This is a genomic window from Pseudomonas sp. FW305-7 (genome assembly GCF_058786735.1).
In genome coordinates this window covers 1-57671 of sequence record NZ_JBYSZA010000011.1, presented here as the reverse complement: position 1 = coordinate 57671, position 57671 = coordinate 1, and the positions used below count along the sequence as shown (strand labels likewise).

Annotated in this window: 48 protein-coding genes and 3 pseudogenes (1 of these 51 running past the window's edge); 29 read left to right on the top strand and 22 right to left on the bottom strand. The window is 57.3% G+C overall.

Annotated features, from left to right (window positions below):
* Positions 1–312 carry the final stretch of a translesion error-prone DNA polymerase V subunit UmuC gene (umuC, locus tag AC3WMT_RS15205; protein ID WP_103306348.1) on the top strand. 966 nt of this gene lie to the left of the window's left edge, so only the last 312 of its 1278 coding nucleotides appear in the window; the start codon falls outside the window, past its left edge; the stop codon is at positions 310–312.
* Between the two features lie 129 nt (positions 313–441).
* On the opposite strand, the gene AC3WMT_RS15200 is transcribed toward umuC, so the two are convergent.
* The gene (locus AC3WMT_RS15200; RefSeq protein WP_103306347.1) at positions 442–1674 is read right to left on the bottom strand and encodes an NADH:flavin oxidoreductase/NADH oxidase family protein; all 1233 of its coding nucleotides are present in this window, start codon (positions 1672–1674) and stop codon (positions 442–444) included.
* A gap of 74 nt (positions 1675–1748) precedes the next feature.
* Complete coding sequence (locus AC3WMT_RS15195; protein ID WP_103306346.1) at positions 1749–2828, bottom strand: saccharopine dehydrogenase family protein; 1080 nt, start codon at positions 2826–2828, stop codon at positions 1749–1751.
* A gap of 194 nt (positions 2829–3022) precedes the next feature.
* Here AC3WMT_RS15195 and AC3WMT_RS15190 point away from each other — a divergent pair, with 194 nt between their 5' ends.
* Positions 3023–3826, top strand: coding sequence for a type 1 glutamine amidotransferase domain-containing protein (locus tag AC3WMT_RS15190; RefSeq protein ID WP_103306345.1), 804 nt, complete (start codon positions 3023–3025; stop codon positions 3824–3826).
* 37 nt (positions 3827–3863) lie between these two features.
* A complete protein-coding gene (locus tag AC3WMT_RS15185) occupies positions 3864–4868 on the top strand; it encodes an acetoacetate decarboxylase (ADC) (RefSeq protein ID WP_103306344.1) in 1005 nt (334 codons plus the stop codon).
* A gap of 15 nt (positions 4869–4883) precedes the next feature.
* Here the strand turns inward: AC3WMT_RS15185 and AC3WMT_RS15180 are convergent, their stop codons facing one another.
* Positions 4884–5363, bottom strand: coding sequence for a MerR family transcriptional regulator (locus AC3WMT_RS15180; RefSeq protein ID WP_103306343.1), 480 nt, complete (start codon positions 5361–5363; stop codon positions 4884–4886).
* 222 nt (positions 5364–5585) lie between these two features.
* Between AC3WMT_RS15180 and AC3WMT_RS15175 the strand changes: the two genes are divergently transcribed.
* Complete coding sequence (locus tag AC3WMT_RS15175) at positions 5586–6416, top strand: alpha/beta fold hydrolase (RefSeq protein WP_103306342.1); 831 nt, start codon at positions 5586–5588, stop codon at positions 6414–6416.
* 294 nt (positions 6417–6710) lie between these two features.
* Here AC3WMT_RS15175 and AC3WMT_RS15170 read toward each other — a convergent pair whose 3' ends face one another.
* The 5 genes from AC3WMT_RS15170 to AC3WMT_RS15150 all read right to left on the bottom strand — a co-directional run bounded on the left by AC3WMT_RS15170 (position 6711) and on the right by AC3WMT_RS15150 (position 9598).
* Complete coding sequence (locus tag AC3WMT_RS15170) at positions 6711–7079, bottom strand: hypothetical protein (protein WP_103306341.1); 369 nt, start codon at positions 7077–7079, stop codon at positions 6711–6713.
* Positions 7080–7446: 367 nt separating this feature from the next.
* Entirely contained in the window at positions 7447–7695 is a 249-nt protein-coding gene (locus AC3WMT_RS15165) for a hypothetical protein (RefSeq protein WP_103306340.1), read from the bottom strand.
* A complete protein-coding gene (locus AC3WMT_RS15160) occupies positions 7692–7937 on the bottom strand; it encodes a hypothetical protein (protein WP_103306339.1) in 246 nt (81 codons plus the stop codon). Before AC3WMT_RS15160 ends, AC3WMT_RS15165 begins: the two co-directional genes overlap by 4 nt.
* Positions 7934–8260: a hypothetical protein gene (locus tag AC3WMT_RS15155; protein ID WP_103306338.1), complete on the bottom strand. Its 327-nt coding sequence runs from the start codon at positions 8258–8260 to the stop codon at positions 7934–7936. Before AC3WMT_RS15155 ends, AC3WMT_RS15160 begins: the two co-directional genes overlap by 4 nt.
* 1119 nt (positions 8261–9379) lie before the next feature.
* Complete coding sequence (locus tag AC3WMT_RS15150) at positions 9380–9598, bottom strand: hypothetical protein (RefSeq protein ID WP_103306336.1); 219 nt, start codon at positions 9596–9598, stop codon at positions 9380–9382.
* 709 nt (positions 9599–10307) lie between these two features.
* Between AC3WMT_RS15150 and AC3WMT_RS15145 the strand changes: the two are divergent.
* The 6 genes and pseudogenes from AC3WMT_RS15145 to lepB all read left to right on the top strand — a co-directional run.
* A pseudogene (locus tag AC3WMT_RS15145) lies at positions 10308–10805 on the top strand (DNA adenine methylase); the annotation flags it as partial.
* A gap of 304 nt (positions 10806–11109) precedes the next feature.
* Complete coding sequence (locus AC3WMT_RS15140; RefSeq protein ID WP_103306334.1) at positions 11110–12681, top strand: AAA family ATPase; 1572 nt, start codon at positions 11110–11112, stop codon at positions 12679–12681.
* Positions 12678–13703 (top strand): hypothetical protein, encoded by a 1026-nt coding sequence (locus AC3WMT_RS15135; RefSeq protein ID WP_103306333.1) that lies wholly within the window; start codon positions 12678–12680, stop codon positions 13701–13703. Before AC3WMT_RS15140 ends, AC3WMT_RS15135 begins: the two co-directional genes overlap by 4 nt.
* Before the next feature lie 1245 nt (positions 13704–14948).
* Complete coding sequence (locus AC3WMT_RS15130; protein WP_103306332.1) at positions 14949–15311, top strand: DUF6124 family protein; 363 nt, start codon at positions 14949–14951, stop codon at positions 15309–15311.
* A gap of 147 nt (positions 15312–15458) precedes the next feature.
* Complete coding sequence (locus AC3WMT_RS15125; protein ID WP_103306331.1) at positions 15459–15866, top strand: hypothetical protein; 408 nt, start codon at positions 15459–15461, stop codon at positions 15864–15866.
* An 81-nt stretch (positions 15867–15947) separates the two neighbouring features.
* Positions 15948–16745: a signal peptidase I gene (gene lepB, locus AC3WMT_RS15120; protein ID WP_103306330.1), complete on the top strand. Its 798-nt coding sequence runs from the start codon at positions 15948–15950 to the stop codon at positions 16743–16745.
* A 44-nt stretch (positions 16746–16789) separates the two neighbouring features.
* Here the strand turns inward: lepB and AC3WMT_RS15115 are convergent, their stop codons facing one another.
* From AC3WMT_RS15115 to AC3WMT_RS15105, 3 genes are all read right to left on the bottom strand, one after another.
* Positions 16790–18205 carry an amino acid permease gene (locus AC3WMT_RS15115; protein ID WP_103306329.1) on the bottom strand — a complete coding sequence of 472 codons (1416 nt, stop codon included), beginning with the start codon at positions 18203–18205 and terminating at the stop codon, positions 16790–16792.
* Positions 18206–18351: 146 nt separating this feature from the next.
* Positions 18352–19404 (bottom strand): ornithine cyclodeaminase, encoded by a 1053-nt coding sequence (gene ocd, locus AC3WMT_RS15110; protein ID WP_103306328.1) that lies wholly within the window; start codon positions 19402–19404, stop codon positions 18352–18354.
* A 50-nt stretch (positions 19405–19454) separates the two neighbouring features.
* Positions 19455–20489: a histone deacetylase family protein gene (locus tag AC3WMT_RS15105; RefSeq protein WP_103306327.1), complete on the bottom strand. Its 1035-nt coding sequence runs from the start codon at positions 20487–20489 to the stop codon at positions 19455–19457.
* Between the two features lie 119 nt (positions 20490–20608).
* Here AC3WMT_RS15105 and AC3WMT_RS15100 point away from each other — a divergent pair, with 119 nt between their 5' ends.
* From AC3WMT_RS15100 to AC3WMT_RS15085, 4 genes and pseudogenes are all read left to right on the top strand, one after another.
* Entirely contained in the window at positions 20609–21109 is a 501-nt protein-coding gene (locus tag AC3WMT_RS15100; RefSeq protein ID WP_103306326.1) for an Lrp/AsnC family transcriptional regulator, read from the top strand.
* 318 nt (positions 21110–21427) lie between these two features.
* Positions 21428–22597 (top strand): annotated as a pseudogene (locus AC3WMT_RS15095) (methyl-accepting chemotaxis protein); the annotation flags it as partial.
* Positions 22583–23455 carry a methyl-accepting chemotaxis protein gene (locus AC3WMT_RS15090; protein ID WP_371919336.1) on the top strand — a complete coding sequence of 291 codons (873 nt, stop codon included), beginning with the start codon at positions 22583–22585 and terminating at the stop codon, positions 23453–23455. The pseudogene AC3WMT_RS15095 and the gene AC3WMT_RS15090, both read left to right, overlap by 15 nt.
* Positions 23456–23558: 103 nt before the next feature.
* Positions 23559–23813, top strand: a pseudogene (locus AC3WMT_RS15085) (EAL domain-containing protein); the annotation flags it as partial.
* Between the two features lie 12 nt (positions 23814–23825).
* Here the strand turns inward: AC3WMT_RS15085 and AC3WMT_RS15080 are convergent.
* Both AC3WMT_RS15080 and pseH read right to left on the bottom strand, forming a co-directional pair.
* Positions 23826–24209, bottom strand: a complete 384-nt coding sequence (locus AC3WMT_RS15080; RefSeq protein WP_256583589.1) for a DUF7079 family protein — start codon at positions 24207–24209, stop codon at positions 23826–23828.
* A gap of 3 nt (positions 24210–24212) precedes the next feature.
* On the bottom strand, positions 24213–24764 hold the full coding sequence (pseH, locus tag AC3WMT_RS15075; protein WP_103306324.1) for a UDP-4-amino-4,6-dideoxy-N-acetyl-beta-L-altrosamine N-acetyltransferase: 552 nt from the start codon (positions 24762–24764) through the stop codon (positions 24213–24215).
* Between the two features lie 136 nt (positions 24765–24900).
* Between pseH and AC3WMT_RS15070 the strand changes: the two genes are divergently transcribed.
* A complete protein-coding gene (locus AC3WMT_RS15070; RefSeq protein WP_103306323.1) occupies positions 24901–25116 on the top strand; it encodes a hypothetical protein in 216 nt (71 codons plus the stop codon).
* Positions 25117–25315: 199 nt separating this feature from the next.
* Here AC3WMT_RS15070 and AC3WMT_RS15065 read toward each other — a convergent pair whose 3' ends face one another.
* Positions 25316–26101, bottom strand: coding sequence for a transporter substrate-binding domain-containing protein (locus tag AC3WMT_RS15065; RefSeq protein WP_103306322.1), 786 nt, complete (start codon positions 26099–26101; stop codon positions 25316–25318).
* A 76-nt stretch (positions 26102–26177) separates the two neighbouring features.
* Complete coding sequence (locus AC3WMT_RS15060; protein WP_103306321.1) at positions 26178–26660, bottom strand: hypothetical protein; 483 nt, start codon at positions 26658–26660, stop codon at positions 26178–26180.
* A gap of 165 nt (positions 26661–26825) precedes the next feature.
* Here AC3WMT_RS15060 and AC3WMT_RS15055 point away from each other — a divergent pair, with 165 nt between their 5' ends.
* The gene (locus AC3WMT_RS15055; RefSeq protein ID WP_103306320.1) at positions 26826–27491 is read left to right on the top strand and encodes a ribonuclease T2; all 666 of its coding nucleotides are present in this window, start codon (positions 26826–26828) and stop codon (positions 27489–27491) included.
* Between the two features lie 171 nt (positions 27492–27662).
* On the opposite strand, the gene AC3WMT_RS15050 is transcribed toward AC3WMT_RS15055, so the two are convergent.
* Positions 27663–28181: a hypothetical protein gene (locus tag AC3WMT_RS15050; protein WP_371919334.1), complete on the bottom strand. Its 519-nt coding sequence runs from the start codon at positions 28179–28181 to the stop codon at positions 27663–27665.
* A gap of 53 nt (positions 28182–28234) precedes the next feature.
* On the opposite strand from AC3WMT_RS15050, the gene AC3WMT_RS15045 reads away from it, so the two are divergent.
* Positions 28235–29803: a diguanylate cyclase gene (locus tag AC3WMT_RS15045; protein WP_103306319.1), complete on the top strand. Its 1569-nt coding sequence runs from the start codon at positions 28235–28237 to the stop codon at positions 29801–29803.
* Positions 29804–29988: 185 nt separating this feature from the next.
* Here AC3WMT_RS15045 and AC3WMT_RS15040 read toward each other — a convergent pair whose 3' ends face one another.
* Positions 29989–30279, bottom strand: a complete 291-nt coding sequence (locus tag AC3WMT_RS15040; protein WP_103306318.1) for a hypothetical protein — start codon at positions 30277–30279, stop codon at positions 29989–29991.
* 178 nt (positions 30280–30457) lie between these two features.
* On the opposite strand from AC3WMT_RS15040, the gene AC3WMT_RS15035 reads away from it, so the two are divergent.
* Positions 30458–30898, top strand: a complete 441-nt coding sequence (locus AC3WMT_RS15035; RefSeq protein WP_103306317.1) for a carboxymuconolactone decarboxylase family protein — start codon at positions 30458–30460, stop codon at positions 30896–30898.
* A gap of 70 nt (positions 30899–30968) precedes the next feature.
* Here AC3WMT_RS15035 and AC3WMT_RS15030 read toward each other — a convergent pair whose 3' ends face one another.
* Positions 30969–32561 carry a DHA2 family efflux MFS transporter permease subunit gene (locus tag AC3WMT_RS15030; protein ID WP_103306316.1) on the bottom strand — a complete coding sequence of 531 codons (1593 nt, stop codon included), beginning with the start codon at positions 32559–32561 and terminating at the stop codon, positions 30969–30971.
* Positions 32558–33676, bottom strand: a complete 1119-nt coding sequence (locus AC3WMT_RS15025; RefSeq protein ID WP_103306315.1) for an HlyD family secretion protein — start codon at positions 33674–33676, stop codon at positions 32558–32560. The genes AC3WMT_RS15030 and AC3WMT_RS15025 overlap by 4 nt, the downstream gene beginning before the upstream one ends.
* Before the next feature lie 289 nt (positions 33677–33965).
* Between AC3WMT_RS15025 and AC3WMT_RS15020 the strand changes: the two genes are divergently transcribed.
* From AC3WMT_RS15020 to AC3WMT_RS14995, 6 genes are all read left to right on the top strand, one after another.
* On the top strand, positions 33966–35693 hold the full coding sequence (locus AC3WMT_RS15020) for a ShlB/FhaC/HecB family hemolysin secretion/activation protein (RefSeq protein WP_103306314.1): 1728 nt from the start codon (positions 33966–33968) through the stop codon (positions 35691–35693).
* Positions 35694–35806: 113 nt separating this feature from the next.
* A complete protein-coding gene (locus tag AC3WMT_RS15015) occupies positions 35807–40273 on the top strand; it encodes a hemagglutinin repeat-containing protein (protein WP_103306313.1) in 4467 nt (1488 codons plus the stop codon).
* A gap of 264 nt (positions 40274–40537) precedes the next feature.
* A complete protein-coding gene (locus tag AC3WMT_RS15010) occupies positions 40538–41344 on the top strand; it encodes a hypothetical protein (RefSeq protein ID WP_146041284.1) in 807 nt (268 codons plus the stop codon).
* Between the two features lie 104 nt (positions 41345–41448).
* Positions 41449–41940, top strand: a complete 492-nt coding sequence (locus tag AC3WMT_RS15005) for a sigma-70 family RNA polymerase sigma factor (RefSeq protein ID WP_103306310.1) — start codon at positions 41449–41451, stop codon at positions 41938–41940.
* A gap of 40 nt (positions 41941–41980) precedes the next feature.
* Entirely contained in the window at positions 41981–42964 is a 984-nt protein-coding gene (locus AC3WMT_RS15000) for a FecR family protein (protein ID WP_103306309.1), read from the top strand.
* A gap of 97 nt (positions 42965–43061) precedes the next feature.
* On the top strand, positions 43062–45488 hold the full coding sequence (locus AC3WMT_RS14995; protein WP_103306308.1) for a TonB-dependent siderophore receptor: 2427 nt from the start codon (positions 43062–43064) through the stop codon (positions 45486–45488).
* Positions 45489–46834: 1346 nt separating this feature from the next.
* On the opposite strand, the gene AC3WMT_RS14990 is transcribed toward AC3WMT_RS14995, so the two are convergent.
* Entirely contained in the window at positions 46835–49729 is a 2895-nt protein-coding gene (locus AC3WMT_RS14990; RefSeq protein ID WP_103307390.1) for a ribonucleoside-diphosphate reductase subunit alpha, read from the bottom strand.
* A gap of 775 nt (positions 49730–50504) precedes the next feature.
* Here AC3WMT_RS14990 and AC3WMT_RS14985 point away from each other — a divergent pair.
* Together AC3WMT_RS14985 and AC3WMT_RS14980 are read left to right on the top strand one after the other, a co-directional pair.
* Positions 50505–51227, top strand: coding sequence for a response regulator (locus AC3WMT_RS14985; RefSeq protein WP_103307391.1), 723 nt, complete (start codon positions 50505–50507; stop codon positions 51225–51227).
* Positions 51224–52834: an ATP-binding protein gene (locus AC3WMT_RS14980; RefSeq protein ID WP_103307389.1), complete on the top strand. Its 1611-nt coding sequence runs from the start codon at positions 51224–51226 to the stop codon at positions 52832–52834. Before AC3WMT_RS14985 ends, AC3WMT_RS14980 begins: the two co-directional genes overlap by 4 nt.
* A gap of 274 nt (positions 52835–53108) precedes the next feature.
* On the opposite strand, the gene AC3WMT_RS14975 is transcribed toward AC3WMT_RS14980, so the two are convergent.
* Both AC3WMT_RS14975 and AC3WMT_RS14970 read right to left on the bottom strand, forming a co-directional pair.
* Positions 53109–53834, bottom strand: coding sequence for a 4'-phosphopantetheinyl transferase family protein (locus tag AC3WMT_RS14975; protein WP_103307388.1), 726 nt, complete (start codon positions 53832–53834; stop codon positions 53109–53111).
* A 163-nt stretch (positions 53835–53997) separates the two neighbouring features.
* Entirely contained in the window at positions 53998–54789 is a 792-nt protein-coding gene (locus AC3WMT_RS14970) for a dienelactone hydrolase family protein (RefSeq protein WP_103307387.1), read from the bottom strand.
* 141 nt (positions 54790–54930) lie between these two features.
* Here AC3WMT_RS14970 and AC3WMT_RS14965 point away from each other — a divergent pair, with 141 nt between their 5' ends.
* From AC3WMT_RS14965 to AC3WMT_RS14955, 3 genes are all read left to right on the top strand, one after another.
* The gene (locus tag AC3WMT_RS14965) at positions 54931–55536 is read left to right on the top strand and encodes a putative outer membrane beta-barrel protein (RefSeq protein WP_103307386.1); all 606 of its coding nucleotides are present in this window, start codon (positions 54931–54933) and stop codon (positions 55534–55536) included.
* A gap of 150 nt (positions 55537–55686) precedes the next feature.
* Positions 55687–56364, top strand: coding sequence for a response regulator transcription factor (locus tag AC3WMT_RS14960; RefSeq protein WP_008079190.1), 678 nt, complete (start codon positions 55687–55689; stop codon positions 56362–56364).
* The coding region (locus AC3WMT_RS14955; protein ID WP_103307385.1) for an ATP-binding protein at positions 56361–57671 on the top strand (1311 nt) is incomplete at its 3' end. The genes AC3WMT_RS14960 and AC3WMT_RS14955, both read left to right, overlap by 4 nt.

Genomic DNA, 57671 nt, shown 5'->3' with positions numbered 1-57671 from the left:
CTACTGACCACGGCGGCCGTCGATGCTCTTGATCGAGTGTTCCGTCCTGGTTTCAGTTACAGCAAAGCGGAAGTCATGCTATTGAACCTGTGTCAGCCGGGTGAGTACACGGACGATCTCTTCGCGATTTCGCAGCCCGCTGAGGCGACCAGGGTGATGGCAGTGCTGGATGAGATCAATGGGCGATGGGGGAGGGGCACGCTCCGGGCGGCGAGTGTGCCTAGCAATCCATATTGGGGCATGCGACGGGAGATGATGAGCCAAAGCTACACAACGCGCCTTGATCAACTGTGGACAGTTAATTGCAGTTGATGAGCGTCTGCTTTCGGCCATAAGCGGACATCGGCAAGCGACCGCTGCCGGCCCCAATAGCGGACGCTCCTGTTTTACTAAATGACTTATGCGACAGGACCTAGCTCTTCAAATCAAAAACGTATCGGCTCACATCAAACGCTTTTCTACCCACCGCCGATATTGACGAGTGCGAAATGCCATACCGAGCTGTTGCAGAATCAGCGCACGCAGCGGTGAAACTTTCGGATCGGGCTTTTTCGCCCGACTCAACTTGCGTAGTTGAAACTTCACTACTGCCATATTTGCTAAGGATGCGATGGCTTTATTTTTCCAGGTAATCGGCGGCAATTGCGGGGCGTTGTTTTTGCCCAGCAACCAGTCCCGAGGCAAGTTTGGATCGATGGCTAATGCTGTTCCGATTCCAACCATGTTAACGCCGCTCTGCACGACGTTTTCCGCCACCGCGCGGCGACGTATACCGCCGGTGACCATCACCGGCATTCTGGCAATTGTTTGGATATCACGGGCGAACTCGACGAAATAGGCTTCGCGAGCCAGCGTGCGGCCATCGCGCGCTTCACCCTGCATGGCAGGAACTTCGTAACTACCGCCGGACAGTTCCACCATATCCACACCCAGATCGTTGAGCAGCTCAACCACCTTTTTCGCGTCATCGGCGGTGAAGCCTCCGCGCTGGAAATCGGCTGAATTGAGCTTGACCGCCACCGCAAACTCCGCCGAAACCACCGCCCTAACGGCGTTGACGATTTCGACCAACAACCGCGCGCGGTTCTCCAGAGATCCGCCCCACTCGTCTTTCCGTTGATTGGTCAGCGGCGAAAGGAACTGACTCAGCAAATAGCCATGCGCGGCGTGAATTTCCACGCCGGTGAATCCGGCTTGTTCGCCCAGGCGTGCAGTATTCGCAAAGCGTTGAATGATCTCTTCGATCACGCTTGAGGTCATCGCCTGAGGAGTGGCGAAGCGCTTGGAAAGTTTGCCCAGATCCAGCGGCACAGCCGACGGTGCCCAGGTTTTCTGCCCAAGGTTGGCTTGCATTTGCCGGCCTGGGTGGTTGATCTGCAACCAGAACTGCGCACCGCCGGATCGACCAATCCGCGCCCAGCGCTTGAATTTTTCTAGTTGCTGATCATTCTGCAACACTACGCCACCCGGCCCAGTCATGGCGCGGCCATCGACCATGACATTACCGGTGATGATCAAGCCAGCGCCACCGTCGGCCCACGCTTGATAGAGACGCATCAGTTCTTCGGAGGGAGCCTGTTCGGCGTCCGCCATGTTCTCTTCCATGGCAGCTTTGGCGATTCGGTTCTTGATGGACGAACCATTGGGAAGCATCAGGGTGTCGAACACGTTCATGGAGCAGTCCTCAACTAGATATGGGGCCACCTTAAGATTGAAGTAAACTTTAAGGTCAACATCTTTTTTTCGGGTCAGTCGATGTTCATTGCGCCAGATCCTGGCAAGTGCGTCACCAGTTCAGCCCCCAACAACAGAGCGGGCGTGTAAGCCCCGCCAGTCGGGCGCATTTGCAACAGGTAATCAACCACCGCCAATGCAGCGTCGACCGTCAGGCTGTAGACGTTCGCGGTATGCACTCGTGCGGTTTTGCAATCACCACGGGCGTTACGAACCTCGCCCCAAACGTAGGTGCCTTGATCAGCACGTTTTACCTGATCCGGGCCGACAACCGTTTTGCCAATTCGAGCTTTGAGCAGGCGCTGCACGAACGACAAGCCCATCAAAGGACGAATCCAGTTAGCAAATCGGGCGCCGCGGATCATGCCTGCGGAGCCCGGGATGAACACCTCGATGTTAGCGATGCCGGTGGTGTGCCAAGCAGTGGACACGTCGCCCCAGGGAATGGTCATTGCAAGTTTCTCACCGGCACCGAAGTCAATACGACGCACCCGGTAGGCCAGCGGCACTGAGATGATTTTGCCATCACGACGAACTTTGCCCCCCTGCGCCATGCCCTCAATCGAAGTCTTGGCAGTACCGGGCGAAAAACTTGAGCGCGAATCAAAACCCAACGCCAGATGAGTGGCATCCGGCATCGCGTTTTTCAGTGCGGCGGCTACACAGTCCGTAGGCACCACATCGAAACCGACACCTGGGCAAATCACCACGCCCGCCGCACGCGCACGATCATTCAGGGATTGAGCGTGTTCGAACACGGCAATCTCGCCGGTAATGTCCAGATAATGGGCATTAGCACGCAAGCAGGCTTCCATCATCGGCGCGGCTGTTGCTGAAAATGGCCCTGCGCAATGCAGAACCAAGTCATGACCTTTGATCTGAGCAAGTAGCCGTACTTCATCCTCCAAACCAAACACCCGAGCCTCAAGCCCCAACTCACGGGCCAAGGCTTCGACCTTGTCGCGGCTGCGTCCTGCCAGCACAGGTTTAAGCCCACGGCTTACGGCAGCTCGAGCGATCAATTCGCCGGTATAGCCATTGGCGCCGTAAATCATCCATTTCATCTGCGTATCAAGGTTGTCTTGCTGACTCATGCATGGCTCCCGAGTGGATGAGTAACGAGCGTTATTGCCTTGCCCATCCAGACCCAGACGCTAGCGTTAAAGTCAGGTTGAGGGTCAAGTTGAAGTGAGCGGATACCGGTAAAAATTATTTGCAGTAGCGGGGTTGACCTTAAAGTGAGGTTCAAGGTGAGCATGCACTGACCCGCTTGATTGGTGGAACCCGGATGATGCTCAAGACCTTTGTTTCTTATGCGTTGGTACTGATAGGTAGCGCTTTCATGACATTTGCAAATGCTGATACCGCCCCATCCACAATGACAGCCAGAAATCGCCAGATTTTGGTGATTCTGACTAACCACTCCAGCTATCCCTCACGCACCGATACGACGGGGTTGTGGCTGACTGAGCTGACTCATTTCACCGATGTAGTCGAGGCGGCTGGCTACAGCACGGTTTTTGCCAGCCCCAAAGGCGGTGCGGTGCCTCTGGACGAGCGCAGCCTCGGTTGGCTGTACATGGACAAGGCCGCCCGTGAGCATTTGCAGTCTCCTGCCTTTCGTACTCGCCTGCAAAACACCCTGCCGATCGCCAATGTCGATCCGTCCCAGTTCGGCGTCATTTACTTCACCGGGGGCCATGGAGTGATGTGGGACTTCCCCAACAATCCCGATCTGCGACGTGTAACCGAAAGCATTTACAACCAGGGCGGTATCGTCTCGGCCGTCTGCCATGGCGTAGCGGGTCTGTTGGATCTGCAGGACAAACAAGGCCAGTTGATTATCAAGGGCAAGAACATCACCGGCTTCTCTGATCGTGAAGAGCTGCTCTCCGGCATGAAAAGCCAGGTGCCTTTCTTCCTGGAGGACAAGTTAGTAAGCCAGGGGGCGCGGTACCGCAAGGGATGGCTGCCATTCACGTCATTTGCCATCACGGATGGAAGGCTCGTCACCGGCCAAAACCCTCAATCGCCCAAAGCCGTAGCTGAAGCCGTGATGGCAGTGCTCGCTGGCGACAACGTAGCTCGCTGAACTCTCAAGTAGTTCCCACCACCCGGAGAAAGACCGATTGAAACTCGCAAGCGCCGTAGTAACAGGATTGCTGTTCAGCTCAATTGCCAACCATGCGTTGGCGGGGACGCCTGAAATGCCCAGCCCGACTGAAACCAACACAATCGATATCGCGGGCCACGCAGTACCGGTGGTCAAGGGCGGCCTGTACGACCGTTATCGCTCGAATCCTCCTTTATCAGTGATTGCGGCAGAACTGCCGGGAGTTGATTTGAGCTGGTTTAAAGGACTGGAAAAACGAAAAGTCGACATTGGCTTCGAGTCATACTCCCCGAACTTTTACTACGAGAACAGTCGGGTTACGGCGGTCTACACGGCCGACCTGGATGCACTTCGGGCATTGATGCCCCAGGAAGTATTGGCATCCGTACACCCCCTGCAAATCTGGCCAGGTCGCGGTTTGATTGCATTTACCGCGTACACCTATGAGCACTGTGATAATGACGCCTATAACGAAGTGGCGGTGTCGATCATTACCAACAAGCCAGGCAAAGCCAATCTAGGGCCGCTCACGCTGATTGACCAGTCGATTTCTGGCGACTTCTGGGGCTATGTGCTCAAGCTGCCGGTCAATACCGAGCTGGCACGGGTGCGCGGTGTCGTCGGTTACAACCTGCCAAAATGGCTGACCGGTATTGACCGCAAAGCAGATGCCCAATCCGTGGTCTATGACATCACCGACAGCCAGACAGGAAAAGTCGACGTGTCCTTCAAAGCGAAGAAACTCGACAACCTTTCTCGTGATGTCGATATCGTCACCAGCAGCTTCACGAATCTCAATCATCAGGGCCAACTGGCGTACGGATATGCGGTTTCTCGCCAGCTCAGTCACGGCTCCAGCCGCGACGCAGATTCGGTCACCCTCACGCTGGGCGAAGGCAGTCTGTCGAACTACCTCCGCGCCTTGAAGCTGGGGAAAATGATGAAGTACGAATACGTGCCAGAGTTCCAGAGCGCGCTTTATGCCCCCCAACCGCTCACCAGTCTGACTGGACAGCGCTGACACGTTTTACGCCTGTCAGGCCCCGGAAGCCTGGCGGGCTTTTTTCTTAGTGGAAGGCGCTGCCTTACGCCCACCTGAAGCTTTGCCAACCCCTTCTTCCCGCAGGCGATTTATCAGCATCTGCGCATTGTCCTCACACGCCATGTCCTCTGGTTTACCTTCGATGCCCTTGATGACGAGCATAAGCTGCGCTTTATTCTGCGCGAGTCGTTCCTGCAAAACATTGATTTCCTCGACCTTCTGCTTGAGCCCAGTGAGCAACTCTTCATGCCGCCACGCACCGGCGTTCATCGGCATCAGTTGCCGAATCTCCTCTAACGAGAACCCTGCTGCCTGTGCTCCAGTGATGATGTCCAAAACCCACTCGGTATCAGGTGCGTAGTCACGGTAGCCATTAGCTTTGCGCTCGACTGAGCTGATCAAGCCACTGGCCTCATAGAACCGGATACGTGACGGCGCCAGTCCGCTGATTTTCGCCAATTCGCCTATTCTCATACCTCACCCTGAAAAACCTATTGACCTTAAAGTTGACTTTAAACCTAAAGTCATTGGGCGACCAAGCACAACATGGCTTGGTCGGAACGGAATTAAGGGGGAATCCGGGACTAATCCAGTTCCTCCCTGAACTGCCTAATGGAAGGGCTGCACTCTGTTCATTCGAGGCCATGATCGAAGCAGATTCGATGAAGGCCTTCACTTCATTCAGGAGATACGAACATGGGGTATGTCACTACACGCGATGGTGTCGAAATCTTTTACAAAGACTGGGGGCCACGCGATGCCCAGGTCATCTTTTTCCACCACGGTTGGCCACTGAGCGCGGATGATTGGGACGCGCAGATGCTTTTTTTCCTGAGCAACGGCTACCGAGTTGTAGCACATGACCGACGGGGGCACGGGCGTTCCAGTCAGGTCTGGGACGGACATGACATGGATCACTACGCCGACGACGTCGCGGCCGTAGTTGATCACCTGAGCGTACAAGGCGCAGTCCATGTCGGGCACTCCACCGGTGGCGGTGAAGTCATTCACTACATCGCTCGCCATGGCGAAGACCGAGTATCAAAAGCAGCCATCATCAGTGCAGTGCCACCGTTGATGGTTCAGACGCCAACCAATCCTGGCGGGCTGCCGAAGTCAGTGTTCGACGACTTGCAGGCACAACTGAAAGCCAACCGGGCACAGTTTTACCACGACGTTCCTGCAGGGCCTTTCTACGGCTATAACCGCCCGGGTGCAAAGACCTCCGAGGGCATTGTCTTGAACTGGTGGCGACAAGGCATGATGGGATGTGCACAGGCACACTATGACGGGATCGTGGCCTTTTCTCAGACCGACTTCACCGAAGACTTGAAGAGCATCAAGATCCCCGTCCTGGTAATGCATGGTGATGATGACCAGATCGTGCCTTATGAAAATGCAGGGGTTTTGTCGGCCAAACTTCTGCAAAACAGTACGTTGAAAATCTACCCGGGCTTCCCTCATGGAATGCCGACAACCAACGCCGAGACGATTAACGCAGATCTGCTGGCGTTTGTGCGGAGCTAAAAAATGGGGCGGGTAAATCCCGCCCTTTTCCGCTTGCGACACCCAGATCGGATTTTGAATTAGCAAAGCGCATAAGAAATGCGTTAACTGACTGTCCGCTTTTGTCCGGTAGCGACCGCTTGCCAACGTCCGCTTATGGCCGAAAGGCTCCGGTCACGAGTGGCCACTTCTGGCCGATTGCTGCCTATGCTGAGGGCCGTCAAACGGCCATTTTCAGCCGGTCACGACCGGCGGAAAACGACCCATTGCAGTCATCTGAGCAGCATTGATCGACAGCAATGCCACCTGCCCGTCCTAAAATCGTGATGGCAGCTTATTTCCGGCCTTGATGTCCGAAAAGACCTCATCCGGATCTGCCTGACACAAATATCTGAACAGTAGGCGAGGCCCGATATTTCCGAAATGTTGATCCATGATGCTCTCGGGGGGCACGGTCAATTTTGGTTCTGGCCATTGCTGGGCAAAAACACCTAATGGTTTGCCAGATGAATAAACAACCCAAGTCGCCTTGCCACCACTGATACGAGGTAGGTAGTCCATATCTTGTATCACTTCAATTAAGGTGCGCAGCGTTGCTGATGGATCGAGTGTGATCGACATTGCATGGCTTTCCAGATCATCCCCTGCATGAACGCTATCTCGATCAATGGGAACTACAAACATGACTGCTCCTTTTTAGTGGTGTGCTGTCACCAGATCGATCAGCGTAGAGACCTCCGCGGCTACCTGTCTACAGTCCGCTTTTGGCCGAAAGCGGACCTTGTTAGGAGGCGAGGTGCCGGGAGATTGCTAGACGCGATTTAGGGCAAATTGAGGGCAGATCAGAGGCCGTAATGGGCCGCAAAGGACCAGCTCGCTGAGCTTGGTAGCCTGTATTTTACGTCCTGAAGCGGTCTCTAGTGATTCAAGGAGGGGTTCGAATCCCTATCCAGAAGGTCAGTGGCCACAGTTGATCGAGAAGGGTGATCAATCAACGCATACGGACCGGACCTGGTCCGCATGCTGCAAATGGACCTGAAGCTGCCACCGGTTACAGCACTACACTGAATCCTTTAATACCCACGCTGTCAGCAAAGCGCCCCACGGCCGTCAAGCTGGCCCAGCTGCGCAGCGGCTCACGTCGCGAACGTACCGGCACCCAGCGTGCGCCGCTGCCGCCCAGGCGAATGGACAGGCCCCAGTCGGGGCCACCGTTGATCCTGGCCACCAGGCATTCGCGCACCGCGTGTTGCTCGACCAGGGCGCGCAACACCTCTTCGTGAATGCCCTCGCCGATCACTGTTCGTGCTCCTGACGCCGCGCCGTGGCAGCCGCTTCGAAAATCTTGTACAGCCCTTCGACACTGGTCGCGTTCAATACCTTGACCGTCTCCAGACCAAGGACAAAACCTTCGGCGCGATCACTGGCGCGAAACAGATCGTCCGCCGTGTGCGCCAGCTCAATTTGGTGCAGCAGTTTCAGGGTTTGAACCTCGACTGCGTTCGGCAGGTTCAGCGCGTTCAGCGCCTCGAGCTGGCTCATTCCCATTTCCATCCTTTGAGGTTCGGTGGCGGTTCGGGGGGCAATTCGTGCGGCTCGACGTTAATCAGCAGCCAGCCACCGCCGGGTTCGTTGCGGCCGTCGACGATCGGCCCTTGCAGCACCAACCCATCGGGCAGGATCACCTGAAGGGCATTGGCTTGTTTGGGTCCGTGCAGATAAAGGTCAAATTCAACACGAAAACGTTGCGCATCGACGTCGAGCACCCGCACGTGCAATTCGTACCTGGTCAACTTATGTGGCGGCTGTCCCTGGTAAAGGGCCAGCACGGCGATGGTCGCCAGCCCTTCATAAGCATAAGACATGCACGGTGTTCCCGTTCGGTAAAGTGGCGGTCAGTGTTTCCAGACCATCAGGCCATGGTAGACCAGACCCGGGGGGACTGGTTTCCATCCGGCGCGAAAAAGGCCCCCACACCGGGGTCGGGTGTGGGGGCCGATTGAACATAGGCTGGAATTATCAAACATTAAAATGCTGCTACCGACCAGCGATGAAGCGTTCATTTTGCTCACCCGATAAGTGGCCGTTTTCCAGGGTTGACGCTCATTACTGTGCGTATTAAAAAATGTTTACGCGTGGCACTCGTAGCAATTCAAACAAGAAGGAGGCCGTCGACATGATGCGTAGAGGTTCGAGATATTGGCTCTGGGCGGATTGTGAGCTGCATTGCCGATCACACGATGAGGTATTGAGTGACGGCACCATTATTGATGTTCAGACCCGAGTTTCTAGAAAGGGAAGAACGCAGCTGTTCTTAGGTGTCTATAGCAAGAATGGGCTCCCTTTATTTGAAGAAGCCCATGACGAGTTACCCAACGACACGATGACAACGGCACTCGCATGGGGCGTCGGTCGTGCGCGTGCGAAGGCAGCCGGAAACCTTGTGCAAACGACTTCATCCAGCGAAAGCACGCCGGCAACTTCCAGCAATCAGCGAACATCTGCTGCTTAAATCACCTGCATTGGTCCCAGCCCTGTACCCGGTGCGCCCCTCGGTGCAGGCTGGATCAACTCCAATGCCCCCCCGAAACTGCAAGATGGTAGCTTGTAAAGCTTTTGCGTTTTCGACCAATTGGTTCCCGCCAATGTCACCCACCAGATTTGGGTCTTCTTCCCCAAGCCTCAGAAATGCAGCTCCACCACACACGGGCGTTTTTTGCTGTGGCAGTTGCTCCAAAGCAGATGCTGTTAAGTGGCTAGGATATTGCTGTTAGGTTTTTTGAAATATCAAAGAGTGAAAGAAAAGGAGACAACCCTTTGTGGAAACATCCTCTGCTTCTTAGCATCGCGTTGGGAATGGGGATTCTAATATTCGGATGGGCATTAAGCGTTTTAGCTTTACATTGGACGATGATGTAAGCGGCCCTGTTGAATTGAGATGTCCCGTCTGTCGCTCGCCGATTGCAGCATGTCAAAGCGAGTCTCTAAAACTGACGGAGTCGCGTAATCGCATCCGTGATCGCTTTCGCGTTTGTATCCAAGGTTTTCATAGCCTCGACCGCGTTTTCTGCAACCGGCTGTACACCACTCTCTGAAAGCCATTTCGTAACCTCCTCTATCGCCGCCCCCAGCGCATGCTGGTTGTGCAGAAGCAATGTCAGAGCATCAGCAGTGGCGATGTTGGAATCTGAGTCAGATGGCATGGAAGTCGTCCTTAGAGTTCGGTTCGCAAAAGCCTAGCTCATCGTATCCCTGGCGAAGGTTAGTCAACAACTGAGCGGCCTCTATTTGCGCACCAAAATAGCGCACCAGTCCCATCTCAGTCCCATATGGCCTTTTTTCAGACGCCAAAAACCACAAACCCCCGACTTTCTCTAGGAAAATCAGGGGTTTGCGTTTACTGAATGTGGCGGTGAAGGAGAGATTCGAACCCTCATTTCGTATGGGGCCATTACGAACTGAGCCGAACGGCGCGGAGCTCGCTGACCATCTCGACATCCTCATACCCGTGTTTTTGACAGTATCAGCAGTGTCCAGATTGGAGCCTAAAATGCTTGCTTAAAAATTGCTACGGAGAAGATCGGACAAAGCGAAATCTCCAAGTAAACGAATATCGCTGGTACGCAACTGGTACAAGCTTTTTTTTGATGCGCCTTTGGCCTTTATTTAAAGGGGCGGGCGAAACAATGCGTCCGATCCATCATCGGGGCGACGGAGAAGCGGCGGGAGAGTGGGGCGGGATGTAGAGGCATTGAGAGAATCTGGATCAGAGGGGCGAAGGTGGGAGAGTTTATCAGGATTGGGATAGGACGGAGGTTTACGAGTCGGCACTATGTGCTTTGGCTTGCGGATGAGGCCAGACGAATCGACTGAATATTGTGGTCTGGCCCCTATTTGTGCCTATTTGCCGCCGACATCCAGCGCGCAGCTCGTTTCTTTACCTGCAGCACCACGCCTTTGCCGGTAAGGTCTCGGGTCAGACGTTCGGCACGGCGACCACTGCCCCGGCCATCAACCTGCTGCGCATCGAGGAAAACCTCTCGGCCGCGTGGCAGCGGCTGTCCGCCACCTACGTTGAAAATCTCCCCTGGCTGGCCTGCGCTGAACGTTACGACCGCGCCCATACCTTCCACTACATGGATCCGCCGACTGGCAGACCGCAGGTTATGGGGTGGACTTTCCGTTTGAGAGTTACGAATGGATGCCGACTTCATGCGCCGCTGCATAGGCAAAGTGATGGTCAGCATCAATGACCATCCGGACATCCGTCATGTTTTCGAGGGCTTCCACTTCGAGACACTGGTCATCCGTTATTCCAATTTGAACCAGCGGCAAGGCAAAGCTGAGGTGAGCGGCGAGTTATTGATCATAAACTGGACGCCAGAATCGTTGGGAGGTTTGTTTCGATGATGAACAAAAGCGGCAGGACCAGCCTGCCGGTGTCTGGTCATCCAGTGAAGGCAGGTTTGTTGCCGCGCCTCAGAAAAAAGGTCCCAAACCGGGGCTCGGTGTGAGGGCCAATTCAACATAAACGGCGTTACTCGCAGTGGCGTTTGTCCAATACAGTAGATCCCACTCTGGCTCGATTCCGATCTTCACGGCAGCAATGCATCAAGGATAGAGATGGCGTTTCGCTATTCCGCCGTTGTCGTCTTGAGTGTATTCTCCCGACCATCGTTCGTTCCGCTGGGTGGGCAGGAGACTAGGGAGCTTTATGAAGGGACTTAAGTCAGTACGAGTTCGTAATTTAAGAAGTTTTGGCAATAATAATAGTTTCATACCATTAAAAAAATTAAATATACTTGTTGGAAAGAATAGTTGTGGGAAAAGTACCTTTCTTAGAGCTTTTCCTCTTCTAAGGCAGTCAGTTCAAGCGGACACTCGAAATCCAATTCTTTGGTATGGTAGTTTTGTAGACTTTGGGGATAATAATACAGCTATAAACTCTAGTGCGAAAGAGGTTATGTTTGACTTTGATCTGGATGTCCCTGTTATGGAGGGAGCCGACATAATAGATCGAATTCTTGGTGGTTTTTCTGATGCTGGATGTGATAAAGAAAATACATTTCCAGTGGTTTTGACGTTAGGTATCGGGCGCGGTGTCGGAGCGGATGTTCATAGTCGAGTCAAGCTAGTAATAGAAGGCGTGACTGTTGAGGTTGTCTATAAAGAGTCGGCGGTAACAAAGTTTGCGTTAAGGTATGAGGATTTCGTAATCGAAGAATTCAGTGGTTATGCTGTTGCCAGTAAAGGCAAGTTGATACCTACTGATTTTTCAGGAAGCAATTCTAGAAAAAAGAACAAAAATCCTTACTTGGGGGGAGATAGAGTAAGATCTAGCTTTCGAGAATCTCTAGCTGATTTTATTCTCTCTCTGCATCACCCTAACAAAAAACGCGAAACAGCATTGACTGCATTAAATGAGCTGGCGTTCAAGCCAAAATCCCAAATGGGTGATAGCTTAATCAAGCTTTTCCCAGAGGATAAGATTTTCAATGATAGCATGCAAAAAGCAAGAGATGAGATTTCTGGGATATCTTTTGCCTACATGGTGGGGGCGCATCTTCATAAGATATTAGAGTCTATAGATAAAGTGTTGAGTGATTTCTACTCTAGTGTGCGTTATTTAGGTCCTGTAAGAGCATCTGCTGAGCGATTTTATCGATATCAGGATCTTCAAGTGGCGGAGGTCGACCATACGGGCTCCAATCTGCCTATGGTGCTGAATTCTCTCAATGCTAGAGATAGGGATAAGCTGAATGTGTGGATAAGCGACAGTTTCGGTTTTGAGCTAAAACTGGCAAACACGGGTTCTCACTATGCTCTGTCTATTCGTGAGCAAGGCAGTTCAGAATTTCATAACGTGAGCGACATGGGTTTCGGTTATTCACAGCTGTTACCAATTATTGTTTCTATATGGCTTGAAAATAACGCAAAAAATAGATTTCCTTTTGAAAGAGGCTTGTCTAGCAAAAAACAATTGGTGTTGGCGATTGAGCAGCCGGAATTGCATTTGCATCCTCAACTTCAGCATATGTTTGGTCGGGCGATTGCAAAGATCGCAAAACTGCAGAATGAATCAAACTTCTGTTTTGTCTTAGAGACTCACAGTAAACATATTATTGATGCAATAGGCGAGTGTATCGAAGAGGATGAGCTAAGTAATGAGGATGTGAGTGTCACTCTCTTTGAGAAAAATGGTGATGGTTACACTGAGACCAGTCTCTCAAGTTATGATGACAATGGTTACTTGATAGATTGGCCTGCAGGGTTCTTGTCGCCATGATTATTGTTATTAACGATGTGCCGGGTATGGCAGCTGACCCTGCTAAAAGTAAAGCGTTTAATAATATATTGATGGCGTTTGGCGAGGGGAAACATGTATTGTGGATGCCTTCAAAAAAAATAACAGAGATTATAGAATCTGGAGTAGTTGTTGGTCATAACTTGCAAGTTCTGTATGAGCTAAAAGAACGTTCCCGCTTGACTAGATCCATTATAGATAATTTTGATTTTTTTGTTGATGTGGATTTTTCGAGTCCGCATTCATCGGGTTTTGTTGCCCCGAATCGTTTATCGGTAAGTTTCTCTCATTTTGTTAATAGTGCGTCCGTGCAATTTCCCATATTTTTGGCGGAGAACTTGTCTGATATAGATTTTTATCTTTTTGGTAGCAGGGCGCATCTTCGCGATGCTAAACTTTTATCGTCATATGATGTAAGGTTTAGGCATGTTTCGGGAGGGGGGAATACAACTATTAATTCTTTTGTGTACCATCTCTCGCAAAATGAACTAGTACTATGTATCTTGGATAGCGACAAAAATCACCCGGCAGCTGGTTTGCAAAATACTGCTGCCCGTTTCTCTGCTTACCCATTAGGTTGGGGTTCAAACTACTGGCTTCATATTTTGGATTGCACCGAGGCAGAAAATCTTGTTCCTTGGCGGATTGTCGAGACAGTGTTGTCCGAAACTCCTGGTTTTAATTGTGAAAAATTTAGAGCTCTTTCTCCGGAACTTAGACGCTTCGTTGATCACAAAAAAGGATTGACCCTTTCCGATGCTTTAGCTACTGATGCTTTACACGGAAGTGTGTTCTGGGGTGCTTTTTTTTCTGAAGAGGCGGATCCTCAATCCTGGATCTTTGAACCGCTTGGAAATCGCTTCTTGGAAAAATGTATTGAGCAAATGCGAGAGATAAGTGTACACAAGTTGGCTGAAATGATTGACGAACGCGATGAATTATACATGAATATAAGCAGAATGGTTGCATCTTGGGGAATAGGGCCTAAAAGTGCGATCAGATAAACTAGTTCCGAAATTAGCCGCCATTTAGTAGCTTTAAAATTTCTCCAATCTTCCAGTAGACTTTCTTTGCCATTCTTTTAATGGCAAAGCAGTCTGCTCGCGGGAATCTAGGAAAGTATCATTCAATACAGCGACTAATTAGTTCCAGTTGTATCGGTTGCTCAGTCGATCTAGATTTTGCGTAGACACGCGATTTTCAGTCCAACACAAGGCTCCAATCGCGCTGAAAAATGGTTGTACAAAGCCTCGGCCGATAGCAGTTCATCATTAGAGTTTATTTGGCCTCGCTTGGCATGCCTCGGGAAATCCGAAAAATCGCATCCGGAAGGCCGTTGATTAGCCGGTACTCAACCCCTTGAGCTTGGCCAAGCCCTGCTTGATGTGGCCCGAATTTTCGCTAATGGCTTCCAAATCCCCCGAATATGTTCTCCCGTCTTCGCTGAACCATGCTGTTCAACTTGAAGCGTCAGCTCCATTTCAGCCGCCTCCAGCGCTAACTGGGTGTGGTACATCCTCTATAGCACATCCGACAGCGAATAATCACCTGGCATGGGGTTGACTACTTTCGAGGAACTCCAAGCATAGTACCGGTAGTGTCCCTTACAAGCGGTACCTGCGGCTTGCTTAGAAATTGCTACAAAACGATGAGCTTTTGAAGGATAAGGGCGCTGGTGGAGTGCTACGCCAACCCATCATCGGAGAGACGGACAGCGCTTGAAAAATGGAACGTAGTGCTCTCGGTGCTCTCAGTGCTGTTGGCAGTACTTGGATCGATCAGCGTGCCCGTAAAGCCTTTTTAAACGGAAAAAACGTGTCTATTTAAATAAGAGAAAAGGGGGGACGGATCTATTTACTAATTTTTCAAATTACCTATATAAGTCTTTCAATAACTCTGCGTTTGTTTAAAAACGTATCGGCGTCACCATCCATGCCCTACAACACCTTGCGCCTCCCCCTACACCTAAGACAGAATCCCCCGGCTTGTGCCTCTAGCCCGCAGGTTCTATCGTCCCTACCGTCACTGAAAACCAGTGATCGGGTTTGGTAGCCCGTCTCCGTCAGAAGCACAAGACTACTGTCTTGCGACGACGTTTCTCGTCTTCGTTTTATGGTGGTCATGCGCGGGGCGTCTTCGGATGCGCCGGGGTTCCTGACGACCGGTCTACCAACCTGCGTATGGCCTCCACCCTTCGTTTGGTAGCGAGAGTGATGGCTCCTATTCGTTAATCCGTCAGGAGTTACACCATGTTCAAACCAACACCGAATCCGCCGGAAACCGATCCGGCATCCCCGTACCAATCCCCAAATTCCAAAAAACTCCACGAAGCCGCCGAGCGCGCGCTCGATCACTACCTCCTTCCCGCCGGCCACATCATGGCCAGCGTCAACGAGCCCGAGCGCATGTACCTCGCCAATCCGAAGTACGACTCGGAATCCCTATTGGCCAACGCCAGTGAAACACTCAGTTCCGCCTCGGAAATGCTCAACAACTTCGCCGCAGTACTCGACCCTTCGCATCGCAAAACCGCGCTGGGCATTGCGCAGGTGGTGATGCTGGGTGAGTTGGCGGTGAATCAGGCGTTGGATAACGTTGAGGTGAAGGCGTAAATCAGCTTCCTTTGTGGCGAACGGCTCAGCCGTTGCCACGGAGGGGCTGTTGGCGCTGAGTAAAGCCGCCGGGAGGAGGGCGGGCAAATGGACAGGGTGATGGCCATTTAGTAGCATGTCGCGCCTTTACTCAGGAGTCGCCGCATCATGGAAGCTACATCGTCGCAAGCTTGGTACAACACGCGTCCCGCCGTTGTCTTTATGGCCGTTTTTTATTGCTTTGTCGTATTGATTCAGGCCGGCCTGTGGGTGGCTCATGACGGGTTTCAGCAAGCGCGGGAAGGGGATATTTCGTTTCTGATGCTGCTGAATATTTGTGTAGTGGCGTTGTTGATGTTTGTCGGCGGCTTATTGCTGCTGGCGAGAAAGAAGATCAGTTCTCTGTGCTTTAGTCTCGCGTTGATTCTGGGGATTGCCTTCTCTCTGTCGCAAATGAACAGCGGTTCGGTTGTGCATCTGCTTACCCTGCCAATGTTCAAAGAATATGCACTGGTGTTTGGTATCTGGGTGTACAGCCTGCAATTGCGTACGACGGGTTATTTTTCCGCTCGATGAGGCCATTCGTATTGCCCGTAGTGCCCTAGTGGCTGAATAGGCCGGGCGCTTGAGTGTCAGCTATTTACGTGAAGAGAATTTATGTCTGCTCCTGATAAGCCGAAGCTGCCGCTGCAAGCATTCGTGATGTCGTGCCTGGTGGCAGGCTGGGGTCTGGTGTATGCCGGTCAGGTGAAGTGGGCGGTGCGTGTTGCCGCTTTGCTTTATCTGGGGGTGATTTTACTCGGTGTCTGCGGGGTGCCTGCCACGCCAGTAGGCCTTTATGTCTTCGCTACGTTTATTGTCCTGGTGAAACTCGGCTCGGCCACGGCAGCAGCGATATCTGTGCGCAAAAACGATAGTCCAGTGGCGAGTCCAAGTACCCGTTTCCATGTGCTTTACGTGGTGGCGCTGGTCATTCTCACGCTGGTTCTTTTGGGGCCATTGCGAGGCCCGACGCTGGGGTTCAAGACTTACTTCATCCCCTCCGGCTCAATGGTTCCGACCCTTTCGATCGGTGACTATATCGTCACCAAAATGCGCATCGACGCGCCGCAGGTGGGCGACATTGTGACTTATCGCTACAACGGCTCGGAGGCGGTCAAACGTGTGGCAGCTGTGGGTGGCGATACCTTGTCGATTGTTGACGGTAAGGTCATTCGCAACGGTGAAAACATGGGGCTGTTCTTTGCACCGCCAGAGCGCGTAAAGGATCCTCGTTATCTGCAAACGCCGCAGACGGTAGTCGAGAAAGATCATGTTTATCTGCTCGGTGATAACCGCGATGTCAGTAACGACAGCCGCTTCATGGGCCGGGTCGCAGTCGAAGACATTACTGGCAAAGTCACCGGAATCTGGTTTTCATCCGATCGTTCGAGGATTGGCACAGTCTTTCACTAAGAAAAAAAACCGTCACTTTCAGGTGACGGCTTTCGCCTGCAGATTCAGCCAAACTGACTCGCCGACTCAACCGCAGATTTCGGCTTCCTCAACCGCGTCAACTGGTAAGCAATCGCCAACCAGACAAACCACCCCGGCATGACCATCAGCGCAATCCGCGTGTCAGGCCGCAACGCCAGCAATCCCAGCACGAACCCCAAAAACGCCAACGAAAACCAAGCCATCGGCACACCGCCCGGCATTTTGTAAGCCGACTTCGCATGCAAATCCGGACGTTTTTTCCGATAGGCGATGTACGACGCAAGAATGGTCGACCAAGTGAAAATCACCAGAATCGCCGACACGGTGGAGACGATGGTGAACGCGGTCATGACTTCCGGCACGATAAACAGCACCAATATACCCACCAGCATCAACAGCGTGGTGAATGCCAGGCTCAGCAGCGGCACGCTGTTGCTCGACAGTCGGCGGAATATACCCGGAGCGTTGTCCTGATTGGCCAGCCCGAACAGCATGCGGCTCGATGAGAACACGCCGCTGTTGGCCGATGATGCCGCTGAGGTCAGGACCACGAAGTTGACGATGCCGGCCGCTGCGGGAAACCCGGCGACGAGGAACAGTTCGACGAAGGGGCTCTTGACGGGGGAGACCTGTTGCCACGAGGTCACGGCAATAATGCAGGTCAGCGCCAGCACGTAGAACAGGATGATCCGCAGCGGAATGGAGTTGATTGCTTTGGGCAGGGTTTTCTCCGGCGATCGGGTTTCAGCGGCGGCGGTGCCGATCAGCTCGGTGCCGGCGAAGGAGAAAATCGCCATTTGAAATCCGGCGAAGAAACCGAACAAGCCGTTAGGGAACGCAGCCTGTTTGTCCACCAGGTGACTCAGGGACGCGGTGACGCCACTTGGCGAGACGAAGGAGCTGGCGATCAGCACGGTGCTGACGCCGATCAGGGTCACGACGGCAATGATCTTGATGATCGCGAACCAGAATTCCACCTCACCGAACAGTCTGACCGTCAGCACGTTTAGCGCGAACAGGGTTGCCAGCATGCCGACGGCGGGTATCCACGCCGGTACGTCGGGGAACCAGTACTGGAAGAATCCACCGACCACGACGGCGTCGCCGATCACCGCCACGCTCCAGCTCAGCCAGTACGACCAGCCGAGGAAGAACGCCGCGCGCGGGCCGAGGTAGGCACCGGCGAAGTCGGCGAAGGTTTTGAAGTTGAGGTTGGACAGGAGCATTTCGCCCATGGAGCGCATGACGAAAAACACGAACAGTCCGATGATCATGTAGATGAGGATGATCGACGTCCCGGAGAGGGCGATGATCTTCCCGGAGCCCATGAACAGGCCGGTCCCGATGGCGCCGCCCATGGCCATTAATTGGATGTGACGATTGCTCAGCGTGCGCTGCAGCGCGGGCTGTTCAAGCAGCCCGGAAGGGTTCGATTTCATTGCAAAACCTCTTGATTTTATGTTTTTGAGTTTTGGCAGAAAGTAGGTGTCGAGGGTTCTTGTTAGAGAGGCAGCGGCTAATCAAAACGATGCCTGGAGGGTCAATGGCCCCCTCGCCAAATGGCTTTGGGGGCGGTCATTACCGATCAGCTGACGGTGCGCAGACGCGAGGTTTTGGCAGGTTGTGGATCGAGCAGTTGGAAAAGGTTTTTGATGTTGGCCGGCGTCGGCACCAGGTGGATGCGTTGGCCGATTTGCTGCGCCTGAGCCAGGTCGTTGAGGTAGCGCAGTGATGAAAAATCTTCCAGGGCAAAACCCACCGAATCGAACACCGTCACCTGCGTATCGTTTTCGCGTCCGGCCACTTCGCCCTGCACAATCCGGAAGAATTCGATCACCGGGGAATCGGCTTCCAGTTGCTGAATGTCGCCTTCAATGCGGGTTTGCGGCTCGAACTCGATGATGACCCGGGCGTTGCGCAGGATGTCGGCGTGCAGTTCGGTTTTGCCCGGACAGTCACCGCCGACCGCGTTGATGTGCATGCCGGGCTCGATCATTTCGGGCGTCAGAATGGTTGCGTAGGCTTTGTCGGCGGTGACCGTGGTGACGATGTCCGCACCCTTGACCGCGTCCTTCACGGAGCTGGCCAGAATGACCTCGATGTCCGGGAACGCCGCGAGGTTGTGCTTCAGTTTGAGTGACGCATCTCGATCAATATCGAAGATGCGGATTTCGCTGATGCCCAACATTTCATGAAAGGCCAGTGCCTGAAACTCACTTTGCGCACCATTGCCGATCAGGGCCATCGAAGTCGCACCCGGACGAGCCAGCGATTGCGCGACCAACGCGGAGGTTGCGGCGGTGCGCACGGCGGTGGTCAGGGTCAGTTCGCTGAGCAGGGTGGGGTAGCCGCTCTGCACCTCCGCCAGAAGACCGAAGGCCATGACCGTGAGCAAATTCTGCTGGCCGTTGTTCGGGTGGCCATTGACGTATTTGAACGAGTACTGCTGGCCGTCGTCGGTGGGCATCAATTCGATCACGCCGTCTGCCGAGTGATTGGCCGTGCGCGGCGATTTATCAAACTGCGCCCAGCGTGCGTAGTCCGCTTCGATGTAGCCGGCCATTTCGCGGAGGGCGCGGCGGATACCGACTTGGGTGAACAGGCGTGCAGCATCATCGACATCTATAAAAAGCGTCATGTTTTTGTTCTCCGATCCAGACATTGAAAGGCTGTAGAGCGCGGGCTGGCTCAGCTGCGTTTGCTCTCGAAACCATGCAGCACGTTGACCGCATTGATGCCGATTTCATCGACCATGTAGCCGCCCTCCATGACGAACAGGGTCGGGCAGCCGACGCTGGCGATCAGTTCACCGATGCCGATGAAATCCTCGCTTTCCAGCAGGAAGTGGCTGATGGGGTCGTCCTTGAACGTGTCGACACCGAGGGAAATCACCAGCATCTCAGGCGCGAACTGCTGGAGTTTTTTGCAGGCGTGGAGCAGGGCGTTGCGGTAACTCTCCCAAGTGGTGTTTTTCGGCAGGGGATAGTTGAGGTTGTAACCTTCGCCGACACCCGCGCCGACTTCGTGGCTGTACCCGGAGAAATACGGGTAGGACACGGCCGGTTCGCCGTGCAGCGACACGAACATGACGTCGCTGCGCTGGTAAAAGATGTTTTGCGTGCCGTTGCCGTGATGGAAGTCGACGTCCAGCACCGCGACACGTTTGGCGCCTTGGGTGATGGCTTGTTGCGCGGCAATGGCGGCGTTGTTGAGGTAGCAATAACCGCCCATGTATTCGCGCGCGGCGTGATGACCGGGCGGGCGGCACAGGGCGAAGGCGCTGTCGTGGCCTTCATCAAGCAGGGCCAGGCCAGTGAGGGCGATATCGGCGCTGGTTTTCACCGCTTGCCAGGTCGTCGCGGTGATCGGCGAACCGGCGTCCATGGCATAGAAACCGAGCTTGCCGTCGATGAATGTTGGCACGTCCTCGTTGGCCAGATCGCGCACCGGCCAGACCAGTGGCAAGGCGTCGTGAGTGCGACCGGTTGCGCACCATTCGCTCCAGGCAGTTTCCAGAAAACTGACGTAGCGCTCGCTGTGCGCGTTGACGTAGCACGAGCGATCAAACGCGCGCGGTTCGACGATCTGGCCAAGGCCGACCTGTTTGACGCGGTTGTGCACGGTGTCGGCGCGACTCGGTTGTTCGAACGAGGGCTTGAGCACGCCGTCTTTCAATTCGGTGCCGTGGTGCAAACGGTGGGAATCACTGAAAACTGTAAACATTCTGCGCATCCGTTAATGTGAGCCAGTGCAAATATTCTGTTCCGGCCGGGCTGCGCTTTCTTTGCTTTGTGTTCGTGATTCAGTCGATTATTCGGGCGTTTTTACTCAGGAATGGCGTCATGCAGAAAAAAATATCCAAACGCATCAGCCTCGACGAGACCGACCTGGCGATTCTTGAGTTATTGCAGGAGGACGCCAGTATTTCCAACGCTGAACTCAGTGAGCGGCTTTCGCTGAGCCTTACGCCGTGCTGGCGGCGGCGCAAGCGCATGGAGGAGGCCGGGGTCATCAAGGGCTATCAGGCCAATCTGGATCGGCGAATGCTCGGGCTGGATATCATGGCGTTCGTGCACATTCGTTTTTCCACCCACGCCGATCACGCGCCTGACGCCTTCGAGGCAGTGATTGCGCAATTGCCGCAGGTGGTGGCCTGTCACAAGATCACTGGCGATGCCGATTATGTGTTGCAGGTATTGGCGGAGGATCTTGATAGCTACAGCGACTTTATCGAGCAGGTGCTCCGGCGTCAGGTGGGGATTGCTTCCATTCAGTCCAGCCTGGCATTGCGCGAGGTCAAGACCGGTAGTCGTATCGCGATTCCCAAGCCGGCAAAGGATTGAGTCGCCAGGCTTTTGAATCCGCATTTTCAGCTGCGTTTTGCGCCAGTAGCGATGTGCCATAAATCGTGATGGCAATGCGTCATCACGCTGCTCAAAAAGTTCAACGGTTATACAAAAATATAAAGTTGTACAAGTTTTCGTAAAATTTATAGCATCCCTCCAGACACCTTTGCTGAATCGATAAATCCCGCGTGCAGACGCCGTTTGCGACGTGATGGATTTGTCTGCCGATGCTCGCGTCGGATTTTTCTTCGACGCATCAACAGCATCGCTTTTTGCATTTCCGGGACAGCTGGAGCGTCCCGTATTACGCCTTGGATGACGACCCCCGAATGTCTGGACGGTGACTGTGGTTACCGGAGATCAATTTTTTGTGCCTGGCGTTTCACGTCAGGGCGTTTGAGGCTGAATATGGCAGTAGCATCGAATTTTCTGGGTGACATCAAAGTTTCCCGCAAGCTGGGAACCGGTTTCGGCATTCTTTTGCTGGCGGTTTTGGCGGTTGCCTTTATTGGCTATAACAGCAACAGCGTGCTGGTTGATCGCTTGAGTACGACGCGCCTTATCGGCAAGTTGAATGACGCTACGCAAGATATGCGTTTGTCCGAGAAACAGTACGAAGCCGCCGCTGACGCCGCATTCGCTGAATCCTATAACGCTCAGTTGAATGTCTTGGAGGGCCTTGTGAGCAAGGCGCTGGACACCTTGACCCGCGCTGAGAACCAGCAAGCCTTGAAGGCTTTGCAAACCACGATTGTTGCTTACGACCAGAAGGTCAAGCGGCTGATTGCTGCCGATCAGTCGACCACGGATGCCCTGAAACCGCTGACTGCACTGTCGGACAAGTACGCGCAAACTTTTGCCGGCATGCTTGAAGGCGCCACGACCAGTGCGCTGGCGTCTGCCGATGGCGAGCGCGTTCGGGAGCTGCGCACGGTGGCCGACTTGCGCAATGGCATGACCCTGTTTCGCCTGATGCTGCGTCGTTACATTGCGGTGCCCAACGACGTGAACAAAAACCTGCTGATGGAGACCATCGATACCTTCTTGAGTGATATCACCAAGGCGCGTACCAGCCTGCCGACGGCCCTGTCGAGCCAACTGGAAGAAGCGTACGCCGGCATGCGGCGTTATCGCGAAGTATTGGTGCAAGTGGCCGGGCTGTTTGAGCAGAAGCAGAACATGCGCGAGCAGGTCGACCAGGAAAGCAAGGCCATGGACAAGATCATGAATGGCCTGATGGACACCCAGCAGCGTCTGGCGCTTGAAGATCAGCACTCAGCCTTTATTCAGATCGCCGTATTGACCGTGTTGGCGCTGGTGATCGGACTGATTGCTTCGGTGGTCATTTCGCGGCAGATCACTGCGCCGCTGGCGCTGACAGTTGAACTGGCTCGACGTATTGCCAAAGGCGACCTGACGGTACAGGCCAAGTCTGCGCGCAAGGATGAGTTGGGCGATCTGCAAAATGCGATGCAGGACATGGCGCAGAACCTCAATACGCTGGTGCAAGGTATCGGCCATGGCGTGACACATATTTCCACCTCTGCGGAAAAGCTCTCGGCCATGAGCGAACAGACCAGCGCGGGTGTGCGTCAGCAAAAAAGCGAAGTGGATCAAGTCGCCACAGCGATGCATGAAATGGCTTCGACCGTGCAGGAAGTTGCGCGTAACACGACTGACGCGTCCGCTGCCGCGACCTTGGCTGATCAACAGGCGCGCCACGGCAGTACGGTGGTGAAACAGGCGACGGTGCAGATCAGTGAGCTCGCTGTGGCCATTGAAGAGTTAGGCGGCGCGATGAACGTGCTGTCGCAGGACAGTGAGCAGATCGGCAAAGTGATCGATGTGATCAAAGCCGTCGCGGAGCAGACCAATTTGCTCGCGTTGAACGCCGCTATCGAAGCGGCGCGGGCCGGTGAGCAGGGGCGTGGTTTTGCCGTGGTGGCAGACGAAGTGCGTTCGCTGGCTCAGCGCACGCAAGACTCGACCAAGGAAATCGAAGCGCTGATCGTCACCCTGCAACAACGCACGCAAGCAGCCTCTACGCTGATGACCTCGAGCCGCGAGCGCACCCTCGATACGGTGGTGTTGGCGCAGAAAGCCGAATTGGCAATTACCGAGATCAACCAGTCCATCGGTACGATCCAGGAAATGAGCCTGCAGATCTCTGCCGCAGCCGAGCAGCAAAGCGCCGTGGCCGACGAAATCAATCGCAGCATCGTCAGTGTGCGTGATGTGGCCGACCAGTCGGCTGTCGCCAGCGAAGAAAGTGCGGCAGCGACGATTGAGTTGGCGTCGCTGGGGCAGGACTTGCAACGCATGACCGCGCATTTCCGCACCTGATTAGCGGATGAGCCCGCGGCGCCAGCGCCGTTGGGCTTTAGCCGTAACAGCAGTTTCTTTATTGATAACCAAGGAAGGTTGCTATCCCGTTATCGGGGGTGTCATGACCTATTTTGCAAAATCATTCTCCGCTCCCGAGGCGTGTCAGGGCTGTAAAAACAAAGGCGTGCCGGATATGGATTTCGCCTTCGCCTTTCAGCCTATTGTGGACTTGCGCGATCAAACGACCTTTGCCCATGAAGCGCTGGTTCGCGGCGTGAATGGCGAAGGCGCAATGTCTGTTCTCGAGCGGATCGACGATCAAAACTGTTATCGATTCGATCAACTGTGTCGTGTGCGGGCTATTTCATCGGCTGCGAGTTAGGGGGGCTCAGCTCAAATGTTTAAGGTGCGCCGAAAGCTCTTTCCACGCATCCCCATAGTTAAACCGCAACCAAGCGGTGTGCAGTCTGTGAAGCTGCCGCCGCATCCAGCTGTTTTTCTTCGCCAGCAGCATGTCCTCGATGTCCTGATTCAACTCATCGGCTTTGAATCCTGTCCAGATCGGCGGCAGTGGGCCGGCGATGTTCCAAGCGCAGACGACGGCGACTTCTGAGTAGAGAATGTCTTTGATCTGTTCCGGGTCGTAGCCTTCCACTTGTCTGGCGATGTAGGGGTAATCCACGGCGGTGTCGACAAAGATCCAGGACAAGGCGTCGCGGATTTTGTAGAGCTCGGCTGGGCTCAGTTCGCGTCGCAAATTCGGGCGGTCCATGCGCTAAACGTTATTAAGACGTTCGATAACAGGGGCCAGCGCCGGGCGCTTGTTCTGCCATTCAGCTTTGGTAATCCCCAACAAAACTACGTCAATCCGAACGCCTTCCTTGACCACGTTCTGCCGCCGAACACCTTCCACTTCAAACCCGAATTTCTGATGCATCTTCACCACCGCCGAATTCACTGCCAGCACTTCGCAATTCAGCTTCTCCAACCCCGCCACATCAAACGCATAATCGAGCATCCAGAACTCGACCAAACTGCCCAGCCCCTTACCCTGCAACCCAACGTCCAGATAAAACGCCCAGTCCGCCGTTTTATGCAGTTCGTTGATCGCGTTCAACGAAACAACCCCAACTGCTTGTTCATCCTTGATCACCACAAACACTTGTTGCCGTGGATTGCCCTGTAAAGAAGTCAGCCAGTTCGCATGTTCCTGTTCGGTGATTTCATGGGAGGTGTACATGAACTTGCGCACGTCTTCCTGATTGCGAAGTGTGCGCACATGGGCCTGGATGGCAGGGCTGGCGTCGGTGAGGGGGAGGAATTGCATGGGGATGTCCTTGTCTGGCGGTCTGGCGATTCTGAACCGGCGCTGTCGATCAGGAAAGTTTCATGTTGCGGTGTGTGGGGCAGGCCTAGGATGTTGGCACAAGATCGTCGCTTTTTATCCCGAGGGGAATCGTGCCATGCGCCTGAATATCGTCAAAGTGCTGTTGATTGCTGCTGCGGTGTCGGTGTTGAGTGCTTGTTCGGGGGCAGGCGGGTTGACGACGACCAGTTGTTTTTCGGCGGATTGTCAGTCGCTGGACGGGCGTAGTAATGCGACGACGCTGAAGTTCGGCGGGAACAGTATTGGCAGCAGTCTCAATCAGTACAGCTCCGGGATGCTGCATGACGATTGAAGTAGACGGATGAATTGTGGCGAGGGAGCAAGCTCCCTCGCCACAGTTTCGGTGGCTTCACTGAGAAAGGGGGGCGCTTCGCGACCCATCGGGGATAAATCCCCTCGCCACAGGTTCAGTGTTCTTACAGATAGTGCTTGAAGAAACCTGCCATTTTCTCTATCGCCGGGCAGCGAGGCCAGTGAATCGCTGAAAAAGCTCACTGAGGCAGCGCAATCCATTCGCTCAGGGTTTTCTGATATTTCCCGGTGACCTTGCTCAGGTGCAGCCACTGATCGACGTAGAGTTTCCAGCTGATGTCATCGCGTGGCAGCAGGTAAGCCTTCTCGCCGTACTGCATGTATTGGTGCGGATTGACCGCGCACAAGCCGGGTTTGAGCTTCTGCTGATACAGCGCTTCCGAGGCGTCGGTGATCATCACGTCAGCCTTGTTGTCGAGCAGTTGCTGGAAGATCGTCACGTTGTCGTGCAGGGCCAGTTGCGCTTTGGGCAGGAAGGCGTGGACGAAGGCTTCGTTGGTGCCGCCGGCCGGTTCGACCAGGCGCACGTTGGGCTGGTTGATTTGTTCAATCGTCTGGTACCTGGACTGATCGGCGCAGCGTACCAGCGGGATTTTGCCGTCGGTGTCGAGGGTGTTGCTGAAGTAGGCCTTTTTCTGCCGCTCCAGCGTCACCGAAATCCCGCCCATGCCGATGTCGCACTTGCCGGCCTGCATGTCCGGCATCAGGGTTTTCCAGGTGGTCTGCACCCATTCGACTTTGACGCCGAGGCTGTCGGCCAGCGAACGGGCCATGGCGATGTCGATACCTTCGAAATCACCGTCGTCGCGTTTGAAGGTGTAGGGCTTGTAGTCGCCAGTGGTGCAGACGCGCAATTGGCCTTGTTGCTGGATGCTGTCGAGGTGTGAGGTCTGTTCTGCTGCCTGAACGCTGAAGGTCAGGGGCAGGGCCAGCAGAGTACCGAGCAAGAGTGTGGTTTTTGTCATGTCCGTCGGGCTTCAAAGGGATCGGAGCGAGAAGTTAACCACGTTCTCGGCGCTGATCCCTATCGGCGAAGTGCGCCTACAAGCCCAAACCTTCCTGCACCACCTGCAGCAGATTGTTTTCCGTCAGCGCAATCGCATCCAGTTCCTGCCCGGTTTCAACGGTCTGCAGCCACCAATGGCTTTCGCCGTGTTCATCGACGGTGCGCAGCAGGTAAGTGTTTCTGTCTGGCAGGGTGATTTGCACGCGTCCGGCGCCATCTTCGGTAAAGCGGGCGATGGGATCAAATGTCAGGCTTTGGTTGTTCGCTTCTATGACCAGTTGGTCGATGGCGTAGTCGTGGGATTCGCCATCCGGGGAGGTTTCGCATATGTGCGTAGGATTGCGTCGAATCTTCAGGCCGACTTCGGTCACCGGTTGCAGCCATGCTTCGATGCGGTGGTACAGGTCGTAGACCTGCGCCGGCCAGCAATCGATCTCCAGTTCCGCGCAGGTGATGTCGTCCGCGTGGGTGTGCCGGGTTTGCTTGAGCTTCGCGGCGAGTTCGTCTGCTTTACTCATTTCAGATCCCTGTGTTTGATGTCTGCCTGTTAATCGTAGACGTTTCAACGGGGTAGGGCGTTGCCTTGCGTCATGCGCCTGCAACACAAGCGTGTCCAAATCACCGCTGACCACGTCTGGTCAGCAACGAAAACCACGGACGCAGGCGTCCCAAGGAGCGGGTACATGAAAAAGCTGTTTACAATTTTGGCGGTGATTGCGCTGACGGCCGGTAGTATCGGCCTGAGTTCGGCGCGGCAATCGCAGTCGAGCAAAGCGCAGGCGGAATCGGTGGCGGGGGTGTTCGATTACTACCTGCTGACGTTGTCCTGGTCGCCGACTTTTTGCCTCACCCACAAGGACGACGTGCAATGTTCCGGCAAGGGTTACGGCTTTGTCCTGCACGGTTTGTGGCCGCAATACGCCAAGGGTGGCTGGCCGGAATCCTGCCCGCCGCTGACCACGCTGTCGGCGGCAGAAAGCAGCAAAGGCCTGACGCTGTTCCCGACCAAGAAGCTGCTCGATCACGAATGGTCGAAGCACGGCACCTGCAGCGGCCTCGGTGCGATGGGTTATCTGGATGCGGCGGATAAAGCCGTGGGCGCGGTGAAAATTCCTCAAGAGCTGCAACCGTTCAGTACTTCGTATTACTTCGAGGCGCAGGAAATTTCCGATCTGTTCCGCAAAGCCAACCCGGGGATACCGGCGGATGGCATCGCAGTCATTTGCAGTGGTCCGGAGTTGTCGGAAGTGCGGGTATGCATGGGCAAGGATTTGCAGTTTGGCGCGTGCGGCAAGGGTGTGAAGACTCAGTGCCGGGCGGGGGATATTCGAGTGCCGCCGTCGCGTTGATTTGACTCAAAGTCGAGAAGACAAACACTAAACTTGTGGCGAGGGAGCTTGCTCCCGCTGGGGCGCGAAGCGGCCCTGTTCTTTTTTAAAAGCAGGGGGCCTGCTGCGCAGTCCAGCGGGAGCAAGCTCCCTCGCCACAGGGTTTTGGTATACCGGAGTATTTTGCCGCTCTTAGCGCTGTTTACAGGCGTCCAGCGCTTGCTGATCTTTCAGGTCAGTGGCAATGCCTAACCGATATTTGCAGTAATCAATAACCTGGCGCTTCTCTTCGTCGTCAAGCTCGGACAAATGCTTGTCGTCCCTTTCATACGCAAAAATGTTCACAAAGTGCATTTTCAGTGTCGGGTGTTTCTTGAGAAAGAAGACCTTTTCGGGATCGGCATCTTCCATCTTTTCGTAATAACCTACGAACAGTGCCGCAGCCAGTGCGAGCGCTGCAAAAAATATCAGAGACCTCATAAGCAGGGCGGCCGTAGTGTGCTGAACAATGGGCGCCTTGAAGTGGTTATCGCGGCAAGAAGCCAAAACTCTATCAGTGTTTGCTCCGGGTTTTCGCGAGCCTGACGGCATACGTTCAAAAAAAAGTTGTTCAAAACAATCATCCAAATGCTCACCGCGCCGATAGGTATGGAATTGGGCGTGTGCCGATGCCACTTGTTTGCCGTGTACATCCGCGTGAACTACGCTCACAAAAATAAGGGTTTCGGGCTCACGCCCTTGTCGTACCTGCCCAGGACACGGTTTTGCCTATCCCCATTCACGATCCACATCAGGCTCCCGGCACGCTTAAACGTCTGCCGCTACGCAAAGCGGCGGCGCTGTTTATCGTTGCGGTGTGTCTGTGCCTGTTCGGTTTGCTGTATCTGCAACTGGAGCAGTCGCGGCGCCAGGATCTGGCGGTGGCGCAAATGGCTTCGAGCAACCTGACCCGGGCGATGGCGCAGCAGGCCGAGGACACGTTCCTGGCGGCAGATCTGGTGATGACCAGCCTGGTTGACTGGATTCAGGACGACGGTTACGGCGCGGCGCAGCGGCCGCGTCTGCAGAAGACCCTTGCCCGTCGCGTGCAGCAATTGAATCAGTTGCACGGCATGTTTCTGTTCGACCGTCAGGGTCAGTGGGTGATTACCTCATTTGCCGATCTGCCCCGTGGCAATGGCGTGGCTGATCGCGAGTACTTCAAGTTTCACCAGCAGAATGCCACGACGGTGGCGCACATCGGCCCGGCAATTCGCAGCCGCGAGAACGGTGAATGGATCATCCCGATCTCCAAACGCGTCAATGACCGCGCCGGCAATTTCCAGGGCGTGCTGATGGCCGGGATCAAGATGGCGTACTTCGACCAGTTCTTCGAAAGCTTCAGCCTTGACGACAACGGCATCATGTTCCTTGGTTTGACTGACGGTACATTGCTCGCGCGGCGGCCGTTTGATGAGTCATTGATTGGCACGTCACTGACCCAGGGCGAGATCTATAAAAAGCTGTTGCCCAACGCTGCGGCCGGTACGGCGATGATCAATTCGGTGGTCGATGGCATCACTCGTTTGTATGGCTATCGGCAACTGGCGTCGTACCCGCTGGTGGTGTCTGCCGCGACTTCGCGGGACACGATTCTCAAGGGTTGGTACGAGCGTGCGTTCCAGTCCTGCGTGCTGGTGGCGCTGGTGATTCTTGGCGTCGGGCTGTTCGGCTGGGTGTTCATCCATCAGGTGCGCGATGGCGAAAGGATCGAGAAGAACCTGCGCAAGGCACAACGGGCGCTGGAACAGATCGCGACCCACGACAGCCTCACCGGGCTGGCCAATCGGCGCCTGTTCGAACGCTCGCTGGAGATCGAGTTTGCCCGGGGCGCACGGCAGGTCAGCCCGGTCAGCCTGATCATGCTCGATATCGATTTTTTCAAGCGTTATAACGACGCCTATGGGCATGTGGCCGGCGATCAGTGCCTGACCCAGGTTGCGCAAGTGCTGAGGAATTGCTGTCAACGCAAGTCGGATCTGGCGGTGCGCTATGGCGGCGAGGAGTTTGCGGTGTTGTTGCCCGATACCGACATCAACGGCGCGCTGGCGATTGCCGGGCAGATTCGCCGCAGTGTGATCGACAAGCGCATCACCCACAGTGGTTCACCCACCGGTTATCTCACCGTAAGCCTGGGCTGCTATGCGTTTATCCCCAATGGCAATGACAACCCGGAGGTGTTTATCCAGCGGGCGGATGCGGCGTTGTATCAGGCGAAAAATGCCGGGCGCAATCGGGCGGCGGTGCTGTCGCTGGATGGCGGCATCGGGGAATTGATGCGCTCTGACCGCTGAATGACAAACCAGCACAAATACTGTGGGAGCTGGCTTGCCAGCGATAGCGGTGGGTCACAATGAGAAAAGGCTGGCTGAGCCGACGCCATCGCTGGCAAGCCAGCTCCCACAGGGGGTTTCATTGAGTCCGGATTGGTAACTCAGAAACCTGTGGGAGATTTTCACCACGGATGGCTCTTGTTCGTTCAGCCGCCCGTGCCACCGCCTGCACCGCCCGTGCCGCCACCCGCCGAACCGGTGCCACCACCGGCACCCGAGCCCGAGCCGCTGGCGCCGCCATTGGTGCCGGTGCCGCCGCTTCCACTGTTACCGCCAGAAGGCGCGCCCGGGGTGTTGTCCGGTGGCATGGTCGAGCCGCTGGTGGCGCCGGATTTGGTGCCGGTGGCATCAGCGCCGTCGTTGGCCGCGAAGGTAGCGGCGGAGGCCGTGGCCAGCAGGCCGGCGAGCAATAACGAAGTAAGTTTGCGCGTGATCATGGTGCGTCTCCAAAAAGGGGATTTACCTGATATTGGTCTGACGCACAGAAGACTTGGTGCCGACAGGGTGACGAGCGGTCAATCGAGTGGCCTCCTGATCTTCTGGAATATTGGCTATTTGCCGAACCACTCGCCGGGACTAACGTAGTCACACATTCACTTGCCCCGGAAACCCGCCATGAAAGCTCGCACCGATTTCTACACCGCTTCCCCGGACGCCATGAAAGCGATGATTGCCCTGGAAACCGCCGTCTCCAAGCTGCCGCTGGAAAAGACTCTGATCGAACTGGTCAAACTGCGTGCCTCGCAAATCAATGGCTGCGCCTTCTGCATCGACATGCACACGGCTGACGCGATCAAGGGCGGTGAAACCCCACGTCGTCTGTTCGCGGTGACTGCCTGGCGTGAAGCGCCGTTCTTCAGCGAGCGTGAACGCGCCGCGCTGCTCTGGACCGAATCGCTGACCCAACTGAGCCTGACCCACGCCCCGGATGAAGACTACGACGTCGTCGCCGCGCAGTTCACGCCGAAAGAAATGGTCGACCTGACCGTCGCGATCAGCACCATCAACAGCTGGAACCGTCTGGCGGTAGGCTTCCGCAAAACCCCACAGATCTGACGCCAAACCGCAAAACAAAACTGTGGGAGCAAGCCCGCTCCCACAGGGTCAAGCAGCTTCGCGATTCAAGTTAATGTGCGTCGGCACTCGGCGCGGCCGGTGGTTGTACCTTGCGCATCAAGGGCACCATCGCCGTGGCGATGACGAAGCACACCATAATCATCAGAAAGGTGTCGCCGTAGGTTTGCGTTTGCGCCTCGCGGTAGGTCAGCAGCCATAACTGGCGCAGGCTGGCGGTGACGCCAATATCACCGCTCTGGCCCAGCGCCGCGAGGTTACCGCCGACCTGCGTCAGCCACTGATTCAGCGCCTCATTGCTGCTGTTCAGGTGTTCGGCCAACCGAGTGAAATGCAGGTTGGTGCGATCATTGAGAATGGTTGCGCACGCCGCAATCCCGATCGCACCACCGAGGTTGCGCATCAGGTTGAACAAGCCCGACGCATGCTTCAGACGGGCTGGCGCCAACCCACCCAACGTCAACGTCACGGCCGGCGGCACCGCCAATTGCTGGGCAATCCCGCGCAAGGCTTGCGGCAGCATCAATTGCCCCGCGCCCCAATCGTGGGTGATCGGGCTGAACTCCCACATCGACACCGCGAACAGACCCAGGCCGATCATCATGATCCAGCGCAAATCCATGCGATTGGCCAGAAAGGCATACAGCGGAATCGCCATGATCTGGAACACCCCGGTGGAGAAAACCGCGAGACCAATGTCCAGCGCGCTGTAGCCGCGCACCCGCCCGAGAAACAGCGGCGTCAGATAAATCGTCGCGAACAGGCCAATCCCGGTGACGAACGAAAAGAAGCAGCCGAGGGCGAAATTGCGGTCCTTCAATGCGCGCAGATCGACGATCGGATTGGCCACGTGCAAGGTGCGGCCGATAAAAGCCAATCCCGCCAGGCCGCTGATCCACGCGGTGGTCAGGATGGTCTGGTCACTGAACCAGTTCCAGCGCGGGCCTTCCTCGAGGGTGTATTCGAGGCAGCCGAGAAACAGTGCGAGAAACACCATGCTCAGGTAATCCGCGCCCTTGAGCAGCGACAGTTCCGGCTGATCGATTTTCACCAGCATCGGCACCGCCACGGCGACGAAAATCCCTGGCACCAGGTTGATGTAGAACAGCCAGTGCCACGAGGAAATATCGGTGATCCAGCCGCCGATCACCGGGCCCAGTGTCGGTGCCAACGACGCCACCGCGCCGATGGTCGCCGCAGCAATCACCCGTTGTTTGCCGGTGAAGAAAAAGAATGCCGTGGTGAACACCAGCGGAATCATCGAACCGCCGAGAAAACCTTGCAGTGCGCGGAAGGCGATCATGCTCTGGATGTTCCAGGCCACGCCGCAGAGCAGGCTGGCGAGGGTGAAACCCACCGCTGAAGCGCAGAACAACCAGCGCGTGGAGAACACCCGTGACAACCAGCCTGACAGCGGAATCACGATGATTTCGGCGATCAGGTAACTGGTCTGCACCCACGCGGTTTCGTCGGTGCCGGCGGAGAGGCCGCCGCCGATATCACGCAACGACGCCGAGACGATCTGGATATCCAGCAGCGCAATGAACATGCCGATGCACATCGTCGCGAAGGCGAACACCTTGGTCGCGGTGGTCATGTCCGCCGCGTTGAACGGCTGCGCGGGAGCGGCGAGGGTGGCGCTCATGGCGCGACGGCCACGGCGCTGGTTTCAGGCTGGGCGCGGGTGTCGACTTCGGCGGTCACCGACAGGCCCGGACGCAAGTGGCCGAGCACGCCATCGGCCGGGTCGAGGAGGATGCGCACGGGTACGCGCTGGACGATTTTGGTGAAGTTGCCGGTGGCGTTTTCTGGCGGCAGTACGCTGAACTGCGAGCCGGTGGCCGGGGCGAGGCTGTCGAGGCGGCCATGGAATTCCTGGCCGGCCAGTACGTCGGCGCGGATGCTCACGCGCTGGCCGGGTTTCATCCGCGCCAATTGGTCTTCCTTGAAGTTGGCATCGACCCACAAACCGCTGGCCGGCACCACCGACAGTTGTTGCGAGCCGGCCTGCGCGTAGGCGCCGACACGTGCGCGGCGGTTGCCGATCACGCCGTCAACCGGCGCGCGCAGTTCGGTGTAGCCGAGGTTCAACTGCGCCAGATCGCGTTCGGCGCGCGCTTGCTGGAGGGCGGCGCGGGCCTGTTGTTTTTGCGTATCGATCACTGCGAGTTGGCGTTGTGCGGCGAGCAATTCAGCCTGGGCGCGGGCGCTCAAGGCTTGAGCGGTTTTGAAGGTGGCGTCGGCGCGTTGGGCGCTTTCTACCGAGACGGCATTGGTGGTCACCAGACGTTTGTAGCGAGCGTTGTCGTCCCGCGAGCGCGCGGTTTCGGCACCTGCCGCATCGATGCCGGCGCGGGCCTGACCGATCACCGCTTGCTGAAGTTGCTCGGTGGCGTCGAGGTTGGCCAGCAGCGCCTCTTCGGCAGCCACCGCGCCCTCGGCTTTGGCGAGGTTGGCGCGATAGTCGCGGGCGTCGAGGCGGATCAAAACATCGCCAGCCTTGACGTGTTGGTTGTCGCTGACCAGCACCTCTTCGATGTAACCGGCGACTTTCGGCCCGATCACTGTGACGTCGCCACCGATGTAGGCATCGTCGGTTTCCTCGAGAAAACGCCCGGCGCCCCACCAGTGCACGGCATACACCGTGGCAAACACCAGCGCGATCAAACCGATGCCGGGAATCAACAAGCGTTTAAGCAGCGGCGGTTTAGTCTTGACCGGGACAGCGAGGTCAGGTTCGAGGGTGGGCATGTTGGTCATGGCGTAATACCTGCGGGAACGGGTCGTTATTACGGATGTAATATGACGTAGGTAATATTTGGTGGCAATTTATTTTTGGCACCGATCGTCAGATGGCTCGCTGCGCCTTTTACCTAGCGCAAATTCAATTCATAGGGGAAACCCTGAGACGCGCCTAGCCCCTGTTTAATCAATTGTTTAAGAAGTGTAAGCACGGTAGGAAGCGTCTTGCATTTGTGAATAAGGGCTCCGACTATCACGATCATTGATAGGGTGGCATTACGCCATTTGATGATCGCAAGGATATTGCGTGCCGTATTCGCTTTGCGCTGCTTCTCGTCGTCGTTCCACGCGTTGCCCGCTGTTGTCGGCCTTTGTGTTGAGTGTGTGTGCCTCCTCGCTTGAAGCTGCCGAACCTGTCGCGCCGGGCCAGGAAGTGTTGCGCCAGCAGCAACAGCAACAGCGCGATCTGCAACAACTGCAACTGGAACAAAGAAAGCGCCAACTGGAACGCGGCTCGTTCGGTCCGGCACCCGCCACGCCGACGATGCCGCAAACCGTCACCCCCGATGAACGCTGCTGGCCGTTGAGCGGCACGCGTATCGGCGGCGTGACGCTGATCGACAGCGACAAACTCAACGCACGCATCAAACCGCTGCTGGCACCGTGCATGGGCGTCGGCCAGATCAATCATCTGCTCGCCACCATCACCGCGATCTACGTGGAGAAGGGCTACATCGCCAGCCGCCCGTATCTGGCAAGCGCTCCGGCGGCAGGGCAGTCGCTCGACATCATGGTCGACGAGGGCTACATCGAGTCCATCGAACTGGCCGATCAGAGTCTGCCGGTGTCGCTGGGCGGTGCGTTTCCGGGGATGCTTGGCGGGCCGCTGAACCTGCGTGATCTGGAGCAAGGCCTCGACCAGTTGAACCGCCTGCGTTCTGTCGATCTGACCGCCGACATCGCCCCCGGCAGTCAGCCCGGCGCCTCGCGGATCATTCTGCGTTCACGCACCTCCGGGCAGTCGCGCTGGGCCTTGAATGCGGGGTTCGACAACCTCGGCAGCGCCAGCACCGGGCGCGACCGCGATACGCTCAGCCTGAGCCTCGACAGCCCGCTGGAACTCAACGATCTGTTGAGCCTCAGCGCCAGTGACACCTTGAATCAGGGTGATCGTTACAGTCGCAACGCCAGCCTGTATTACGCGATTCCCTACGGCTACTGGACCTACAGCGTATTCGCCAGCCACGCCGAATACCGCGCGCCGTTCAAACTGCCAAGCACGACTTTTCACAGCACCGGCATCACCGACCAGGTCAGCCTGCGCGCCGACCGTGTGTTGTGGCGCGACCAGAGCCGGCAGCTCAGTGCCAACCTGCAATTGGCGCACAAGGACGTCGACAGCTATCTGGAAAACGTGCGGCTGGGCATTCAGAGCCCGACCCTGACCGTGGCCGAAGCCGGACTCAACCTGTTCTGGCTCGACCGTGCGGTATGGAACCTCGACGTCAACTACGCCCAGGGCCTGCGCTGGTTCGGCGCCGATGACGACTCGCGGCAGCAGATCAACAACCTGCCCAAGGCGCAGTTCCACAAGTACCGCGCCAGCCTCAGTCAGTGGCGCAATGGTCAGTTCGGCGCGCAGACCTGGCAGTGGCAGAGCCAACTGAATTTGCAGTACAGCCCGGACCCGTTGCCGGCCATCGAACAACTGCTCGGCACCGACGATTCGGCAGTACGCGGCTACCGCGTCAGCAGTGCGTCCGGTGCCAGCGGCGCGATCTGGCGCAACACATTGCGTCTGCCGTTGCGCAGCGAGTGGCCTGTGCAGATGACGCCGCGTATCGGCCTCGACCACGGCTATATCAAGGCCGATCACGGCGCTCAGGGCCAACGCCTGAGCAGTGCCAGTGTCGGGCTGAATCTGGGCTGGAAAAACTTCAGTGTCGATGTCGATTACCAGCGTGCACTCAACACGCCGAACGGTCTGCAACATGAGCCTGAAACCTGGCTGATGCGCGTCGGTTTGCAAATATGAGCGCTACATAAACCAAGAATGCAGTGAACAAACAGCCGTTGGATCTGAGCGTGACAGCCACGGCCAAGACTAAATCGCGCGACGTGATGCCGTACTCACATGGAGACGTTTTTATGCCAGCACACACCTTTGCATTTCATCTTTCGCCTCGGGGCAAATTGCGCTGGGCAATTGCCAGCCTGTTCTTCGCCGTGCACCTGCCGAACGCGATGGCCGGCGGTGTCGTGGTCGCGCCGGGCCCCGGCGGCACCGCGCAATTGCAGACCCAGGGCGGTGTGCCCATCGTCAACATCGTCGCGCCCAACGGCTCGGGCCTGTCGCATAACCAGTTCCTCGACTACAACGTCGACCGTCAGGGGCTGGTGCTGAACAACGCCTTGCAGGCCGGGCAATCGCAACTTGCCGGGCAACTGGCGGCCAACCCGCAACTGCAAGGGCAAGCCGCGAGCGTGATCCTCAACGAAGTGATCAGCCGCAACCCGTCGGCGATCAACGGCGCACAGGAAATCTTCGGTCGTCCTGCCGATTACGTGCTGGCCAACCCTAACGGCATTTCGGTCAATGGCGGCAGTTTCATCAACACGCCGAACGCCAATCTGGTGGTCGGGCGCCCGGAATTGAACGACGGCAAACTGCAAGGTTTGAACACCCGTGACGCCAGTGGTCAGTTGCAGATCCAGAGCGGCGGCCTGCGTAACGCCGAGGGCTCGATCAACCTGATCGCCCCGCGTATCGACAGCCAGGGCGCGCTTACTGCCCGCGATCAACTGAACCTCACGGTCGGTCGCAATCAGGTTGATTACGCCAGCGGCCAAGTGAAAACCGTGGACCCGGCGGGCAACACTGGCGATCAGCGCATCGACGCCAGCCTGTTCGGCGCGATGCAGGCCGGACGCATCAACATCGTCAGCACCGCTGAAGGGGCAGGCGTGCGGGTTGGCGCAGTGCAAGTGGCCGGGCGTGATGGCGTGCAGATTCGTTCCGCCGGTGACCTCAATGTCAGTGGTGAGGCCGTGGCCAACAGCCTCGAGGTGACCCGTGCAGGCATCCGCAGCAGCCAGGGCGATGTCGGTTTGCACAGCGGCAAGGACCTGACCCTGGCGGCCACCGATGTCAGTGGCCGCGACGTCTCCGTCGATGCCAAACGCAACCTGACCTTGAGCACGGTCGAGAGCCGCAAGCTCCAGGAAAAGCGCGAGAACTGGAACAACAGCACCATCGGCATCACTTGGGAAACTTACGACCGCACCCAGACCGACAGCGAATCGCGTCAGCACGGCAGCCAGATTATCGCTAGCCGCGACGCGACACTGTCCGCCGGCAAGGACGCCGAACTCAAGGCCGCCAAGGTTGAAGCAGCGAAGAATCTTGAGGTGAAAAGCGGCGGCGATCTGCGCCTGACTGCCGCCACCGAAAGCCACACCCAGACTGATCAGGGCAATCACCGCAAGCACCTGTGGAAAGCCGACTGGAACACCAGCAGCGAAGAGCAGCGCAGCATCAGCAGCCAGTTGAAGGCCGGCAACATCGCCCTGCAAACCGCCGCTTTGTTGCGCTCCGAAGGCGCCGAGCTGAACAGCTCGGGCGACCTGCAACTGGCCGGCAAACAGGTGGAAATCACCACCGCCACGCGCACCAATCGCAGCAGCGACAACCGCTATTCCGGTGATCTGGTCGGCGGTGGTTTCTTCGGCAAGACCGGCGATGCCGACAAGGGCCAGACCCAGCATCAGGGCAGCAAGATCAACGCCGCCGGCAAATTGCTCGTCAAGGCTGACGATGTGCGCATCAGTGGCAGCCAGGTCCGGGGCGGCACCGAAGCGAGTGTCATCAGTGACAAGGGTTCGCTGGTCATCGACGGCGTGCAGGACACCTCGCACAGCAACAACCATGACAAGGACAGCAAGTTCTTCGGCATCACCAAGGACGAGTCACGCCAGAACGCCAAGGACAGCACCACGGTGCGCAGCGAACTGGTGTCCGACAGCAACCTCAAGCTCAAGAGCGCCAAGGACATCGAGGTGGCCGGCTCGACGGTCAAGGCGGGCGGCGCGCTGACGGCGGACGCGGCGGGTGATGTCAACGTGCATTCGGCGCAGAACAGCCACGACAGTACTGACAGCACGCAGACACGCGGCTTCGATGCTTACGCCAAAGAGCAGACGCCGGAGCAATATCGCGCCGGGATTCATTACGAAGACAAGCAGCAGACCGTCACTAAAAACGATGTCACTCAGCAAGGCTCAAGCCTCAGCGGCGGCACCGTACAGGTGAAGGCCGGCGGCGATCTGACCATCAAGGGCGGCGAGGTGAAATCCACCGCTGGCGATACCAGCCTGAGTGGCAAGAATGTCTCGTTGCTGGCGGAAGAAGACAGCCACAAATCCTCCACCGACAAGACCAGCAACGGCGGCGGTTTCTACTACACCGGCGGCCTCGACCGCGCCGGCAGCGGCGTCGATTTCGCCCACGGCACTTCGCAGGACACCACGAGCAAAACCACTGCGCAAACCAGCAGTGTGCAGAGTGCCGGTGGCCTGACCATCAATGCCGACAAACTCGTCACCGAAGGCGCGCAGGTCAAGGCTGGCAACGGTCTGAACATCGCGGCCAACGAAGTCGACAACCGCGCGGCGAGCAACACTGAAAGCAGCACTCACACCGAGAGCAACTGGTCGGCGGACATCGGTGCCAACGTCGAGTACAAAGACATCGCCCGACCGATTGCCGGTGTCGTCAAAGAGGTGTTGAACGGCAAGGTGCCGGACAAGGATGCGCTGAGCAATCTGGGTCAACCGAACGTCGGTATTGACGTTGCGATCGGCCATGGCAGCGCTGATAAAACCGAGCAAAGCAGCAACGCGGTGGTCAGCCGTTTCGACGGCGGCAGCGTCGATGTCAACGTCACCGGCACCTTGCGCGACGAAGGCACCCAGTACAACGCCAGCGCCGGCAAAGTGAACATCAGCGCCGACAAACTGGTCGCCGATGCTGCGAGTAACACCCACAGCAGCAGCGACAATGCAGTCGATGCCAAGGTCGATGTGCGCGTCTACACCAAAACCGGTGAAGACGTGAACGTCGCCGGCAGCGGCGCGGGCGGCAGCAGCCAATCGACCAAGGACAGCTCCAGCGCGGTGGTTGGCGGTTATGCCGGCAGCCAGGGCGTGAACATTAAAACTGCCGGTGACGCACAGTTCGAAGGCAGCCGATTCGACGGCGGGCAGGGCGGTGTCAACATCAAGACCGGCGGCGATCTGGCGCTGAATCAGGCCACCGACCGCCAGCACAGCAACGAGTCCAGCCTGCGCGGCAATGCCTCGCTCACAATCGGCACCTTGCCGGGCACCGACGGCACCAACGTCGACCTCGGCGCTGGCTTCCAGCTCGATCACACGGGCAAGCAAACCACTGACACTCAGGCGCATGTCGCGAGCATCAGCGGTAACGGCGTGCAACTGAGCAGCGGCGGCAATCAGATTCAACAAGGCACGAAGATCGACAGCGCTGGCGCCATCGATTTGCACGCCGACGGCAAACTCGATCTGCAAGCCGCCACCAATACTCACGACGCCACCGGCAGCAATCTCGGCGGCGGCTTGAAGGGCGGCGGCAGCAAAACCAGCAGCGAGAAGAACCGTGATCAGGGCGGCAATCTGAGTGGCAACTTCAACATCGGTCGGGTCAACGAGCACGCGCAAACCCTCACCGGTGGCCAACTCAGCAGCCAGAACGGTATCGCCCTGAGTGGTGATGCGGTTCATCTGCAAGGCACTCAAGTCGCAGCGCCAAGCGTAAACGTTGATGCGCAGAAGGGCGGCTACGTGCAGGAGTCGGCGCAGTCCACCGACAACCGCAACAACTGGAATGTGGCGCTGAATGCCGGTGGCAACCTGAGCAGCAAAACTCCGACCGCGGCCGATGAAAAGGCCAGCAGCGACCACGGTTTCAATGCCGGAGCCAAGGTGGGGGTGGATTACCTGCAGGGCACCACACAGCAGAACAGCCAGATCAAGGCTGACACGGTGGTGCTGAACAGCGCGGGTGATGCACAGCTGTCGGGTGCGCGGATCGAGGCGCAGAATGTCGGCGGCAAGGTTGCCGGTGACATGACTGTCGAAAGTCGTCAGGACTCGCAGACCCATGCCAAGGTCGACGTCGACCTGGGCCTGACCGCGAAGAAAAATCCACCGAGCGACAAGGAAAAACTCGCCGGCACCGATTACAAGCCAACTCTGAAAGCGCAGGGCGAATACGCGCACAAGGACAGCGTCAAGCAAGCCTCCGGCATCAGTGCCAGCCAGGGCGTGAACCTCAACGTCGGCGGCGCCACGCAACTGACCGGCGCGCGGATTTCCTCGTCTGAAGGCAAGGTTGATCTCGGTGGTTCGAAGGTCGGCAGCACTGATCTGAGCAACCTCGATTACGGTGTAAAAGCCGGGCTTGATCTACCGCAGAAGAAGGAGGAAAACGCACCCAAGGTTTCCTTTGAAGACGGCAACCTGAAAGTCGGCCCGGTCACCCTGAGCGGCCATCTGAATGGCCAGCCTCTGCAAGCCGGGATCGACGAGAAAGGCTAAAAACCATCGGTGGTGGCTGCACACGAACCTGCATCCACCACCAGCCAACCCTGTGGGAGCGGGCTTGCTCGCGAAGGCGTCGTGTCAGTCAGCAGAGATGTCGACTGACCCAGCACTTTCGCGGGCAAGCCCGCTCCCACATTTGTCTGTGGTCATTCACTCATCCCTGTTCGACCCTTTACGCCTCCCGATGGAAAAGCCGTCGGAGGCCGACTAGGGTGAGAGAGCGGGCGCAAACCACAATGGACTGACAGGGGCATGCTCATGGGCGATCGGAAAGGAAACTGGTGGATCGACAAAGGTGTATTGATGTCGGATCAGCGTGCGGAGGAGCTTGCCGCAGCCGCCGAGCAATTTCCGGATGAGTATGACCCGATGATTTTTCTCACCGGGGATGCTCACCGTGAGCCGCCTTTTCGATGGGCCGCACGCGGTGTCTGGGCGAATTTCTTCCAGCCGTTGATCGCAGCCAACAAGATTGTCTGCCATGTCGAGCAGTATCCGCGCGCGGTCTCGCTGCAATCGGTACCGCCGCTGTTCGCGCCCGTGTTCACAAATGGCAAGGTCTTTGGTTGGGAGCATGAGGTGTTCCCGATCATCGAAAACCTGATGAAAAACTACATGAACAACGCCAATTGCTTTCCCAGTGCGGTGTCCGTCGGTTTGATCAAGGGCGTGCTGGGGGACAGCGCACGAGTGGCCGAAATGGGTTTTCTCAAAGCCGAGTACCAGGCCATCGTCGATTTCGCCAAGCCTTTTGTCGGAGAAAAATCCGCGTTCGAGAAATTTCAGGCGTTTGTCAGTTCCTCCTCGACGGTCAAGCCGATTCCCTCCACCGACGGTGCCAAATTCAAGGAGCTCTACTCGACGTATTACCGCGCCGGGATGGAATTGCGCACGGGTATTCACCAGCACATCGCCCCGAGGATCCAGCACCTGATCAACACCTACAGCGACCACATGCACTTGATCACCTGCGGCGATGCGCACTTGTTGGTCAATCCGCTCTATTTGTATTTGCAGCCGCCGACTGGCTGTTTCGGCATTGTCGATCCTGATCAGGACAAATGAGCGGCGATCTGTTCTCGTTGCGGTGCGCCAAGGAATAAATTGCCGGGCTTAATAGGAAGCATTACTATTCACGCCCCTTTCCTCAGCACGCCGCCCATACCCCCATGCGTCCCCGCAGACCCGGCTTTTTCGAGCATTACGAAGAGTTGATCGGCACCTGGACTCGTCGCCTGCGCAATCGCTCGCAGGCCGAGGATCTGGCGCACGACACCTTTGTGCGGGTGCTTGAGTCCGATTCGACGGCGGTGCAGCAGCCCCGGGCGTATTTGCATCAGACCGCACGCAATATCGCGGTCGATGGCTATCGGCGCGAGGATCGACGCAGTGCCATGGAGTCGGAGGCAATCGATCATGGTGAGTCGTCGTCCGGCGACCCGGAGCATTACATGCATGCGATCCAGCTGGCCGACTCCATCGAACGGGCGCTCGCCGAGCTGCCGGTCAATTGCCGGAAGATTTTCGTCTGGCAGAAGATCGAAGGCCTGACCCAGGCAGAAATCGCCGAACGCCTGGGGCTGTCCAAGAACATGGTCGAAAAGTATATGATCCGCACCCTGCGGCATCTGCGTGATCGCCTCGACGGGTTGCAGTCATGAGCGGCCGTGCTTTTTCATCCCCAGCCAAACAGGACATTCCATGATGGATACTCGTGATTGCGCGTGCGGGCAAACAACGGTGCGCGATGATGCGGCTCGCTGGTTTGTGCGTTTGCAGGAGTCGGCTGTCAGTGCCGACGAGCAGCAGCGCTTCGATGCCTGGCTGAATGAACATCCGCAGCACCGTGCCGAATTTCAGTTGTTGCAGGGCTTGTGGTCGGCGGCGGATCTGCTGCCGGCGCCACGGCTCAAAGCTCTTATCGATACGCCACCGAGCCGTCGCGAACGGCGTCCGCTGCTGCGCTACGCAGTGGCGGCCAGTGTGCTGGCGGTGGCGCTTGGGCTCGGGCTGTTCAGCGGTTTGAATCATCCGTCGGGCTACAGCGCCGAGTTCGCCACGGCGCTGGGTGAGCGCAAGCATGTGGCGCTGCCGGATGGCTCGGTGATCGATCTGAACAGTCGCAGCCGCTTGCAGGTGCGCTTTGAGAAGGATCGCCGGCTGATCGAGCTGACTGAAGGCGAGGCGATGTTCAGCGTCCAGCACGACAGCGCCCGGCCCTTCGTGGTCGAGGCCGGCAGCGGCAAGGTCACGGTCACCGGCACGCGCTTCGATGTGCGCCGCGATGTCACGCAAACCCGTGTCGCGGTGGAGCAGGGCACGGTCAAGGTGCAGGGGCGTCATGCGCCGGACAATGAGTTCATCAGCCTGACTGCGGGCCTTGGCAGCTATGTCGATGCGCAGGGCAAAGTCGCGGCAGCCTATGCGGTCAATCCGGCCGAACTGACGGCTTGGCGCGGCGGCAAACTGGTGTTCAACAACGCCAGCCTCAGCGAAGTCGCCGCCGAAGTGTCGCGTTATCGCGAAAAACCATTGACCGTCGCCAAACCGACCGTGGCCAATCTGCGTCTGACCAGCGTGTTCAAGTCCGACAACACCGACGCCTTGCTCAAAGCCTTGCCGAGCATCCTGCCGGTAGCCGTTCGCACCCTCGCCGATGGCAGTCAGGAAATAATTTCAAAATAAATTCAGGTTTTTTTCGAGTTCATCGTCTTCCTGTTCAACTGCAACTGGTTTGCATTAACAGCCGCACACTCTTGCGATCCACAGGACTACGTTCGACGTGAAAACCACCACTGCCAACAACAAAAAATCCTCTTGGTTGCCGCTGGCCCTTGCGCTGGCGGTCAACGCTGCCATGCCTCTGGCATACGCTGCCGACGCCATTCATATCCGCGCCCAGCCACTGGGCCAGGCCCTGAGCGAACTGGGTCAGCAGACTTCGCTGCAAGTGTTTTTCAGTCCCGATCTGGTCGCCGGTAAACAAGCCCCAGCGGTGGATGGCGACATCTCTCCGGAACAGGCGCTGCGCCAATTGCTGCAAGGTAGCGGTCTGGATTATCAGATCAACGAAGGCTCGGTGACCCTGTCGCCCGCGGCGACTTCCGCTGCCAGCAATGGCCCGCTGGAACTGGGCGTGACCGACATCAAAGTGGTCGGCGACTGGCTCGGTGACGCCAACGCCGCCGTGGTGCAGAACCACCCTGGCGCACGCACGGTGATCCGCCGCGAAGCGATGGTCGAGCAGGGCGCGATGAACGTCAGTGACGTGCTCAAGCGTGTGCCGGGCGTGCAGGTGCAGGACTCCAACGGCACCGGTGGCAGCGACATCTCCCTTAACGTCGGTGTCCGGGGCCTGACTTCGCGCCTGTCGCCACGCTCGACTGTGCTGATCGACGGCGTGCCGGCAGCGTTCGCGCCTTATGGCCAGCCACAACTGTCGATGGCGCCGATTTCCTCCGGCAACCTCGACAGCATCGACGTGGTCCGCGGCGCCGGGTCCGTGCGTTATGGGCCACAAAACGTCGGCGGCGTGATCAACTTCGTCACCCGCGCCATTCCGGAAAAAACCACCGGTGAAATCGGCACCACGCTGGAAACCACTCAGTACGGCGGCTGGAAGCACATCGACACCGCATTCCTCGGCGGCACTGCCGATAACGGCATGGGCGTGGCGTTGCTGTACTCGGGCGTCAACGGCAACGGTTATCGCGAGCGCAATAACGGTAACGACATCGACGACGTACTGCTCAAGACCCATTGGGCTCCGACCGATCAGGACGATTTCAGCCTCAATTTCCATTACTACGACGCCAGCGCCGACATGCCCGGCGGTCTCACGCAAAAGCAGTACGACGACAAACCGTACGACTCGGTGCGTGACTACGACCAATTCACGGGGCGGCGCAAAGACGTGTCGTTCAAGTGGATTCGCCAGATCGACGAACGCACCCAGGCAGAAATCCTCACCTACTACACCGACAGTTTCCGTGGCAGCACCATCGCCGCCCGCGACCAGAAAACCCTCAGCTCGTACCCGCGTTCGTACTACACGCTGGGTATCGAGCCGCGAGTATCGCGTGTCTTTGATGTCGGCCCGACCACGCAGGAAGTCAGCGTCGGTTATCGCTATCTGAAAGAGGCGATGCACGAGCAGTCGAGCCGTGTGGCGCTGGTCAACAACCAGCCAGTGCTCACGCCGACATCTGACGGCCATGTGTTCCAGGACCGCACAGGCGGCACCGAGGCCAATTCGGTCTACATCGACAACAAGATCGACGTCGGCAACTGGACGATCACGCCGGGTATTCGCTTTGAACACATCAGCACTGACTGGCACGATCGCGCCGTGCTCGATACGGCGGGCAAACCGGTGCAGGAGAAAAACCGCAGCATCGAAAGCAACGAACCGCTGCCGGCGCTGAGCGTGATGTATCACCTGTCGGATGCGTGGAAGCTGTTCGCCAACTACGAAACGTCGTTTGGCAGCCTGCAGTATTTCCAACTGGGGCAGGGCGGCTCGGGCGACCAGACGGCCAACGGTCTTGAGCCGGAAAAGGCCAAGACTTACGAGATCGGTACGCGCTACAACGATGACGTGTGGGGCGGGGAAGTGACGCTGTTCTACATCGACTTCGACGACGAACTGCAGTACATCAGTAACGATGTGGGTTGGACCAATCTGGGTGCGACCAAGCACCAGGGGATTGAGGCGTCGGTGCATTACGATATGGCGGCGTTGGATCCGCGTCTGGATGGCTTGACTGCGAATGCCGGGTTTACTTACACCCGCGCGACGTATGAAGGCGAGATTCCGGGGTTCAAGGGGCGTGATCTGCCGTTTTATTCGCGTCAGGTGGCGACGGTTGGTTTGCGGTATGACGTGAATCGCTGGACTTACAACATTGATGGGTTTGCCCAGTCGAAACAGCGTTCGCCGGGTACCGGGGTGAATGCTGATGGCAGCTTTAACGGCAATTACATCACTGACGGTACGGCGGATGGGCAGTACGGCGATATTCCGGGGTATGTGACCTGGAACGTGCGCGGGGGGTATGACTTTGGGCCTCAGGTTTCTAACTTGAAGTTGGGGGCGGGGGTGAAGAACGTTTTTGACAAGCAGTACTTTACGCGTTCGAGCGATAACAATTCGGGGATGTATGTGGGGGCGCCTCGGACGTTCTTTGTTCAGGCTAGTGTTGGGTTTTGATTGGGGGCATATCCGTTGCTGCGGTGAAGGCTGCTTAGGGTTCCGCCCTTACGGCGGGTCACTTTTTCCAGACGCCGAAAAAGTAACCAAAAAGGCTTTACCCTGACGTACGGCCCTCGCTGTGGCTCGGGTTCCTTCGCTGCGGGATCGATCCGGGGGTCATCGCCTCCGGTTTGCTTCGCTGCACCTCCTCTCGATGTGTTTGGCTTCGCCAAACGGTCGCTGCGCTCCCACCCCGGATCAACCCCTCCGCTCAGCCTTCCGACGGGCGCTGAGATCAAGAGCGGTACTCGAGCTAACGCTCATTGTGTTGAGTGGTGAAGATCAACAGCGGTACTTGAGCTAGCGCTCATTGTGTTGAGTGGTGAAGGTCAAGAGCGGTACTTGAGCTAACGCTCATTGTGTTGAGTGGTGAAGGTCAAGAGCGGTACTTGAGCTAACGCTCATTGTGTTGGGTGGTGAAGATCTAGGGCGGTACTTGAGCTAACGCTCATTGTGTTGATTGGTGAAGGTCAAGAGCGGTACTTGAGCTGACGCTCATTGTGTTGAGTGGTGAGAAGCGTGCGGTTGGCTTTGGTTTTGTGTTGGGTTTGCCCCTCACCCCAGCCCTCTCCCCAAGGAGAGGGAGCCGATTTGTGAATCTTTCAGAATCTGAGTTCGACTCGGTATTTCATGTCGGCGTAGCTCTCTCAAACACCTCGGTCAGTTCCCTCTCCCTCCGGGAGAGGGCTAGGGTGAGGGGCTTTTGATCTGGCTGTTGATCTGGCTGTTGATCTGGCTGTTGATCTGGCCTTTGATCTGGCCTTTGATCTGGCTCTTGATCTTGATCCTCAGGCCCATCGGCAGGCCGAGCGGAGGTGTTCATCCGGGGTAGGCGCGCAGCGCCGTTTGGCGAAGCCAAACACATCGAGAGGAGGTGCAGCGAAGCAAACCGGAGGCGATGCCCCCGGATGGACACCGTAGCGAGGGAACACTGAGCCTAGGCGAAGTGCCGTACGTCAGGGAGCAGCCCTTTTGGTTACTTTTGGGGCGTTTGCCAAAAGTGACCCGCCGTAAGGGCGGAACCCTAATCCGCAACACCCGCAGCAACGGATATGCTCACAACCCCCAAACCCCAATCCCCTAAACGGCCTCTAATTATCAAGAGCTGCTGTCGAGCCGACGCTCATCCCGTCGAGTGGTGGACAGCAGAAGGGGGGGCTTTGCTCCTGCCAGCGACGGCGGCCAGTCAGCCAACCCAGATCTATCTGGCTCAACCCTGATGCAAAAAAAAGCCCCCGACAAACCAGAGGTCAGTCAGGGGCTTTTTTCATTCAGGTGTCTTTCGGCACCTGAACGTGCTCAGCTTATTGGCAAGCTTCGCAATCCGGCTCGTCAATCGCACAAGCCTTTGGCACTGGCGCCGGACCGGCTGGAGCGGCCAGAACCGAATCGTCACCGTGGTTGCCGCCGCTGGAAACAGCGTTCAGCTTGCCGGTGTTGATGGTCGACTTCTCGGTGCTGGTCGCGGCCAGGGCGCGGAGGTAGTAAGTGGTTTTCAGACCACGGTACCAAGCCATGCGGTAGGTTACGTCGAGTTTCTTGCCCGAGGCGCCAGCGATGTACAGGTTCAGCGATTGAGCCTGGTCGATCCACTTCTGACGACGGCTGGCGGCGTCAACGATCCACTTGGTGTCCACTTCGAAGGCAGTCGCGTAGAGCTCTTTGAGTTCTTGCGGGATGCGCTCGATCTGCTGAACCGAACCGTCGTAGTACTTCAGGTCGTTGATCATGACCGAGTCCCACAGACCGCGAGCCTTGAGGTCGCGAACCAGGTACGGGTTGATCACGGTGAATTCGCCCGACAGGTTCGATTTCACATACAGGTTCTGGTAGGTCGGTTCGATCGACTGCGATACGCCAGTGATGTTGGCGATGGTCGCGGTCGGTGCGATGGCCATGATGTTGGAGTTACGAATGCCTTTCTGTACACGGGCGCGAACCGGTGCCCAGTCGAGGGTTTCGTTCAGGTCAACGTCGATGTACTTCTGGCCGCGTTGTTCGATCAGGATCTGTTGCGAGTCCAGCGGCAGGATGCCTTTGGACCACAGCGAGCCGTTGAACGTCTCGTACGCGCCACGCTCGTCAGCCAGGTCGCAGGACGCCTGGATTGCGAAGTAGCTGACCGCTTCCATCGACTTGTCGGCGAATTCGACGGCAGCGTCGGAACCGTAGGCGATGTGTTGCAGGTACAAGGCGTCCTGGAAGCCCATGATGCCCAGACCCACCGGACGGTGGCGGAAGTTGGAGTTCTTCGCTTGCGGCACCGAGTAGTAGTTGATGTCGATCACGTTGTCGAGCATGCGCACGGCAGTGTTCACGGTGCGTTGCAGCTTGGCGGTGTCCAGCTCGCCATCCACGATGTGGTTTGGCAGGTTGATCGAGCCCAGGTTGCAAACGGCGATCTCGTCCTTGTTGGTGTTCAAGGTGATCTCGGTGCACAGGTTCGAGCTGTGAACCACGCCGACGTGCTGCTGCGGGCTACGCAGGTTGCACGGGTCTTTGAAAGTCAGCCATGGGTGGCCGGTTTCGAACAGCATGGAGAGCATTTTGCGCCACAGGTCTTTGGCCTGGATGGTCTTGAACAGCTTGACCTTGCCCGGGTACTCGGTCAGGGCTTCGTAATACTCGTAGCGCTCTTCGAAGGCTTTACCGGTCAGGTCGTGCAGGTCCGGCACTTCGGATGGCGAGAACAGGGTCCACTTGCCGTCATCGAAGACACGCTTCATGAACAGGTCAGGGATCCAGTTGGCAGTGTTCATGTCGTGGGTACGACGACGATCATCACCGGTGTTCTTGCGCAGCTCGATGAACTCTTCGATGTCCATGTGCCAGGTTTCCAGGTAGGCACAGACAGCGCCTTTGCGCTTGCCACCCTGGTTAACGGCGACGGCCGTGTCGTTCACGACTTTGAGGAACGGAACCACACCTTGCGACTTGCCGTTGGTGCCTTTGATGTACGAGCCCAGTGCACGTACCGGCGTCCAGTCGTTGCCCAGGCCGCCAGCGAATTTCGACAGCATGGCGTTGTCGTGGATCGCGTGGTAGATGCCCGACAGGTCGTCCGGAACGGTGGTCAGGTAGCAGCTCGACAGCTGTGGGCGCAGGGTACCGGCGTTGAACAGTGTCGGGGTCGAAGCCATGTAGTCGAACGACGACAACAAGTTATAGAACTCGATCGCACGATCTTCTTTCTGCTTCTCTTCGATCGCCAGGCCCATGGCCACACGCATGAAGAAGATCTGCGGCAGTTCGAAACGCACGCCATCCTTGTGGATGAAGTAGCGGTCGTACAGGGTTTGCAGGCCCAGGTAGGTGAATTGCTGATCGCGCTCGTGGTTGATCGCCTTGCCCAGTTTTTCCAGGTCGAAGGTGGCCAGCACAGGGTTCAGCAGTTCGAACTCGATACCCTTGGCGATGTAAGCCGGCAGCGCCTTGGCGTACAGGTCGGCCATTTCGTGATGGGTGGCGCTTTCGGCGACTTCGAGGAAGTTCAGGCCTTCGGCACGCAGGGTGTCCATCAGTAGGCGGGCGGTCACGAACGAGTAGTTCGGCTCGCGCTCAACCAACGTACGGGCAGTCATCACCAGGGCGGTGTTGACGTCGGTCAGGGCCACGCCGTCGTACAGGTTTTTCAGGGTTTCGCGCTGGATCAGATCGCCGTCGACTTCTTCCAGACCTTCGCAGGCCTCGGTGACGATGGTGTTCAGGCGGCCCATGTCGAGCGGTGCCAGGCTGCCGTCGGCGCGGGTGATGCGGATCGACGGATGCGCGTTGACCGCTTCTTCGGCCGGGGCGTGGGCAGCGCGTTCTTTCGAACGACCGTCACGATAGATCACGTAGTCGCGAGCAACTTTCTGCTCGCCGGCACGCATCAGGGCCAGTTCGACCTGGTCCTGGATTTCTTCGATGTGGATGGTGCCGCCCGATGGCATGCGACGCTTGAAGGTCGCGGTGACCTGTTCGGTCAGGCGGGCAACGGTGTCGTGGATTCGCGACGAAGCGGCAGCGGTGCCGCCCTCAACTGCGAGAAACGCTTTGGTGATAGCGACGGTGATCTTGTCATCGGTGTAAGGAACGACAGTGCCATTACGCTTGATCACGCGCAGTTGACCAGGCGCGGTGGCTGCCAGATCCGAAGTCGAATCGGCGGCCTGCGGCAAGGTGCCCTGCGGGTTCTCGCGAGTTGTGTCGGTTTGCATGGGTGTCTCCACGTTCTCTATGTTTGTTTGGGCACCATCACGGTGCCCACCGTTCCGTCCTGAAGCACTACAACCGGCACGCGCCGGGCATAACGACTTCGGGACAGTTCAGGAAGGGGGCCTTGTGGGCGCCGCTTCCATGCCGAAGTCTTCGGTTCGCGCGATCCGCGTCAAACCGCATTCCTTTCGGGGCGCAGTTTCAGACTGCAACACCCGTACCGTTATCGTCGTTGCCGACTGAAAAACGGTAGCCATCCGCAGGCGCGGTTTGGGCTTGTGAAAATACGTTTGGTTCAACCCGACAATGGCAATAAAAAGCCTTGAATTCACTGTCCGGTTTGTGTTTGGTTTTTTGTCTCAACCCCTACATGTAGGGTTTTTTTGAGCGCGGGCTACAAGATAATGCGTTTTGGGGGGCTATTGCAATGTATAGCCTGTGGATAAACCTGTGCGTAAATTGTGTGCGAAACGGCGAATTCGCGTGTAGGCCGCGAACCTGCTGAGCTAGACCGTTTGTCACTGTTTTTTCACCGCGAAAAACGCTTCAGCGGATTTTTAAGGGCGCGAACCCTATCACAAAAAACCGCCTTGTCCGAACGCATTTACCGACTTGTGTTCTGGCTGTACGCCGTTTATACAATCGGGCCATGCGCAGGCATATTTATCCTCCAGAAACATGACAAATGATCAGGATGATCTGGCACCACGCATGCTTTTGCAGGAGCTGATCCAAGCGATCCCTTCTATTAATAAAAACAGCAAGCAGAGGTCACCGGTGGAGCAACAAGCCTTTCAGGTATTGATAGTCGAGGATGATCAGCGTCTGGCCGAACTCACTCGCGACTACCTGCAAGCCAATGGACTGCGCGTCGAAATCGAAGGCAACGGTGCACTGGCTGCGGCGCGGATCATCAAGGAGCAACCGGATCTGGTCATCCTCGATCTGATGCTGCCCGGTGAAGATGGCCTGAGTATCTGCCGCAAGGTTCGCGACCGTTATGACGGGCCGATCCTGATGCTCACGGCGCGTACCGACGATGCCGATCAGATTCAGGGGCTTGATCTTGGTGCCGACGATTACGTCTGCAAACCGGTGCGCCCACGCCTGTTGCTGGCGCGGATTCAGGCGCTGCTGCGACGCAGTGACACACCGGAGCCCGTCGCGGAAAAAAGCCGTCGGCTGCAATTCGGGCCACTGGTGGTGGACGACGCTTTGCGCGAAGCCTGGTTGAGCGACAACGGCATCGAGTTGACCAGCGCCGAATTCGATCTGCTCTGGCTGTTGGTGTCCAATGCCGGGCGAATTCTGTCCCGGGAGGAAATCTTCACCGCGCTGCGCGGCATCGGCTATGACGGCCAGGATCGCTCGATCGATGTGCGCATCTCGCGCATCCGCCCGAAAATCGGCGACGACCCCGATCATCCGCGCCTGATCAAGACCATCCGCAGCAAGGGCTATCTGTTTGTCCCCGAAGCCTGCGTAGACCTGCCGCTGTGAACTCGATCTTCCTGCGCATTTACGGCGGCATGTGCGCCGCGCTGATTCTGGTGGCGGTGCTCGGCGTGCTCGCGCTGAACCTGCTTAACCAGGTGCGCAGCGAGCAATATCGCGAGCGCCTGGCCCATGGCACGTTCTCGCTGATGGCCGACAATCTGCAACCGATGAACGAAACCGAGCGCCATCGCGCGCTGCTGGTGTGGGAGCGTTTGCTCGGGATTCCACTGGCGCTGAAAAAGTTTGCCGAGACCGATCTCGACCTGACCCAGCGCACTCGGGTCCAGCGCGGACAGGCGCTGGTGGAGCAGACCGGGCCGCATGCAGCAAAGGTCTACCGGCTGGTCAGCGACAAGGAGCAGTTGGTGCTGGTAGGAGAGGTGCAGCAGATCAGCGAGCAACTGGCCCGCGCGACGATTTACCTGTTGGCCGATGAGCTGGTGCGCGTGCCCGTGGGCGAGCAGCCCAAGCGGTTGGCGCAAATAAAGGAAGAGAAGGGCTTCGGATTCGATCTGCGCCTGGTCACGGTGAACGACGCCGACATGGATGAGGATCAGAGTCGTCGCGTGGCTGAGGGCGACACGGTGATGGCGTTGGGCAAGGGTGGCGATTCGATCCGCGTGTTTGCCGGCATGGTCGGCACGCCTTGGGTACTGGAAATCGGCCCGCTGTATCAGATGAATCCGTATCCGCCGGAATGGCTGGTGTTGATCGCCGCGCTCGGCCTGAGTTTGATCGGCCTTATCGTTTATCTGTTGGTGCGCCAGCTCGAACGGCGTTTGCGCGGCCTTGAAGCGGCGGCCACACGCATCGCCAAGGGCAGCCTGGAAACCCGTGTGCCGGCGCGCGGTGCCGACTCGGTCGGACGCTTGGCCTCGGCGTTCAACAAAATGGCTGAGCACTTGCAGCAGTTGCTGGCGATCCAGCGCGAACTGGTGCGCGCGGTATCCCACGAGTTGCGCACGCCGGTGGCGCGCTTGCGTTTCGGTCTGGAGATGATCGGTTCGGCGACCACCCCGCAAGCGCTGGAAAAGTACCGTGAGGGCATGGATCACGACATCGAAGACCTCGATAAGCTGGTCGATGAAATGCTCACCTATGCCCGGCTGGAGCAGGGCTCGCCGGCGCTGACGTTCCAGCGCATTGATCTCGACGCGCTGGTCAATCAGGTCATTGAAGAACTGGCGCCGCTGCGCGCCGAGGTCACGGTGCAGCGCGGCTTGTGCCTGTCTGCAGCCGATAACGACGACGCCTGGGTCGAGGCCGAGCCGCGTTATCTGCATCGGGCGTTGCAGAATCTGGTGAGCAACGCCATGCGCCATGCGCGCTCCAACGTTACGGTGAGTTACCAGGTCGGGCAGCTGCGTTGCCGGGTGGACGTCGAGGACGACGGGCCGGGTGTGCCGGAGGTGGCGTGGGAGCGAATCTTCACGCCGTTCCTGCGTCTGGATGACAGCCGTACCCGGGCGTCAGGAGGACATGGCTTGGGCTTGTCGATTGTGCGGCGGATCATCCACTGGCATGACGGCCGCGCGATCATTGGCAAGAGCAAGAGTCTGGGTGGGGCTTGCTTCAGCCTGAGCTGGCCGAGGAATCAGGAGCGCCGCTGAATCGTGGATAGTAGTGCTGGCCCCATCGCTGGCAAGCCAGCTCCCACAGGTTTCAGGGCGTACATCAAGTCTGTGTTCATCACCGGCACTGTAGAGCTGGCAAGTCGGCTCCCACAGGTTTCAGGGCGTACATCAAGTCTGTGTCCATCACCGGCACTGTGGAGCTGGCAAGTCGGCTCCCACAGGTTTCAGGGTGTACATCAAGTCTGTGTTCATCACCGGCACTGTGGGAGCTGGCTTGCCAGCGATGAGGCTCTGACAGGCAATACAGATCTCAGGCAGCAATGCTGACCAGACTCAACAACTGCCCATCCTGCACCCCGAACTGCGCATCCAGCTCTGTGCCGTTGCGCCATTCGTTCGACAAGTCCGTCAACAAGCGCAAGCGCACGTGGCCCTGTTCCGTCCACTCCAGCACTTCCGCGTGCTCGAAGTAAAAGCGCTTCTGCACGATCGGGTAAAGCGCCTTGAACAGGCTTTCTTTCACCGAAAACGTCAGCGTCACCCACAGTGCCAGTTGCTCCCTCTCACCGGCGGCCATGCGCCGCATTTCTGCCGGTATGAGGATTTCCCCGGCGAGACGCTCGGCGCGTTCGCTGTTGAGCAGGTTTTCCAGATCCATGCCCAGACCGCGCCAATGCTGCTTGTTGGCGACAATCGCTGCCGCACGACCGGTGCTGTGAGTGATCGAACCGCAGATATGTGCCGGCCACACCGGCGCGCGATCTTCGCCGATCGCCGGGACCACTGTAGTGCCTTCCAATTGCTGTAACGCCGCGCGGGCACAGATGCGCCCGGCGAGAAACTCCGCCTGGCGCTTGGCCACCGAGCGTTGAATGCTTGGCGGTGGCTCGATAGCGCTGCGCCGGAAATCATCGCCGAGCAGTTGTGACGGATCGAAGTGAGTGCTGAGCAGCACGGTGTCAGGCAACACCGTCGGCATTGGCCAGTGGGTATCGAGCGGGGTGCAGCAAGCGGGCAGGGCGGGGGTAGGATTCATGGCAGGCATTTTGCCGTTTGGCAGTCAAACTGGGTAGAGGCACTGATCGTTCCGATCCTCTGTGCGGGAACACCTCAATGGACGCTCTGCGTCCGTTTTGGGACGCAGAGCGTCCCGGGCTGCATCCCCACGCGGAGCGTGGGAACGATCAGGTACGGGCGGGTCAGCTGAAGATTTTCTGGAAGAACGCTTTCATGTCCGCCCAGGATTTTTCATCGGCAGCCTTGTTGTAGCCGATATCCGGGCCACCGTGCTCGCCGTGGCTCAAGCGATCGGCATCCGGATTGGTAAAGCCATGCTTGGCACCGTCAAGGCTGACGAATTTATAGTCTGCACCGGCCTTGTCCATTTCCGCTTTGAAGGCGCTGACGTTGTCCGGCGTGACCATGCTGTCCAGGGCGCCATGTTCCACCAGAATCTTCGCCTTCACACTGCCGGGTGTGGCCGGGGTCTTGGTCGCCAGTGCACCGTGGAAACTCACTACTCCGGCCAGCGGTTCACCCTGGCGCGCCGCATTCAGCACCACGCCACCGCCGAAGCAGTAACCAATGGCCGCGAGTTTGTTCGCATCGGTCTGCGGTTGTTTCTTCAGCAGATTCAACCCGGCCTCGAAACGTTTGCTGGAGGCCGCCGCATCCTGGGTTGCCGCCTGCATGAACGCCATGGCGTCTTTCGGGTGCTCGGTGTTCTTGCCCTCGCCGTACATATCAATCGCCAGCGCGCTATATCCCAGCTCAGCCAGGTCCCGCGCGCGGCGCTTGGCGTACTCGTTCAAGCCCCACCACTCATGCACCACGACAATCCCCGGGCGTTTGCCTTTGATGGCGTCGTCGTAGGCGTAGTAGCCAATCAGCTGTGTGCCGTCGGCACTTTGATAGGGGATTTCTGCGGTCTTGATCGCAGCCTGAGTGAGGCTGCTGACAGCGAGGAACGTGAGGGCGAGGAACAGGCGCATATCGGTCTCCTTGGCGAAAAGTGCTCAGAACAGCCTAGTCGATTTGGTTCAGGTCAGGTTCAGAGAGCGTTCAGGGGCGGTACAGGGGAGGGTCAGTAACCTTGCGCCATACCCAAACAGCACTGTGAAAGAGGAAATCCCATGACTCGTTTTAATAAACTGCTGCTGGCATTGACCGTAATGAGCGCCAGCGTCGCGGCCCAGGCCGACACCACTTCGAACTTCGCCGGCCTGACCTTCGGCCAGACCAGTGACAAGATCGACAAATCCCATGCTCTGAACAACAACCTCGATCACCCTAACGCCACCGGCGCGATCGACGGCAACAACACTTACGGCGTACGCCTCGGCCAGCAAAACTCGCAGGGCCGCTACTACGCGACTTACGACAACGTGTCCGGTTCGCACAATGGCATTAAACTGCGCCAGGAAAACCTGCTGGGCAGCTACGATCTGTTCTACCCGGTGGGCAGCACCACCAAATTGTTCGGCGGCGCGACGGCGGGTTTGACCAAGTTGACCCAGGAGTCGCCAGGCTATAGCCGCGACAGTGACATCGGTTACGCGGTCGGCGGTCAGTTCGGTGTGATGCAGCAAGTTTCGCAAAACACTTCGGTGGAACTCGGTTACCGTTACCTGCGCAGCAATGCCAGCACCGAGATGAGCGAACGCGGTGGCAGCAAGCAAGGCTCGCTGGACCTGACCAGTAGCGCGCAGACTTACCTGTCGGCCAACTACTTTTTCTAAAGTGTTGCCGCCAGGCTAAATGTGGGAGCGAGCCTGCTCGCGAAGGCGATGTGTCAGTCGACATCTTCATTGACTGATCCACCGATTTCGCGAGCAGGCTCGCTCCCACAGGTGTGTTTTTGGAGATTCTGATTTGCCCGGGAGAGCGATATGAAACTGTTGGTCGTCGAAGATGAAGCGCTGTTGCGCCATCACCTGCAAACCCGTCTGACGGAGAGCGGCCACGTGGTCGAGTCCGTGGCCAATGCCGAGGAGGCGTTGTACCAGACCGGACAGTTCAACTTTGACCTGGCGGTGATCGATCTCGGTCTGCCGGGCATGGGCGGTCTCGACCTGATCCGCCAGTTGCGCTCGGGCGGCAAGACCTTCCCGATCCTGATCCTCACCGCACGTGGCAACTGGCAGGACAAGGTCGAAGGCCTCGCTGCCGGCGCCGACGACTACGTGGTCAAACCGTTCCAGTTCGAAGAACTCGACGCGCGCCTGAATGCCTTGCTGCGCCGCTCCAGCGGTTTTACCCAGTCGACCATCGTCGCCGGCCCGCTGTTGCTCGACCTCAATCGCAAGCAGGCGACACTCGACGAGCAACCGCTGGCGCTGACCGCGTACGAGTACCGCATCCTCGAATATCTCATGCGCCATCACCAGCAAGTGGTGCCCAAGGATCGCCTGATGGAGCAACTCTATCCGGACGACGACGAGCGCGATCCGAACGTCATCGAAGTGCTGGTCGGCCGCTTGCGCCGCAAACTCGAAGGCCCGGCCGGGTTTAAGCCGATCGACACCGTGCGCGGCCTCGGCTACCTGTTCAATGAGCGCTGCACTTGATTCGTTCTTTACGCGTTCGACTGATGCTCGCCGCCACCACGTTGGCGGTGTTGTTCATGCTCGCCTTGCTGCCGGCCATGCAGGGCGCATTCAGCCTCGCGTTGCAGGACTCGATCGAGCAGCGCCTGGCTTCGGACGTCACCACGCTGATCTCGGCTGCGCGCATTGAAAACGGCAAACTGGTCATGCCTTCGCAGTTGCCGGATGAGCGTTTCAACCTCACCGACTTCCGGCTGCTCGGCTATATCTACGACCGTGAGGGGCATCTGGTCTGGCGCTCGAAAGCCACTCAAGAGGAACAGATCAACTACAAGCCGCGTTACGACGGTCTCGGTAACGAGTTCGCGCGAATTCGTGAGGCCAGCGGTCAGGAGTTCTTCGTCTACGACGTTGAAGTGAAACTCCTTGGCGGTAAAAGTGCGGCGTTCAGCATCGTCGCCCTGCAACCAGTGCGTGAGTACGAAACTACCCTTGAAGGCTTGCGTGAAAATCTTTATCTGGGCTTCGGCGCAGCGTTGCTCGTTTTGCTGGCGCTGTTGTGGATCGGCTTGACCTGGGGCCTCAAGGCCTTGCGTCAACTCAGTCAGGAGCTGGATGAGATCGAGGGCGGCACGCGTGAAAGTCTCACTGAGCAACACCCGCGCGAGCTGTTGCGTCTGACGGGCTCGCTGAACCGATTGCTGCTGAGCGAGCGGCAGCAGCGCAGTCGTTATCGCGATTCTCTGGATGATTTGGCGCACAGTCTGAAAACGCCTTTGGCGGTGTTGCAGGGGGTCAGTGAGGACATGGCGCAACGGCCCAAGGATCTGGATCAGGCCTGGGTGCTGCAGAGCCAGATCGAGCGTATGAGTCAGCAGATCAGTTATCAGTTGCAGCGGGCGAGTTTGCGTAAAAGCGGTCTGGTGCGGCATCAGGTGCGCTTGCAACCGGTGCTTAAAAGTCTGTGCGATACGTTGGACAAGGTGTATCGCGACAAGCAGGTGCGGGTGGCGTTTGATTTGCCGGAGCATTGTTATGTGCCGATCGAGCAGGGTGCCTTGTTGGAAATGATGGGGAATTTGCTGGAGAACGCGTATCGGCTGTGTCTGGGTGAGGTGCGTATCAGTGTGCGTGAGAGCCTGGCCGGGATTGACTTGTGTGTCGAGGATGATGGGCCAGGGGTGCCGCCGGATCAGCGGGCGCGGATTCTGGAGCGTGGGGAGCGGTTGGATCGGCAGCATCCGGGGCAGGGGATCGGGTTGGCTGTGGTCAAGGATATTATCGAGAGTTATAACGCGAAGTTGATGTTGGGGGATTCGCCGATGGGG

Bases quoted from the DNA above. Each gene is read 5' to 3' on its own strand.
- AC3WMT_RS15200 (WP_103306347.1), bottom strand. From the start codon at position 1,674: ATGAACGTGTTCGACACCCTGATGCTTCCCAATGGTTCGTCCATCAAG.
- AC3WMT_RS15195 (WP_103306346.1), bottom strand. From the start codon at position 2,828: ATGAGTCAGCAAGACAACCTTGATACGCAGATGAAATGGATGATTTAC.
- AC3WMT_RS15190 (WP_103306345.1), top strand. From the start codon at position 3,023: ATGATGCTCAAGACCTTTGTTTCTTATGCGTTGGTACTGATAGGTAGC.
- AC3WMT_RS15180 (WP_103306343.1), bottom strand. From the start codon at position 5,363: ATGAGAATAGGCGAATTGGCGAAAATCAGCGGACTGGCGCCGTCACGT.
- AC3WMT_RS15175 (WP_103306342.1), top strand. From the start codon at position 5,586: ATGGGGTATGTCACTACACGCGATGGTGTCGAAATCTTTTACAAAGAC.
- AC3WMT_RS15170 (WP_103306341.1), bottom strand. From the start codon at position 7,079: ATGTTTGTAGTTCCCATTGATCGAGATAGCGTTCATGCAGGGGATGAT.
- AC3WMT_RS15160 (WP_103306339.1), bottom strand. From the start codon at position 7,937: ATGAGCCAGCTCGAGGCGCTGAACGCGCTGAACCTGCCGAACGCAGTC.
- AC3WMT_RS15155 (WP_103306338.1), bottom strand. From the start codon at position 8,260: ATGTCTTATGCTTATGAAGGGCTGGCGACCATCGCCGTGCTGGCCCTT.
- AC3WMT_RS15150 (WP_103306336.1), bottom strand. From the start codon at position 9,598: ATGCCATCTGACTCAGATTCCAACATCGCCACTGCTGATGCTCTGACA.
- AC3WMT_RS15140 (WP_103306334.1), top strand. From the start codon at position 11,110: ATGAAGGGACTTAAGTCAGTACGAGTTCGTAATTTAAGAAGTTTTGGC.
- AC3WMT_RS15135 (WP_103306333.1), top strand. From the start codon at position 12,678: ATGATTATTGTTATTAACGATGTGCCGGGTATGGCAGCTGACCCTGCT.
- AC3WMT_RS15130 (WP_103306332.1), top strand. From the start codon at position 14,949: ATGTTCAAACCAACACCGAATCCGCCGGAAACCGATCCGGCATCCCCG.
- AC3WMT_RS15125 (WP_103306331.1), top strand. From the start codon at position 15,459: ATGGAAGCTACATCGTCGCAAGCTTGGTACAACACGCGTCCCGCCGTT.
- lepB (WP_103306330.1), top strand. From the start codon at position 15,948: ATGTCTGCTCCTGATAAGCCGAAGCTGCCGCTGCAAGCATTCGTGATG.
- AC3WMT_RS15115 (WP_103306329.1), bottom strand. From the start codon at position 18,205: ATGAAATCGAACCCTTCCGGGCTGCTTGAACAGCCCGCGCTGCAGCGC.
- ocd (WP_103306328.1), bottom strand. From the start codon at position 19,404: ATGACGCTTTTTATAGATGTCGATGATGCTGCACGCCTGTTCACCCAA.
- AC3WMT_RS15105 (WP_103306327.1), bottom strand. From the start codon at position 20,489: ATGTTTACAGTTTTCAGTGATTCCCACCGTTTGCACCACGGCACCGAA.
- AC3WMT_RS15100 (WP_103306326.1), top strand. From the start codon at position 20,609: ATGCAGAAAAAAATATCCAAACGCATCAGCCTCGACGAGACCGACCTG.
- AC3WMT_RS15090 (WP_371919336.1), top strand. From the start codon at position 22,583: ATGCAGGACATGGCGCAGAACCTCAATACGCTGGTGCAAGGTATCGGC.
- AC3WMT_RS15080 (WP_256583589.1), bottom strand. From the start codon at position 24,209: ATGGACCGCCCGAATTTGCGACGCGAACTGAGCCCAGCCGAGCTCTAC.
- pseH (WP_103306324.1), bottom strand. From the start codon at position 24,764: ATGCAATTCCTCCCCCTCACCGACGCCAGCCCTGCCATCCAGGCCCAT.
- AC3WMT_RS15070 (WP_103306323.1), top strand. From the start codon at position 24,901: ATGCGCCTGAATATCGTCAAAGTGCTGTTGATTGCTGCTGCGGTGTCG.
- AC3WMT_RS15065 (WP_103306322.1), bottom strand. From the start codon at position 26,101: ATGACAAAAACCACACTCTTGCTCGGTACTCTGCTGGCCCTGCCCCTG.
- AC3WMT_RS15060 (WP_103306321.1), bottom strand. From the start codon at position 26,660: ATGAGTAAAGCAGACGAACTCGCCGCGAAGCTCAAGCAAACCCGGCAC.
- AC3WMT_RS15055 (WP_103306320.1), top strand. From the start codon at position 26,826: ATGAAAAAGCTGTTTACAATTTTGGCGGTGATTGCGCTGACGGCCGGT.
- AC3WMT_RS15040 (WP_103306318.1), bottom strand. From the start codon at position 30,279: ATGATCACGCGCAAACTTACTTCGTTATTGCTCGCCGGCCTGCTGGCC.
- AC3WMT_RS15035 (WP_103306317.1), top strand. From the start codon at position 30,458: ATGAAAGCTCGCACCGATTTCTACACCGCTTCCCCGGACGCCATGAAA.
- AC3WMT_RS15030 (WP_103306316.1), bottom strand. From the start codon at position 32,561: ATGAGCGCCACCCTCGCCGCTCCCGCGCAGCCGTTCAACGCGGCGGAC.
- AC3WMT_RS15025 (WP_103306315.1), bottom strand. From the start codon at position 33,676: ATGACCAACATGCCCACCCTCGAACCTGACCTCGCTGTCCCGGTCAAG.
- AC3WMT_RS15015 (WP_103306313.1), top strand. From the start codon at position 35,807: ATGCCAGCACACACCTTTGCATTTCATCTTTCGCCTCGGGGCAAATTG.
- AC3WMT_RS15010 (WP_146041284.1), top strand. From the start codon at position 40,538: ATGGGCGATCGGAAAGGAAACTGGTGGATCGACAAAGGTGTATTGATG.
- AC3WMT_RS15005 (WP_103306310.1), top strand. From the start codon at position 41,449: ATGCGTCCCCGCAGACCCGGCTTTTTCGAGCATTACGAAGAGTTGATC.
- AC3WMT_RS15000 (WP_103306309.1), top strand. From the start codon at position 41,981: ATGATGGATACTCGTGATTGCGCGTGCGGGCAAACAACGGTGCGCGAT.
- AC3WMT_RS14990 (WP_103307390.1), bottom strand. From the start codon at position 49,729: ATGCAAACCGACACAACTCGCGAGAACCCGCAGGGCACCTTGCCGCAG.
- AC3WMT_RS14975 (WP_103307388.1), bottom strand. From the start codon at position 53,834: ATGAATCCTACCCCCGCCCTGCCCGCTTGCTGCACCCCGCTCGATACC.
- AC3WMT_RS14970 (WP_103307387.1), bottom strand. From the start codon at position 54,789: ATGCGCCTGTTCCTCGCCCTCACGTTCCTCGCTGTCAGCAGCCTCACT.
- AC3WMT_RS14965 (WP_103307386.1), top strand. From the start codon at position 54,931: ATGACTCGTTTTAATAAACTGCTGCTGGCATTGACCGTAATGAGCGCC.
- AC3WMT_RS14960 (WP_008079190.1), top strand. From the start codon at position 55,687: ATGAAACTGTTGGTCGTCGAAGATGAAGCGCTGTTGCGCCATCACCTG.